General features: G+C 65.2%; 44 protein-coding genes and 1 pseudogene (1 of these 45 only partly in view). 22 read left to right on the top strand and 23 right to left on the bottom strand.

Annotated features, from left to right (window positions below):
* Nucleotides 1–225: 225 nt before the first annotated feature.
* The 4 genes from GH660_RS16710 to GH660_RS16695 all read right to left on the bottom strand — a co-directional run bounded on the left by GH660_RS16710 (nucleotide 226) and on the right by GH660_RS16695 (nucleotide 3,754).
* Nucleotides 226–1,659 carry an IS1182 family transposase gene (locus GH660_RS16710; RefSeq protein ID WP_153147898.1) on the bottom strand — a complete coding sequence of 478 codons (1,434 nt, stop codon included), beginning with the start codon at nucleotides 1,657–1,659 and terminating at the stop codon, nucleotides 226–228.
* A gap of 96 nt (nucleotides 1,660–1,755) precedes the next feature.
* The gene (locus tag GH660_RS16705; protein WP_153147897.1) at nucleotides 1,756–2,361 is read right to left on the bottom strand and encodes a 3'-5' exonuclease; all 606 of its coding nucleotides are present in this window, start codon (nucleotides 2,359–2,361) and stop codon (nucleotides 1,756–1,758) included.
* Nucleotides 2,358–3,029, bottom strand: coding sequence for an alpha/beta hydrolase (locus GH660_RS16700; RefSeq protein ID WP_153147896.1), 672 nt, complete (start codon nucleotides 3,027–3,029; stop codon nucleotides 2,358–2,360). The genes GH660_RS16705 and GH660_RS16700 overlap by 4 nt, the downstream gene beginning before the upstream one ends.
* A 131-nt stretch (nucleotides 3,030–3,160) precedes the next feature.
* A complete protein-coding gene (locus tag GH660_RS16695; RefSeq protein ID WP_153147895.1) occupies nucleotides 3,161–3,754 on the bottom strand; it encodes an SRPBCC family protein in 594 nt (197 codons plus the stop codon).
* 192 nt (nucleotides 3,755–3,946) lie between these two features.
* Here GH660_RS16695 and GH660_RS16690 point away from each other — a divergent pair, with 192 nt between their 5' ends.
* Genes GH660_RS16690 through GH660_RS16670 form a run of 5 tightly spaced genes read left to right on the top strand, consistent with a single transcriptional unit; the run spans nucleotide 3,947 to nucleotide 7,430 of the window.
* Complete coding sequence (locus GH660_RS16690) at nucleotides 3,947–4,351, top strand: DUF1924 domain-containing protein (RefSeq protein WP_153147894.1); 405 nt, start codon at nucleotides 3,947–3,949, stop codon at nucleotides 4,349–4,351.
* A 1-nt stretch (nucleotide 4,352) separates the two neighbouring features.
* Nucleotides 4,353–4,814, top strand: a complete 462-nt coding sequence (locus GH660_RS16685) for a diheme cytochrome c (protein ID WP_153147893.1) — start codon at nucleotides 4,353–4,355, stop codon at nucleotides 4,812–4,814.
* 3 nt (nucleotides 4,815–4,817) lie between these two features.
* Complete coding sequence (locus GH660_RS16680; RefSeq protein WP_153147892.1) at nucleotides 4,818–5,423, top strand: cytochrome b/b6 domain-containing protein; 606 nt, start codon at nucleotides 4,818–4,820, stop codon at nucleotides 5,421–5,423.
* A gap of 13 nt (nucleotides 5,424–5,436) precedes the next feature.
* Entirely contained in the window at nucleotides 5,437–6,093 is a 657-nt protein-coding gene (locus GH660_RS16675; RefSeq protein WP_153147891.1) for a response regulator transcription factor, read from the top strand.
* Nucleotides 6,090–7,430 carry an ATP-binding protein gene (locus tag GH660_RS16670; protein WP_153147890.1) on the top strand — a complete coding sequence of 447 codons (1,341 nt, stop codon included), beginning with the start codon at nucleotides 6,090–6,092 and terminating at the stop codon, nucleotides 7,428–7,430. The genes GH660_RS16675 and GH660_RS16670 overlap by 4 nt, the downstream gene beginning before the upstream one ends.
* A gap of 39 nt (nucleotides 7,431–7,469) precedes the next feature.
* On the opposite strand, the gene GH660_RS16665 is transcribed toward GH660_RS16670, so the two are convergent.
* Together GH660_RS16665 and ylqF are read right to left on the bottom strand one after the other, a co-directional pair.
* Entirely contained in the window at nucleotides 7,470–9,731 is a 2,262-nt protein-coding gene (locus GH660_RS16665; protein ID WP_153147889.1) for a PAS domain S-box protein, read from the bottom strand.
* A gap of 97 nt (nucleotides 9,732–9,828) precedes the next feature.
* Nucleotides 9,829–10,728 carry a ribosome biogenesis GTPase YlqF gene (gene ylqF / locus GH660_RS16660; protein ID WP_153147888.1) on the bottom strand — a complete coding sequence of 300 codons (900 nt, stop codon included), beginning with the start codon at nucleotides 10,726–10,728 and terminating at the stop codon, nucleotides 9,829–9,831.
* Nucleotides 10,729–10,902: 174 nt separating this feature from the next.
* Between ylqF and GH660_RS16655 the strand changes: the two genes are divergently transcribed.
* From GH660_RS16655 to GH660_RS16645, 3 genes are all read left to right on the top strand, one after another.
* Nucleotides 10,903–11,211 carry a hypothetical protein gene (locus tag GH660_RS16655; protein ID WP_153147887.1) on the top strand — a complete coding sequence of 103 codons (309 nt, stop codon included), beginning with the start codon at nucleotides 10,903–10,905 and terminating at the stop codon, nucleotides 11,209–11,211.
* A 46-nt stretch (nucleotides 11,212–11,257) separates the two neighbouring features.
* Nucleotides 11,258–11,701: a YaiI/YqxD family protein gene (locus GH660_RS16650; protein ID WP_153147886.1), complete on the top strand. Its 444-nt coding sequence runs from the start codon at nucleotides 11,258–11,260 to the stop codon at nucleotides 11,699–11,701.
* A gap of 144 nt (nucleotides 11,702–11,845) precedes the next feature.
* The gene (locus GH660_RS16645) at nucleotides 11,846–14,314 is read left to right on the top strand and encodes a hypothetical protein (protein WP_153147885.1); all 2,469 of its coding nucleotides are present in this window, start codon (nucleotides 11,846–11,848) and stop codon (nucleotides 14,312–14,314) included.
* Between the two features lie 6 nt (nucleotides 14,315–14,320).
* Here GH660_RS16645 and GH660_RS16640 read toward each other — a convergent pair whose 3' ends face one another.
* Both GH660_RS16640 and GH660_RS16635 read right to left on the bottom strand, forming a co-directional pair.
* Nucleotides 14,321–15,895: a peptide chain release factor 3 gene (locus GH660_RS16640; RefSeq protein ID WP_153147884.1), complete on the bottom strand. Its 1,575-nt coding sequence runs from the start codon at nucleotides 15,893–15,895 to the stop codon at nucleotides 14,321–14,323.
* Between the two features lie 60 nt (nucleotides 15,896–15,955).
* Nucleotides 15,956–16,687: a DUF2189 domain-containing protein gene (locus GH660_RS16635; protein ID WP_153147883.1), complete on the bottom strand. Its 732-nt coding sequence runs from the start codon at nucleotides 16,685–16,687 to the stop codon at nucleotides 15,956–15,958.
* Nucleotides 16,688–16,849: 162 nt separating this feature from the next.
* Here GH660_RS16635 and GH660_RS16630 point away from each other — a divergent pair, with 162 nt between their 5' ends.
* On the top strand, nucleotides 16,850–18,607 hold the full coding sequence (locus GH660_RS16630) for a diguanylate cyclase (protein ID WP_194266344.1): 1,758 nt from the start codon (nucleotides 16,850–16,852) through the stop codon (nucleotides 18,605–18,607).
* 19 nt (nucleotides 18,608–18,626) lie between these two features.
* Here GH660_RS16630 and GH660_RS16625 read toward each other — a convergent pair whose 3' ends face one another.
* Nucleotides 18,627–19,475, bottom strand: a complete 849-nt coding sequence (locus GH660_RS16625) for a D-hexose-6-phosphate mutarotase (RefSeq protein ID WP_153147881.1) — start codon at nucleotides 19,473–19,475, stop codon at nucleotides 18,627–18,629.
* On the bottom strand, nucleotides 19,450–19,809 hold the full coding sequence (locus tag GH660_RS16620) for a DUF3301 domain-containing protein (protein WP_153147880.1): 360 nt from the start codon (nucleotides 19,807–19,809) through the stop codon (nucleotides 19,450–19,452). The genes GH660_RS16625 and GH660_RS16620 overlap by 26 nt, the downstream gene beginning before the upstream one ends.
* 86 nt (nucleotides 19,810–19,895) lie before the next feature.
* Here GH660_RS16620 and GH660_RS16615 point away from each other — a divergent pair, with 86 nt between their 5' ends.
* Nucleotides 19,896–21,416 (top strand): hypothetical protein, encoded by a 1,521-nt coding sequence (locus tag GH660_RS16615; RefSeq protein ID WP_153147879.1) that lies wholly within the window; start codon nucleotides 19,896–19,898, stop codon nucleotides 21,414–21,416.
* On the top strand, nucleotides 21,416–22,261 hold the full coding sequence (locus GH660_RS16610; protein WP_153147878.1) for a 23S rRNA (adenine(2030)-N(6))-methyltransferase RlmJ: 846 nt from the start codon (nucleotides 21,416–21,418) through the stop codon (nucleotides 22,259–22,261). The genes GH660_RS16615 and GH660_RS16610 overlap by 1 nt, the downstream gene beginning before the upstream one ends.
* A 3-nt stretch (nucleotides 22,262–22,264) precedes the next feature.
* On the opposite strand, the gene GH660_RS16605 is transcribed toward GH660_RS16610, so the two are convergent.
* Genes GH660_RS16605 through GH660_RS16595 form a run of 3 tightly spaced genes read right to left on the bottom strand, consistent with a single transcriptional unit; the run spans nucleotide 22,265 to nucleotide 24,691 of the window.
* Complete coding sequence (locus GH660_RS16605; protein ID WP_153147877.1) at nucleotides 22,265–22,621, bottom strand: MazG-like family protein; 357 nt, start codon at nucleotides 22,619–22,621, stop codon at nucleotides 22,265–22,267.
* 2 nt (nucleotides 22,622–22,623) lie between these two features.
* Nucleotides 22,624–24,015 (bottom strand): sensor histidine kinase, encoded by a 1,392-nt coding sequence (locus GH660_RS16600; RefSeq protein ID WP_153147876.1) that lies wholly within the window; start codon nucleotides 24,013–24,015, stop codon nucleotides 22,624–22,626.
* Nucleotides 24,002–24,691 carry a response regulator gene (locus tag GH660_RS16595; RefSeq protein ID WP_153147875.1) on the bottom strand — a complete coding sequence of 230 codons (690 nt, stop codon included), beginning with the start codon at nucleotides 24,689–24,691 and terminating at the stop codon, nucleotides 24,002–24,004. Before GH660_RS16595 ends, GH660_RS16600 begins: the two co-directional genes overlap by 14 nt.
* A gap of 62 nt (nucleotides 24,692–24,753) precedes the next feature.
* Here GH660_RS16595 and GH660_RS16590 point away from each other — a divergent pair, with 62 nt between their 5' ends.
* The 4 genes from GH660_RS16590 (at nucleotide 24,754) to GH660_RS16575 (ending at nucleotide 31,617) form a co-directional block, all read left to right on the top strand.
* Nucleotides 24,754–25,995 carry a TolC family protein gene (locus tag GH660_RS16590; RefSeq protein WP_153147874.1) on the top strand — a complete coding sequence of 414 codons (1,242 nt, stop codon included), beginning with the start codon at nucleotides 24,754–24,756 and terminating at the stop codon, nucleotides 25,993–25,995.
* Complete coding sequence (locus GH660_RS16585) at nucleotides 25,992–27,119, top strand: efflux RND transporter periplasmic adaptor subunit (protein ID WP_153147873.1); 1,128 nt, start codon at nucleotides 25,992–25,994, stop codon at nucleotides 27,117–27,119. The genes GH660_RS16590 and GH660_RS16585 overlap by 4 nt, the downstream gene beginning before the upstream one ends.
* The gene (locus tag GH660_RS16580) at nucleotides 27,116–30,205 is read left to right on the top strand and encodes an efflux RND transporter permease subunit (protein ID WP_153147872.1); all 3,090 of its coding nucleotides are present in this window, start codon (nucleotides 27,116–27,118) and stop codon (nucleotides 30,203–30,205) included. The genes GH660_RS16585 and GH660_RS16580 overlap by 4 nt, the downstream gene beginning before the upstream one ends.
* Before the next feature lie 164 nt (nucleotides 30,206–30,369).
* Nucleotides 30,370–31,617 (top strand): dicarboxylate/amino acid:cation symporter, encoded by a 1,248-nt coding sequence (locus GH660_RS16575; protein WP_153147871.1) that lies wholly within the window; start codon nucleotides 30,370–30,372, stop codon nucleotides 31,615–31,617.
* A gap of 5 nt (nucleotides 31,618–31,622) precedes the next feature.
* Here the strand turns inward: GH660_RS16575 and GH660_RS16570 are convergent, their stop codons facing one another.
* Entirely contained in the window at nucleotides 31,623–32,045 is a 423-nt protein-coding gene (locus tag GH660_RS16570) for a hypothetical protein (protein WP_153147870.1), read from the bottom strand.
* A gap of 51 nt (nucleotides 32,046–32,096) precedes the next feature.
* Nucleotides 32,097–32,531 carry a hypothetical protein gene (locus tag GH660_RS16565; RefSeq protein ID WP_153147869.1) on the bottom strand — a complete coding sequence of 145 codons (435 nt, stop codon included), beginning with the start codon at nucleotides 32,529–32,531 and terminating at the stop codon, nucleotides 32,097–32,099.
* 118 nt (nucleotides 32,532–32,649) lie between these two features.
* Between GH660_RS16565 and GH660_RS16560 the strand changes: the two genes are divergently transcribed.
* From GH660_RS16560 to GH660_RS16550, 3 genes are all read left to right on the top strand, one after another.
* A complete protein-coding gene (locus tag GH660_RS16560) occupies nucleotides 32,650–33,171 on the top strand; it encodes a gamma carbonic anhydrase family protein (RefSeq protein WP_153147868.1) in 522 nt (173 codons plus the stop codon).
* Between the two features lie 71 nt (nucleotides 33,172–33,242).
* On the top strand, nucleotides 33,243–35,549 hold the full coding sequence (locus tag GH660_RS16555) for a Tex family protein (protein WP_153147867.1): 2,307 nt from the start codon (nucleotides 33,243–33,245) through the stop codon (nucleotides 35,547–35,549).
* Nucleotides 35,549–37,051, top strand: coding sequence for a carboxylesterase (locus GH660_RS16550; RefSeq protein ID WP_153147866.1), 1,503 nt, complete (start codon nucleotides 35,549–35,551; stop codon nucleotides 37,049–37,051). Before GH660_RS16555 ends, GH660_RS16550 begins: the two co-directional genes overlap by 1 nt.
* A gap of 192 nt (nucleotides 37,052–37,243) precedes the next feature.
* Here GH660_RS16550 and GH660_RS16545 read toward each other — a convergent pair whose 3' ends face one another.
* A complete protein-coding gene (locus GH660_RS16545) occupies nucleotides 37,244–37,621 on the bottom strand; it encodes a cupin domain-containing protein (RefSeq protein ID WP_153147865.1) in 378 nt (125 codons plus the stop codon).
* A gap of 42 nt (nucleotides 37,622–37,663) precedes the next feature.
* Entirely contained in the window at nucleotides 37,664–38,299 is a 636-nt protein-coding gene (locus GH660_RS16540; protein ID WP_228276538.1) for an FMN-binding negative transcriptional regulator, read from the bottom strand.
* 107 nt (nucleotides 38,300–38,406) lie between these two features.
* Between GH660_RS16540 and GH660_RS16535 the strand changes: the two genes are divergently transcribed.
* Together GH660_RS16535 and GH660_RS16530 are read left to right on the top strand one after the other, a co-directional pair.
* A complete protein-coding gene (locus GH660_RS16535; protein WP_153147864.1) occupies nucleotides 38,407–39,888 on the top strand; it encodes a PLP-dependent aminotransferase family protein in 1,482 nt (493 codons plus the stop codon).
* A 406-nt stretch (nucleotides 39,889–40,294) separates the two neighbouring features.
* Nucleotides 40,295–40,612: a hypothetical protein gene (locus tag GH660_RS16530; protein WP_153147863.1), complete on the top strand. Its 318-nt coding sequence runs from the start codon at nucleotides 40,295–40,297 to the stop codon at nucleotides 40,610–40,612.
* 201 nt (nucleotides 40,613–40,813) lie between these two features.
* Here the strand turns inward: GH660_RS16530 and GH660_RS16525 are convergent, their stop codons facing one another.
* Together GH660_RS16525 and GH660_RS16520 are read right to left on the bottom strand one after the other, a co-directional pair.
* Nucleotides 40,814–41,608, bottom strand: coding sequence for a metallophosphoesterase (locus tag GH660_RS16525; RefSeq protein WP_153147862.1), 795 nt, complete (start codon nucleotides 41,606–41,608; stop codon nucleotides 40,814–40,816).
* Between the two features lie 263 nt (nucleotides 41,609–41,871).
* Entirely contained in the window at nucleotides 41,872–42,210 is a 339-nt protein-coding gene (locus tag GH660_RS16520) for a hypothetical protein (RefSeq protein ID WP_153147861.1), read from the bottom strand.
* Nucleotides 42,211–42,398: 188 nt separating this feature from the next.
* On the opposite strand from GH660_RS16520, the gene GH660_RS16515 reads away from it, so the two are divergent.
* Both GH660_RS16515 and GH660_RS16510 read left to right on the top strand, forming a co-directional pair.
* Nucleotides 42,399–43,856, top strand: coding sequence for a PLP-dependent aminotransferase family protein (locus tag GH660_RS16515; protein WP_153147860.1), 1,458 nt, complete (start codon nucleotides 42,399–42,401; stop codon nucleotides 43,854–43,856).
* A 101-nt stretch (nucleotides 43,857–43,957) separates the two neighbouring features.
* Nucleotides 43,958–45,286, top strand: coding sequence for a ferric reductase-like transmembrane domain-containing protein (locus tag GH660_RS16510; RefSeq protein WP_153147859.1), 1,329 nt, complete (start codon nucleotides 43,958–43,960; stop codon nucleotides 45,284–45,286).
* A gap of 102 nt (nucleotides 45,287–45,388) precedes the next feature.
* Here the strand turns inward: GH660_RS16510 and GH660_RS16505 are convergent.
* The 4 genes and pseudogenes from GH660_RS16505 to GH660_RS16490 all read right to left on the bottom strand — a co-directional run.
* Nucleotides 45,389–45,595 (bottom strand): annotated as a pseudogene (locus GH660_RS16505) (phosphate acyltransferase); the annotation flags it as partial.
* Between the two features lie 178 nt (nucleotides 45,596–45,773).
* Nucleotides 45,774–46,382, bottom strand: a complete 609-nt coding sequence (gene ttdB, locus GH660_RS16500; protein WP_153147858.1) for a L(+)-tartrate dehydratase subunit beta — start codon at nucleotides 46,380–46,382, stop codon at nucleotides 45,774–45,776.
* On the bottom strand, nucleotides 46,379–47,278 hold the full coding sequence (ttdA, locus tag GH660_RS16495; protein ID WP_153147857.1) for a L(+)-tartrate dehydratase subunit alpha: 900 nt from the start codon (nucleotides 47,276–47,278) through the stop codon (nucleotides 46,379–46,381). The genes ttdB and ttdA overlap by 4 nt, the downstream gene beginning before the upstream one ends.
* Before the next feature lie 42 nt (nucleotides 47,279–47,320).
* Nucleotides 47,321–47,543, bottom strand: partial view of an MFS transporter gene (locus GH660_RS16490; RefSeq protein ID WP_153147856.1) — the end only. Its footprint extends 1,079 nt past the window's final position; 223 of the gene's 1,302 nt are visible here — the last part of the coding sequence; its start codon lies off the right edge, out of view; its stop codon occupies nucleotides 47,321–47,323.

Here is a 47,543-nt window from a genome sequence, read left to right as displayed (position 1 = left end):
TCATTCAGCTGCACCATGCCCACAGCTACTGCGGCGTTGGTTACGTTCAGCGGGTAGCCTGGCCTCGGATACAGACGCCAACATGGGCTTCTCGTTACCGGTCATTGGCCAATGCCAGCTCTTGGCCCAGACTGTGTAAAAACTCCGGTTGGCACAGGTTCCTGGCGTGGGCGATTGGTATGGATGGAAACAGGCAGAGGGCATCTGAAGGTTACTGACTGGCCGTCAGGCCGCCTGCAACGCTGCTATCAGCCCCGTCACCCCCAGAAGGTTGATCACTCGTTTCAAGTTGTACGCCAAGACCTGCAAACTCATCTCCGTTTTCACCTTTTCCAGGGTGCGGGTCAGGAAGTGGGTTGCGCCCATCCAGGCCTTGAGCGTCCCGAAGGGATGCTCAACGGTCTGCCGGCGAATGCGCATGCTGTCAGGCGCCATATCTAGCCGGCGCTCCATGGCATCGAGCACCGCCTGATGTTCCCAGCGGCTGACGCGACGATAGTCGCTCGGCGTGCATTGCGCCTTGATGGCACATTGCGGACAGGCAGAACTCCAGTACCGATTGAGCATCAGACCGCCTTCGACACGGGCGAATCGCCAGACAAGACGTTGATTTGCCGGGCAACGGTATTCATCGGCCGCCGGGTCGTAGACGAAATCGGCCTTATCGAAGCGACCCTCGGCCTTGGCCGCCGAGGTGCTGGTTTTCGGGACGATGGCTGTAATCCCTGCTTCCTGGCAGGCCAGAATTTGCTCACCTTTGAAGTAGCCTCGATCGGCAATCACAGTCAGATTTCCGCCACCAATAGCTTCTCGTGCCCGCTTCGCCATGCCGACCAGAAGGTCTCGATCAATGCCAACATTGGTGACTTCGTGCGCGACGATCAGATGGTGTTTGGCATCCACGGCAGTCTGCACGTTGTAGCCCACGACCCCGGTGCCTCGAGTCTTCATCGAGCGAGCGTCGGGGTCGGTCAGAGAGAGTTGTCCGTCGGGTGATTGCGCCAACTGGGTTTCGATCATCTGGAGTTGTTGCATCTGTGCCTTCAGGGCGGCGATCTTGTCATTGAGCCGACCGGCCTTGGCTTGGGCAATGTCAGGTTCCTGCCGATCCGCAGTCTCAAGTTCGGTCAGATAACGCTGAATGCTCGCCTCGATGTCAGCCATCCGCCGCTGCAATTTGGCGCTCGTGAAATTCCGATCACGGTTATTGACAGCCTTGAACTTGCTCCCGTCGATGGCGACCAGCGCTTCCGTGAACAAGTTGAGTTGCTGGCACAAGACCACGAATTGCCGGCAGACCTTGCGAATCGCTGGACCGTTGTCCTTACGGAAACTGGCAATGGTCTTGTGGTCGGGCATCAAGCGCCCCGTAAGCCACATCAATTCGACGTTGCGCTGTGCTTCTCGCTCCAGTCGCCGACTAGACGGAATGCGGTTGAGGTAGCCGTAGATATACAGCTTCAGTAGCACTGCCGGATGGTAAGCCGGCCGCCCTGTAGCCGCCGGATCAATCCCCGAAAAACCCAAGCTACCCAACGCCAGTTCATCGACAAACACATCGACGACCCGGACCGGGTTGCAATCCACGATGTAGTCATCCAGCACAGCGGGAAGCAAGGTACTTTGGGTTCGACTCTCTCCCTGGATAAAACGCTTCATCTTGACTGCCTTGTCGCCAATGCCTATTGCATAGATCACGACTGGCTAATTTCGTTCACTGTTTTTACACAGTCTGGGCCGACATCAGCCCAAAGCCTACGCCACCCCACTCCGCAACCACGCCCGATAAAGCCGCAGCGCCACATGCGCGTCGTTGGCGGCGTAGAGGAGCTGGCGCTCGGTCAGGTGCAGGCTGGCCCAGTTGCTGGTGCCGGTCTTTTTCGATTTTTGGAGTTTCTGGCCGAAGAAATGCGCGACCGCCACCTTGGCGCCGACGGTGCCACGGTGGCCGGGGCCGCGCAGGGTTTCGCCGAGGTCGAGGACGTTTTCCAGCGTTATACCGAGCCGCGATTTCAGTGCGCTGCGGTCGTTGCCGAGGCCGAAGCCGACCTTGAGCACGGCGGGCGATTCGAGGATCGCCTTGAGGGCCTGCGCGCCGGGCAGGCAGGCGACCGGGAAAAGGTAGGCGTGGGCGTCGGTGGCGAGCTGGACCAGATGCGGACCGGTCGACACCTCGCCCTTGCGGAAGGTCGGTTTGGATTCGGTGTCGAAGCCGATGGCGTCGCTGGCCAGCAGGGCGGCATAGGCGGCGGCGGCCTGCTCCCCGGAGTCGACCAGCGTGATCCGCGCCAGCGGAATGCCTTCGTAGAGCGGCAGATCGCCTTCGGCCAGCGCGCCGCGGGTGAGCACCACATCGCTCATGCCAGGCGCGCGCCCAGCCAGGCGCCGATGGCCTGGATTTCCTCGAGGCAGACGGCGTGCGGCATCGGGTATTCGTGCCAGTCGAGGCGATAGCCGTGCTGCGCCAGGTAATCGCGCGCCTGCCGGCCCAGGGCCGGGGAAACGACGTCATCCACGGTGCCGTGGGCGGCGAAGATCGGGATCGCCCGGTTGGCCGCGCTGGCTTCGCGGCCGACCAGTTCGGCCGACGGCAGGTAGGTCGACAGCGCGACGATGCCGGCCAGCGGCTCCGGGTGGGTCAGCGCGGTCGTGTAGGCGACCGCCCCGCCCTGCGAAAAGCCGGCCAGGAAGATCCGCCCGCAGGGGATGCCGCGTTGGTTCTCGCGGGCGATCAGCCGGCGGATCGCCGCCCGCGAATGAACGATGCCGGCCTCGTCGATGCGGCGGCTGGTGCTTTCCAGCGAAATGATGTCGTACCAGGCGCGCATGACGTAACCGCCGTTGCAGGTGACGGGGATGTACGGCGCGTGGGGAAAGATGAAACGCACTCCGGGCGCGTCGGGCAGGCCCAGTTCCGGCACGACCGGCACGAAATCGGCGCCGTCGGCGCCGAGCCCGTGCAGCCAGATCACCGCGTAACGTGGGTTGGCGGCGGTTTCGATTTCGATGGCGGACAGTTCTTCTGGCAATGGAGACTCCTTGGTTCCGTTCGGAAACGATGGTTTTCTGCCGGGCGGCGGCCGGCAGGCTGGCCGAAGTATCCTTGGCCGCGCGGCGATGGGCAAGTTCGCGACGCCGCCCGGCATAAAACAGCCGGCGGCTAGGGTCCGGAATGCAGTGTCTGCTGCAGCGTCGCCGCGCTGAGTTCGCTGTCGCGCCGCACCATCTCGGCGGCCATCAGGCGGAACTGCTCCTCGACCTCGTGGTGCAGGAAGGAGGCACCGAACAACCCGGCGATCACCGAATCGAAGACGAACTCGGCGCGATAGGCGATCTGAGTCGCCGGCCCCTTGCCTTCCGCCAGGCGCACCTCACTCTCCATCCGCTTCAGCGACCCCGTCAGGTTGCGGGTCAGGATGCGCTTCATCGGCTCCAGGCGGATTTCCCGCTCGACCTTGAAGGCATACGAGAACAGGCCGAAGCGGGCGACGCCTTCCTGCCGGACCACCAGGACATTGCCCTGGCGGGCGGCGACACGGCTCGCCGTCAGGTTGTTCAGGATGCCGGTCATGTGATCGAAATCGACCAGCACTTCCCAGGCGACCCGCTGCGCCACCGGCACCCGGATCGTCGCCTCGACGACGAAAGCCTCGCCCGCCTCGCTGACGGCGACGACGACTTCCGGCTCGGCGGCAAACGCGAAACCGCTGCAGAGGAAGGAAAGGACGGCGAGGATGGCCATGCGCATCGACATCGGGATTCATTCCGGGCATGAAGTTATGATGTTTGGAACACGCCGAACGAATATGGTTCGCGCCCGTTCCCGGCTGCATCGCTCGCGGCGGGTCAGCCCGGCGGCCTTTAAGCGCCGCTTAAGCTTTCCCTAAGATGGCGTTAAGGCGCGCTCCCTACACTGCACGGACATGATCACCTCAGGACAAGCGCGATGAAAGCCTTCCCGGCCCTCTGCCTGCTGCTCGCCAGCCTTGCCAGCCACGCCGAAACCCCGCAGCAGATTCTCCAGGCCTATGCCACCGACGCGGCCGCCCGGGAGCCGGGCTTCACGCCGTCGGCCACGCGTGGCGAAGCTTTTTTCAGCCGGCGCTTCGCGGTTAACGACCGGATGCCGGCATGCACCAGCTGCCACACCGAAAAGCCGCTCGCCGGCGGCCAGCACGTCGTCACCGGCAAGGCCATCCGGCCGCTCGCCGTCGCCGCCAATTCCGAACGCTTCGCCGACCCGGCCCGGGTCGAGAAGTGGTTCGGCCGCAACTGCAAGGAAGTCGTCGGCCGCGCCTGCACGCCGGGCGAGAAGGCGGATTTCGTCGCCTTCATGAACGAGGTGCGCTGACATGAAGCGCCTCGTTATTCTCCTGGCAATCACCGCCGCCCTTCCCGCCCACGCCGACCGCCTGCCGCTACCGGCCGACACGCCGGCCAGCTACCGGGCCGAGTGCGGCAGCTGCCACCTCGCCTATCCGCCCGCCCTGCTCGCCGCCGGCGACTGGCGGCGCATCATGGCCGGCCTGGACGACCATTTCGGCTCGGATGCTGCGGTCGACGATCAAAAAAGGCAGGAAATCACGGCCTTTCTCGAACGCCGCGCCGGCAATGCCGAAAAGCTCGGGTCCGCCGGCGAACCGCCACGCATCAGCCAGACCGCCCGCTTCGTCCGCAAGCACCGCGAAGTGCCGGCCGGGCTCTGGCGCGACCCGCGCGTCAGATCGCCGGCCAACTGCGAGGCCTGTCATCGCGGGGCGGCCGACGGCAATTACAGCGAACACGACATCGCGCTCCGCGAACTGAAGAGGTAAGCCATGCAAAAGATACTCGTCTGGGACCTGCCGGTGCGCCTCGGCCACTGGCTGATGGTCGGCGGCTTCGGGCTGGCCTGGCTGACCGGCGACAGCGAGAGCTTCCGCCTGGTGCATGTTGGCGCCGGCGCGACGGTGCTCGCCGTCGCCGCCTTCCGCCTGCCGTGGGGCTTCATCGGCTCGCGCTACGCCCGCTTCGCCGATTTCGTGCGCGGGCCGGCGGCAGTCCGCGCCTACCTGTTCGGCCTGCTGCGGCTGCAACCGGCGCATCAGGTCGGCCACAACCCGGCCGGCGGTTGGGCCATCGTGCTGCTGCTCGGCCTCGCCCTCCTGACCGGGCTCGCCGGCTGGGCGACGTACGCCGATCTCGGCGGCCATTGGCTGGAAGAATTGCACGAAGGCCTCGCCACCGCGATGCTGATCGTCGTCATCGTGCATCTCGCCGGCGTCTTCACCGGCAGCCTGGTGCACGGCGAAAACCTGGTGCGCGCCATGGTGAACGGCCGCAAGGCGGGCTCGCCGGACGCCGCCATCCGTTCCGCCCGGCCGCTTGCCGCTGCCGCGCTGCTGGCCTGGGTGGCGCTGGCCGGCTGGTGGATCGCCAGCTGATAGAATCCCGCCCATGCGCATCCTGCTTGTCGAAGACGATCCCCAACTCGGCGATGGCCTGACCGTCGGCCTGCGCCAGGCGGGTTTCGCGGTCGACTGGGTCAGGGACGGCAATTCCGCCGACCACGCGCTGCACGCCGAGAGCTTCGATCTGGTCGTCCTCGATCTCGGCCTGCCGCAGCTGTCGGGCATGGATGTCCTGACGCGCGCGCGCAGCCGCGGCCAGACCATGCCGGTGCTCATCCTGACCGCCCGCGACGCCACCGGCGACAAGGTGACCGGCCTCGACGCCGGCGCCGACGACTACCTCGTCAAGCCGATCGACCTCGACGAACTGGCCGCCCGCATCCGCGCCCTGGCCCGGCGCAGCGCCGGCCGTGCCGCGCCGCTGCTGGCGCACGGCGAGCTCGCCCTTGATCCCGCTGCCCACAGCGTCACGCTGGCCGGCCAGGCGGTCGAACTCTCCAGCCGCGAGTTCTCGCTGCTGCAGATGCTGCTCGAAAACGCCGGCCGCGTGCTGACCCGCACCCAGCTCGAACAGTCGCTCTACGGCTGGCGCGACGAGCCGGACAGCAACGCGCTCGAAGTGCATATCCACCACCTGCGCAAGAAGCTGGGCAGCGATCTGATTCGCACCCTGCGCGGCGTCGGCTACACGATACCCAAGTGACCACCGCCTGGTTCTCCCTGCGCCGCCGCCTGCTCGGCCTGCTGCTCGGCGGCGTCGCCGCCGCCTGGCTGGCGACCATGGTGCTGAGCTACATCGACGCCCACCACGAGGTCGACGAACTGTTCGACGCCCAGCTCGCCCAGGCGGCGCAGACCCTGCTGGCGCTGGCCGGGCACGACGAGGGCGACGACATCGAGGATCTCGGTGACGCCGCCCACAAATACCAGCGCCGCCTGCGCTTCCAGATCTGGCGCGCCGACGGCAAGCTGCTGATGCGCTCGAAAAACGCCCCGGAAACGCCGTTGACCGCAACCAGGGGATTTTCGGAAACGCGCGGCGAGGACGGCCACTGGCGCCATTTCAGCCAGTGGAACGACGAAGGCACGCTGCAGGTCCAGGTCAGCGAGAACCATCACATCCGCGACGACCTGATCGGCCACATCGCCTGGCGCCTGCTCTTCCCCGCCCTCTTCGGCCTGCCGCTGATCGGCCTCTGGGTCTGGCTGGCGACCCGGCACGGCCTCGCCTCGCTCGACGGCATCGCCGGCCAGATCGCCCGGCGGGCGCCGCAACAGCTGCAGCCGGTTGCGCCGGCCAGCGCGCCGGAAGAAATCCGCACCATGCTCGAGGCCCTGAACGGCCTGTTCCTGCGTGTCGAGGCGGCGCTCGAAGGCGAACGCCGCTTCACCGCCGACGCCGCCCACGAACTGCGCACCCCGCTGGCGGCGCTGCAGGCCCAGCTACAGGTCGCCTTGCGCGCCCGCGACGACGGCGAACGCGCACGTTCGCTCGGCCAACTGCAGAGCGGCCTGACCCGCGCCGCCCACCTCGTCGACCAGATGCTGCAGCTGGCCCGCCTCGACCCCGAATCGGGCCTGCCCGACCCGCAGCCGGTCGACCTCGGCGTGCTTGCCGAGGCGGTGTGCGCCGATCTCGGCCCGCTGATCCTCGAAAAGAGCCTGGATTTCTCCCTCGATGCGACGCCCGGCTGCACGGTGAACGGCCAGGCCGAATGGTTGCGGGTGCTGGTCCGCAACCTGGTCGACAACGCCATCCGCTACACCCCGCCCGGCGGGCAGCTGCGGGTAGCCGTCGAACACGCGGCGGAGCAAATCCGGTTCAGCGTGAGCGACAGCGGCCCCGGCATTCCGGCCGGCGAACGGAATTCGGTGCTGCGCCGCTTCCATCGCCTCGACCAGGGCACCCAGCCGGGCAGCGGCCTGGGACTGGCCATCGTCGCCCGCATCGCCGAACTGCACGGCGCCGAGCTGGAACTGGCGACCGCCCGGGACCTGCACGGATTGCAGGCCACCGTCGTCTGGAAGGCGCGCAGCTAGCGGCAGGCACGACGGCCGGGGCATCCGGCCCGGCGCGGATTAATCAGTTGTTTCGCCCGCCAGCGGCAGGCGGAACTCGAACACCGAGCCTTTGCCCGGGCGCGAGCGGCAGCCGACCTGGCAGCCGAGAGTCCTGGCCAGGCGCCGGACGATGGCGAGCCCGAGGCCCAGCCCCTTGGCCCGGTCGCGCTGGGGATTCCCGACCTGGAAGTATTCGTCGAAGATCGCCTCGATGTGTTCCGGCGCGATGCCGATGCCGGTGTCCCAGACCTGGATCAGGGCACGGTCGCCGCGGCTGCGGATGCCGACGAGCACGCCGCCGCCCTCGATGTACTTGAAGGCGTTGTCGATCAGGTTGCGCAGCAGGTTCAGGAGCATTTTCTGGTCGCTGAGCAGCACCAGCCCCTTCTGCGGGAAGAAGAACTTGAAGCGCAGGCCCTTGATCCCGGCCAGCGGGGAAAATTCCGTATCGATGCTGCGGAACAGATCCTCGGCCCGCACCGGGCCAATGCCAGGCTGGACGGTGCCGGAGTCGAATCGGGAAATCTCGAGCAACTCGCTCAGTATCCCCGAAAGGCTTTCCGCCGACCGCGAAAGATACTCGGCGATCCGCCGTTGCTCCGGGCTCAGTTCGGTCTTGCCCAGGGCATCCTGGAACAGGTTGATGGCGAGGATCGGTTGCCGCAGGTCGTGGCTGGCGGCGGCGAGGAAGCGCGACTTGGCGCGGCTGGCCTTTTCCGCTTCGTCGCGCGCCTGCGCCAGCTGCCGGAGCACCTTCTCCCGCTCGGTCAGGTCGCGGCCGATCGCCAGGTAGCGATCGCCCGGCAGGCGCTGGACGACCAGGTCGAGCGGCACCGTCGAGCCGTCGGAACAGCGCAGCAGCCAGCGCTGCTCGACGACGTCGCCGGCATCGCAGCGGGCCAGTTCCGGCGCGATGCGCGGGGTTTCCTCCTGGGCAACGATATCCACGTTGCGCAGGCGCAGCATCTCCTCGCGCGTGTATTTGGCGAGCCGGCACGCCTCGGCGTTGACGTCGAGCAGGTTGCCCTGAAGATCGCTGACGAAGATGGCCTCGCTGGCGTTGTCGAAAATCTGCTGTGCCAGTTGCATCCGTTCTTCGGTCTTTTTCCGCTCGGTGACGTCGCGCACGATGGCCCACATCGCTTCCGGCCGCCCGTCCCGGTCGCGAACGAGGAAGGCCCGCAATTCGACGGGAAACACGGTGCCGTCCTTGCGGATGTATTCCTTGGCGTACACGTCGGAATGGCCTTCGGCGATGATCTGCTCGGCGACGATGCGCGCCTCCATCTCGTGCCACCGCGCGGGGGTCATCTCGAAAAAGGTCATGTGGCGCAACTCGTCGGCGGAATAGCCGACCATTTCCTGGAACGCCGGGTTGGATTCCAGGATATAGCCCGCCATATCGACCATGGCGAAGGCATCGAGCAGGCTTTCGTGTAGCCGGCGGTAGCGCTCCTCGCTCGCCCGCAGGGTCTCCTCGGCGACCTGCTGTTCGGTGATGTCGGTGCTGACGCCGACCATGGCGACCGGCTTGCCGGATTCGTCGCGGACCAGGCTGGTGCGCAGGTCGATCAGCATCGGCGAACCGTCCGCCCGGTAATTGACGACCTTGCCGCGCCAGGCGCCGAAGCGGCGGGTCGCCTCGACGATCTCGTCCTGCGTCGCATCGGCTTGCGGGCCGTCGCCATAGACCGAGACATGGCGGCCGATACGGTTCTCCCCGGGCGAAGCGAGCGCCTCGGTTTCCGCCCGATTGACATACTTCACGGTGCCGGCGAGGTCGGTGACCGTCACCTGCTCCTGGATCTGGTCGAGCACCAGCGCCTGCAGGTGCAGCTCGCTGTCGAGCTGCTTGCGCCGGGTAATCACGTCGAAGACCGCGACGAAGTGGTCCGGGCCCGGCGAGTAGGCCTGGACGGCGAACCAGGCCTGCAGGGATTCGAGGAAGGTCTCGAATTTCTCCGGCTGGCCGCCTGCCGCGACCCGGCCGTAGATTTCGAACAGCTGCGGGTCGGCGGCGCGGATGCCGGGGATCACCTCGCTGACGCGCTTGCCGCAGACCGGGCCGAGCCCCGTCTGTTCGTGAAAGGCCGGATTGGTGTAGAGGTAGATGAAGTCCTGCGGCACGCCATCCTCGTACAGCATCCGGCAATAGGCGACGCCGTTGAGCATGTTTTCCAGAATGCTCGGCAGGGCATCGGCGCACTGGAACATCCGGGCATCCGGCGCCGAGGCTGCGGTGGCGGTCGCCTTGTCTTTTCCGGAGGAGGTTTCTTGCATGAACTCAGGTCTTCAGGATATTGCAGGCCAATGATGGCTGACGTTTCGATATTACGGCACGCCAATCAATCGTCCGCGCAGGGGCAAATCCGGTTTTTCAGTCTTTTTCACCGTCGACCGCAACCGGCTGCTCCAGCGTACTGGCCCGCGCCGCACGCAGCGTCGGGGTTTCGAGGCTGATGCGCCCGAGGGCGCCGCTGCGGTAATCGACCAGCAGGATAGCCGCAGCCTTTTCGAGGTCGAGTTCGCCGCCGCGGCCCTTTATGATGCAACCGCGCTTTTTGGCAATCGCTTCGATGACCGCAACGGCATCGCTGCCTTGCGTGGGAAACCCGTAACGGGCAGTAAGCAGGGCCGGGTAATGGTCGAGCAGGAAGGCCGCAAGGAAGGTGGCGACTTCGATGTCGATATAGGCATTGACGCCGACCGCATGGCTGGCGGCGAGCATCAGGCCGTCGACCGGGTGGGCGATCTTCGGCCACAGCATGCCGGGGGTATCGTAGAGGGTCAGCCGCGAACTGATGTCGATGCGCTGCTGGCTCTTGGTCACCGCCGGCTGGTCGCCGACGGCGGCCACCTTCTTCTTGACCAGCGCGTTGAGCAAGGTCGATTTGCCGACATTGGGGATGCCCATGATCATCAGGCGCAGCGGCTTGACGGCATCGTTGCGATGCGGCGCCAGTTGCTGGGCAAGCGCCGGCACGCGCGCGACGTCGCCGGGCTTCTTGCAGCTGATCGCCACCGCCTTGACGCCCGGCTGCTGGGCGAAATAGTCGAGCCAGGCCTTGGTCGCCAGCGGATCGGCCAGGTCGGCCTTGTTCAGCAGCTTGAGGCAGGGGCGCTGGCGGAAGGCGCGCAGCTCGTGGATCATCGGGTTGCTGCTCGCCTGCGGCAGGCGGGCGTCGAGCACCTCGACGACGACATCGGCCATGGCCAGCGTTTCGGCCGCCTTCTTGCGGGCGGAGGTCATGTGACCGGGGAACCATTGGATGGACATGGGCGTGGCGCGGCGTGATGGCGGGAAAGGTGGGCATTATCCCAAATCCGGCCAGCGGGCGCCGGTCTACATTTGCTTACAATTCCTAACAGCTTGGCCGGCGCGCCCCCGCTATCCTTCGATCATGCAATCCGGCACAGCGTGGCCGGGACCTCGAACCGCAGGAGAAACCGCATGAAAACCCTGATGAAGATCGTCGCCGCCACCCTGACCGGCGCCATCCTGACCCTCTCGGCCTCCGCCGCCTTCGCCGACGGCCGCGGCCGCGACTACGACCGCCGCTATTACGACGGCCGCGGCTGGGAACACAGGCACCATCATCATCACCGCCATTACCGAGGCCCCGCCGTCTATGCGCCCTACTACGCACCGGCCCCGGTTTACTACGGCCCGCCGCCCCCGGTGGTCTACGAGCGGCCCTACTACGCGCCGCGCCCGGCCGTGACCATCGGCGTTTCGCCGATCGTCATCCCGCTGCCCTGAGCGTTCCAGGAGGTATCATCGGGAATCAGCCACCCGCGGATTCCCCATGCACATCTGGGTCGATGCCGACGCCTGCCCCGGCGTCATCAAGGAAATTCTCTACCGCGTCGCCGAACGCACCCGCCTGCCACTGACGCTGGTCGCCAACCAGTGGCTGAAAACGCCACCCTACCCGGGCATTCGCTCGGTCCAGGTGGCCAAGGGCTTCGATGTGGCCGACAACCACATCGCGGAAAACGTGCAGGCCGGCGACCTCGTCATCACCGCCGACATCCCGCTGGCCGCCGCCGTCATCGACAAGGGCGCGCTGGCGCTCAACCCGCGCGGCGAGCTCTACAGCAAGGAAAACATCCGCCAGGCACTGGACATGCGCAATTTCATGGACGTCCTGCGCGGCAGCGGCGTCGAAACCGGCGGGCCGCCGCCGTTCAGCCAGGCTGACCGCCAGGCGTTCGCCAACCAGCTCGACCGCCTGCTGGCTAGGCGCTGAGGATCTGCCTGGAGGCGATTTGTTGCGCAAGGCCTTGCGCATCGCTACTGTGCACGCATAGCCTTCAGGTATCGGCATGCCAACCTGAATGTTGGCACACTTCTTCCGCCGATTTCGTTTCAGTTCATCTGCATGAGGCGACCCATGAAGCCCGTCTTTCAGTGGCTGGCACTCGCATCGCTCCTCCTTGGTGCAGGTGGCCCGGCCAACGGTGGCAATAGTGATGGCAAAAAGTGCCAGCCGCTCGTGGACGATGCAAGAAATACACAATTCGGCCTGGCAGTTACCCTGGCCGGCGGGGGCACCAAGGCGGCATCTTTCGGCATGGGCGTACTCTCGGCGCTGACCAGCGAGGAAATGAAAGCCAGAGGATCGGCCGAGCGGGGAAGCAAGCTTGCCATCGCTCAGACCGGCATGATCTCCACGGTATCCGGTGGCAGCTATGCGGGATATTTCCTCTATTCACGGCTTATCGACGCGAATAGCGACAAGAAGACGTCCTCCAGCACGTCTGAATCGGGAGAAACCTGGAAACCGGACTCGCTCAGGAATTACTTCACCGACTGCATTCCGAACAACCTCCAGGAACATTTCGCAAATCATGATGAAATCACGACAGCCGAAGCCGGGCGGCGGGGAACGACCAAGGAAAGTCTGTTCTGCCCGCCCTACGCCAACGCGATAATCGACGCAGGGACGGAAAAGCTGGAAAAGGCAACCGCTTACTGGAACACGACCCGTCCCGAAACCCTGCACCAGCAGTTTCTCCGCTGCCATCAGGACGTCCTTGCCTGGCAATTCTGCAATTTTGGGGTAAGCGACGACGGCCAAAACGATACGGCACCCAACCTGGCCTCCGGCGCGGTTCTCGTTCTGGCTACAGGCATCTCGCTGCCCTTCGCCTGGACCGCCAACTTCATCTTCGACTGGCCAGTCAACCTCTCGCCATCGCGCGTCGCCTACCGTGACGGGATCGGCATGGCTTTCGGTTTGCGCCCGCAGGACGCCAGAGCCCTGCAGGGAACAACAGAGTGGGCCGCAAACGTGCATGCCATTGCCGGCGCGAAATTTGTCGATGACCGGCTGGTGCTCGACGCCAGCAATCTGAATTTCGCCAAGCTCCGGGAGTTGACCCGCGGCCAACCCACGGATCCACCGCTCTGGGTGATCAACGCGACTGCGGCTCCCAGTCGCCACTTGCTCGGCTGGCTCGGCCAGAACGATGTAAACCTCGACGAACACATCTTTCACATGTCGGGGCAAGAGCAATGCGCGGAGTCTGTCGGGCCGATTCCGATCGATCATCGCACCTTGTGGGACACCGACGAACCCCTCGAGAACCTCTCGCCCTTATTGAGCGCAGTGAATGCATCGGCCGCTTTCTTTGACGCCAATGAACAGACGCTGGGGCAACCGGCGCGCTTTCTTGCCGGGGTAGGGTTACAGGCAAGCAACCTCAACTGGGGCATCGATCTGATAAATCTGGACAAGAATCATCGGCCAAGGGTAGGAAAGGTGCGGGAGAGGGTGCATGAATCTGCCCCATTCCCCCTGTATCTTGCAGAGTCGGCAAGCGCGCATGCGGCCGGGAGCGACCCGGTATTCGTGCGCCTGGTCGATGGCGGCTCTTCGGACAATCTCGGCGCCTACGGCCCGATTGTAGGGGGCGTCAGGGACATCATCGTCTCAGACCACTCACAGGATGCCGAAGGCTCCATGGGAGACCTTTGCTACCTGCACAATGAACTTTACCTGCGGCGTGGCCTGCACTTGCACATTCCTGGTCTGACACGCTGGCCAGAGGGCTGCCTGAACGAAAACATCCTCCGCCGCTCGCGGAACGCGCGGAATGACGAGCAGTTAGCAGACAAGTTGCAAAACCTGAAAGGACACCGAAACATAATGGGCGAGCCGGCATTTTTCTACCCGATATGGGGTTGGCCCTACCCCTTCCTTGCCGCTTGCGTCAGCCCGAGCGAGAAGCCGTCCGGTTGCCTCGCCGACCCGGTCAATCGCTTATGGATCGTCAAGCCGGCTTTCGACTACCCCTACTGGCTCAACCAGCAAACCCAATGCCAAGTTCCAGAAGCGGAAGGCCCCGGTTGCCATGTATCACCGGCAGGGGAATCTTCACGCCGGATCATCGCGAGTTGTGGCAGTAACGACGAACTGCCATGCGAAAGCTCGGCTGTGTTGCTACGAAATGACAATTACGTGCGGCACGTTTCCAACTTCGACACACCGGAGTTTCCCCAGGGATCGACGGTGAAGATGACATTCAACTCGAGCGCCAACATCTATGGCGCCTACCGCGAACTGGCCCGGCATTACACACGCCAGGCAATCCAGGCAATAGATCGTGTCCGTTCCGACCCGAGTGGCAAGGCCTACGAGCGCATCCTGTGCTGGCAGGGTGCGCATCCGATCAGGGGCAGTGCCGACTCCGGGGATCTGAAATTTCTATCGGCATGGGGTGACATCAGGACACCAGGCTGGGGCAACGATGAACGTGCGCAAGCGCGCCTCGGCGTTGGCAAGGACGATGCCCAAGCCTACATTGCCGAGGTTCCCGACTGCGCCCGAGTGCTGTCAGAAGGCGCTGGCAATCCCTGATTGCGACTACGCTACCTCGCGCGCTTCGGCGAAGCGCAGGTTGGGGTACTTTTCCTTGACCATGTTCAGGTAAACGTTGTTCGGCGCCAGGTAGACCGGGTCGTCGGCGCCGTCGAGCGCGACGTTGGCGCTATAGCGGTCGGAAAGCTGGCGCAGCTCGTTGGCGTCGCCGTGGATCCAGCGCGCCGTCGAGCAGTTGTAGTTCTCGAAGATGACCTGGACGCCGTATTCGTTTTCCAGCCGGCTGGCGACGACGTCGAACTGCAGCGTGCCGACCGCGCCGAGAATCAGGTCGGTGCCCGCCAGGGGGCGGAAAAGCTGAGTTGCCCCCTCTTCAGCCAATTGCTGAAGACCTTTCTGCAATTGTTTGATTTTAAGCGGATTAGCGATCCGCGCCAGACGGAAATGTTCGGGTGCGAAGGACGGGATGCCGGTGAAGCGCAGGTCCTCGCCCTCGGTGAAAGTTTCGCCGAGACGGATGGTGCCGTGGTTGGGAATGCCAATGATGTCGCCCGGGTAGGCTTCGTCGGTCGTGCTGCGGTCGCGCGCCATGAAGGTGATGGCGTTGTTGACGGCGAGAAACTTGCCGCCGGCCCCCTGTCGGACCTTCATGCCGCGCTCGAAACGGCCCGAGCAGACGCGCAGAAAGGCGATGCGGTCGCGGTGCCGTGGGTCCATGTTGGCCTGGATCTTGAACACGAAACCGGAGAATTTCGGCTCGTTCGGCTGCACTTGGCGGGTCACCGCCGGGCGGGCGATCGGCGCCGGCGACAGGTCGACGACGGCGTCGAGCAGGCTTTGCACGCCGAAGTTGTTGACCGCCGAGCCGAAGAACACCGGCGTCTGTTTGCCAGCCAGGTATTCGGCGGCGTCGAACGGGTGCGAGGCGCCACGCACCAGCTCGATGTCGGTACGCAGTTCGTCGGCCTGGCTGCCGATCAGCTCGTCGAGGCGCGGGTTGTCGAGGCCCTGGATGATCTCGGCCGTGCCCTTCTCGGCCTGCGGGTCGAAGAAGGCGATGGCGTCGTCGTAGAGGTGATAGACGCCGCGGAAGCGCTTGCCCATGCCAATCGGCCAGGTCATCGGCGCGCACTGGATGCCGAGCACCGACTCGATTTCGTCGAGCAGGTCGATCGGTTCCTTGCCCTCGCGGTCGAGCTTGTTGATGAAAGTGAGGATCGGCGTGTCGCGCATGCGGCAGACGTTCAGCAGCTTGATGGTCTGCGCCTCGACGCCGTTGACCGAGTCGATGACCATGGTCGCCGAGTCGACGGCGGTCAGCGTGCGGTAGGTATCTTCCGAGAAGTCCTCGTGGCCCGGCGTGTCGAGCAGGTTGATCATGCACTCGCGGTAGGGAAACTGCATCACTGACGAGGTCACCGAGATGCCGCGCTGCTTTTCCAGCTCCATCCAGTCCGAGGTCGCGTGGCGGCTGGCCTTGCGGGCGCGCACTTCGCCGGCGACCTGGATGGCGCCGCCGAACCACAACAGCTTTTCGGTGAGCGTCGTCTTGCCGGCGTCTGGGTGGGAAATGATGGCGAAGGTGCGGCGGCGGGCGATTTCGGTGTCGAGAGCGGTCACGGCGGGCGGCTGAAGAGCGGAAAGACAGCGATTATACCGTTGCCGCAATGCAACAAAGACCTAGCCCGGCGGCAAAACCTGCCGATAGAGCGCCCGGCTGGCGTAGGCGAGCCACGGCAGGGTCAGCGGCAGCAGCGGCAGCAGCACGACGCTGGCGATGGTTGCGGTCGACAGCAAAAAAGCCCACAAAATGGCCGGTCCGAAGTTGCCGAGCACGACGCGCACGCTGGTCACCACCGCATCGACCAGCCCCGTCCGCCGCTCGCACAGCAGCGGCACCGAAAATGCCGAAATGCAGTAGAGCAGCAACGCGACGACCAGCCCGGAAACCGCCGCCCATTTGACGAAGCCGATCACGCCGGCCGCCGCCGGTATCAGGTCGACCAGCCAAACCGGCGTGGCACCGACCATGTAGGCATAGAGAATCGCCGCGTCGGTGATGAAGATCATGAACAGCAGGCCGCAGACCAGCGCCAGCGCCCACAGGGCCCGCGCCGCGCCGGCGAAGCCGGCAGCCACCGCACCCGGGGTGACCGGCGCGCCCGCCTCGAACGCCCGCGCGATCCCGAAGAATCCGGCCAGGATTGCCGGCCCGACGAGCATGAAGGCCCCCGCTGCGGCGATCACGAATGGCGACCACCCCTGCGCCAGCAGCCCGCCCATGATCGCCGCACCGCCCAGGACGAAAATCAGCGAGTAGGCGATGCTGACGCCGCGCGTGGCGTTGGCGAGGCGCCAGCCGTCGGCCAGGGCCTGGCGCAGCATCGCGGTCGTTAGGGGGTTGATGGTCATGGCGGCGGAAATCCGGTTGGCGGCGACATGGGAAGGCTAACCAAAAGCCGATGCCCGGACGCCAATCCAGATCAAATAATTCCCCTGCTTTCAGTATTGTCATGCCCCGACCGTGGAAAATTTCATACCGGCGTCACGAGGCCCGCGGCTAACCTTGCGCCCATGCTCGTTTCCATGCCTTCCGCCTCGCTCTGTCGCCCCGCTGCACGCCTGCCGGCCCTGTCCCGGCTGGTCGGCGCCGTGCTGTTCTGGCTGCTGGCGATGCAGGCCGTCTGGGTTCACGCCGCGGCGCTCGAATTCCTGCCCGGCGAACCGCTCGGCCGCTGGATGGAAGTCATCGTCGAGAAGGGGCGGCCGCTGACGCTCGACGAGGCGGTCGAACAGTTTCGACGCGGGGCCTATGTCCGGGGTCACGAGGAAGTGCTCAAGTTCGGGATCGGGGCGCGCCCTGTCTGGCTGCGCCTGGCCGCGGACAACAACGGTCTGCGTGCCGCCGAGCGCCGCCTGCAGGTGGAAAACTCCTGGCTCGACCGCATCGACGTCTATCTCGTCAATGACGGACAGCTCGTCGCCCACCGGACGGCGGGCGACGCCGACGCGGGCGCCCAGCACCCGCTGCCCGGCCTCGGCTACGTCTTCGAGCTGACGCTGCCGCCCGGCCAGAACGAGATCCTGCTCCGCGTCGAGACGCCGGACCCGCTGCTGGTGCCCGTCCGCCTGCTCGACGACACCCAGATCGGCGCCCTGCAGCGCCAGTACGACTATGGCTATGGGTTGCTCTACGGCTTCCTGCTGGCGCTAATCGCCTACAACGCCATGCTCTACATCGGTCTGCGCGAACGCAGCTACCTCGACTACACCGTCTATCTCGGCAGCTTCATCCTGCTCAACCTGTGCTACACCGGCCACGCCTACATCTGGCTGTGGCCCGCGAACACGACCCTGCAGCAATACGCCATCCCGCTGATGATGGTGATCTTCGGCTGTCTGGGCCTGCGCTTCGCCGACGGCTTCCTGAATCTCGGCCAGTTCGCGCCGCAACTGCATCGTCTGGTGCGCTGGCTATCGCTGACCGGGCTCCTCGTGGTCCTGCTGGCGATCCTGCTCCAGCGCCAGGCGGACGCGGTGCTGGTCGCCTTTCTCTTCGTCCTGGCGTTCTCGATCGTCATGGTCTGGCTCGGCATCGTCGCGGCCCGCCGCGGCCAGATCGCCAGCCACTACTTCCTGACCGCCGCACTGACCTCGATGCTGGGCAACATGGCGACGGCGCTGGCCGTCTGGTTCGGCCTCGCCTATTCGTCGGTCGCCTTCCATGCCGCCGGCTGGGGTGTCGTCGCCGAGGGCATCCTGCTCGCCCTCGCCCTCGCCTACCGGATGCGCCAGTACCAGCGCGCCCAGGCGCGAGCCGAGCATCTCGCCCGCACCGACCCGCTGACCGGGCTGCTCAACCGGCGGGCTTTCCTCGAACACGCCGCGCCGGTATGGAGCACTGCCCGGCGCAGCCAGCGCCCGCTGGCGGCGATGATGGTCGACATCGATTTCTTCAAGAAAATCAACGACACCCACGGCCACGCGATGGGCGACAAGGTGCTGCAGGCGGTTTCGGCGCTGCTGCCGGAAGTCTGCCGCAGCAGCGACATCGTCGCCCGCTGGGGGGGCGAGGAATTCGTCATCCTGCTGCCGGAAACAAACGCCGAGCAGGCCAGCCTGCTGGCCGAGCGCCTGCGCTCGAAGATCGCCGCCCTGCGCCTGGGCACGCTGCGCAAGCCGATCAAGCTCTCGGCCAGCTTCGGCATCGCCGAGCGGAGCGCCCACGAAAGCCTAGACCAGCTGATCAACGACGCCGACGAGTGGCTCTACCGCGCCAAGCAGACCGGCCGCAACCGGGTGGCCGGGCTCTCGGTGCTGCCCTCCACCTGAGCGGAGCGCCTGCCTGCCCTCAGACGGCGACCAGGGTCTGCCGTCCGTACCACTCCTCGCCGGGCGGCAGCGTCACCGGCTGGCTGGCGATGGCCGCCTCGACGCACAGCATGTGCCGCCAGCCGTCGGGCGCCATGTCGGCGAGGGCGGCGCAGCGCTCGACCCACGGGTTCCACACCACGACGTCGGGAAACCCCTGGCTCTGGATGCCCAGGCTGAGGTTGCCGGCCTTGAGCAGCTGCGGCCGCCGGACGTTGCGATAGACGCGGTCCACCTCGCCGTCGACGACCAGCTCGGTGCCGGTTTCGCGCACCACCCGGTCGCCGTTGGCGGCATCGCGGTAGTCGTGGCCGTACAGACCCTCGAGCGCGGCATCCTCGACCTGGACGACGCGCAGATAGGAATGCAGCGCGCCGGTGAAGTCGAACGGGGCGGAGCCGGTATTCTCGACGCCGAATTCGACATCGATGCGGTCGACCTCGATCATCAGGGTGATTTCGGCCTTGAACGGGTGCGGCCAGAGGGCGCGAGTGTCCGCATCGTCGGCGATGGCGAGGGTGGCCAGCGCATAGTCGTCGCCGCAGCGCTGCGCCGTGACTGTCCACTCGCGGGTGCGCACGAAACCGTGCTTCGGCAGGGTGCCGAGGCCGGCAAACTGCGGAAAGCAGACCGGAATGCCACCGCGGATGGCGACGCTGCCGTCGAAAACCGCCCGCTCGGAGAGAAACAGGCGCTCGCGGCCGTCCGGCGTGATCCACGACAGGACCTGCCCGCCAAGGCGGCTGATGACCGCCGACGCGCCGCGCGGCCCGTTGAGGCGCAAGGCCTCGATACCGTGGAATTCAATCGTTTCGATACTGGGTTTCATGAGTTTCCGGCGCCCTGGGCACCACGTAGAGTTGGGGGCGAACGTGCAGCAGTTCGACGCGCTGTCCGAGCATGGTCACGCTGCCGGGCCGGCGGTTGTCGCCGTTGTCGCTGTATTCGAAGGCGTAGACGCGGCGCAGTTTCAGTTGCCCGTCATCGTCGCGCGCCGGCCGCAGCGAACGGATGACCACCGTTTCGTCGAGCAGTTGCAGCCCTTCCTCGGCGCACGCCGCCTGCGCTGCCCGGATGCCGATTTCGCGCGCCTTGAGGCTGTCCAGCCAGAGCCAGACGCCGGCTGCCATCAGGCCCAGAACGAGCAGTTCGAGAAAATCCATCGCCGAAGTATACGCAAACCGTGAAACATGCCACGGCGTTTTTGGGGATTTTGCGGGATAATCCGCGCACCTCACACTTGCGCCGAATGATGAAGTCCGCCCTGAGACTGTTTCGCGACCTGATCCCCTTCGCCCAGCCATTGGCCGAGAAGAAGGCAGCCGAGGTGCGCGAACTGCTCGATACGGTCGCCGGGCTGTCGTCCTACGAGGTGGTCAACGAGCTCACGACCAGCGTGATTCCCGCCATCGTCGAGCAGCAGAACCTGCACATGCGCTTCAAGCTGCTCGAGGACGCCCGCCAGGAGGCCGAAAAGGCACTGCCCGTGCTCGAGCGGCACATCGATTACGCCGAATTGCCGCTGCCGCTCGCCGCGACCAGTTCCGCCCTCGCTGCCGACAACCTGATGAAGGCGCTGGCCGTCGGTTACTACGGGATCGCCCGTGCCATCGCGCAGGGCACCCAGCACAAGGCCCTCGGCCGCATGTTCCAGCGCGCCGTCCTGCGCGCGATGATGCTCCTCGCCCGCCGCCAGCAGCTGGCCTACCGGACCTACGCCAAGCCCTCGTCGTCGTCGTGGACCATGCTCCACGAGCTGTACCAGATGGCGCGCCAGCAGCATGCCCGGACGCCGGACGAGGACATCGCGCCGATCGAACACCAGTACCTGAGCGCCCTGCTCTTCGCCTACCTGGAACCGAGCAAGCTGCCGCGCGTCGATCTCGCGGCCGCCATCTTCTGCACCCAGCAACTGGCCATCCACGCCAGGATCGCCGAGGTGACCCCGGAAACGAACAGCAGCCAGGCCAGCGGCTCCTGCTTCCTGGTGCGTCCCGAGGAAGGCAACCCCGGCACCCCGCTGCAGCGCCTGCCGCAGGGCGTACCCATCTTCGACGGCCTCATCATCGACTGCAGCGGCGTTCTCGCGGCCCTCGACAAATCGACCAACCGCAGCGCCGAATTCAGCGACGAACCCGGCCTCGACATCCCGCCGGCCCTGCTCCACACCCTGCAGCTGGCGCTCGGCGGCCGCTCGATGCGCCGCTTCGCGCGCAAGCGCTTCAAGCCGCACGCCGACCTCGTCGGCGGCATAGCCCAGGTCATTCCCTTCATCGAAGGCAGCGCGCGCTCGCGGCGCTCGGCCGACGCGGCCAACCAGCATGGCCCGAAAAGCTTCGCGCCCAGCGAATGGTCGCTGATCGACCAGAGCCCCGACGGCTTCCTCGTCCGCTTCATCCAGGGCGAGAACTGGAAGGTCGGCGTCGGCAACATCGTCGCCCTGCAGCCGCGCGAATCGAGCAAGGTCCATGTCTGCCTGGTCCGGCGCATCGCCACCAACACCCAGGGCCGCCTCGAACTCGGCCTGCAGGCGCTGTCGCCGCAGGTCAGCGTCGTCGACCTGCCCGGCCACAACGAAATCCGGCGCGGCATCTACCTCCACCGCCTGCCGGCCTACGGCGACCGCCCCGGCATCATCGCCCGTCCCGGCCAGCTGGCCAGCGGCCACAAGCTCCGCCTCGCCGCCTCCGGCACCACCCAGCTGTGGCAGATCGGCCGCCGCCTCGAAGCCTCCGAAGGGCTGGAATTCTTCGCCCTGGTCCCGCTTTAATGCTCAGCTACCGCCACGCCTTTCACGCCGGCAACCACGCCGACGTGCTGAAACACCTCATCCTGCTGCAGATCGCCGAATACATGGGCGAAAAGCCGGCGCCGTTCTGGATCATCGACACCCACGCCGGCGCCGGCCGCTACGCGCTGGAATCGGCCCACGCCAGCAAGCTCGGCGAGTACCGCGACGGCATCGGCCGCCTATGGGAGCGCAAGGGACTGCCGCCGGCTGCGGTCGACTACGTGGAATTCGTCAAAATGCTCAACCCGGACGGCCAGTTGCGCCATTACCCGGGTTCGCCGTGGCTGGCCAGCCAGCTGCTGCGCGACAGCGACCGCCTGCGCCTCTACGAGCTGCACAGCACCGACGTCAAGCTGTTGCAGGAATGCTTCCGGGGGGCCGGCCGCCAGGTCACGATCACCGCCGGCGACGGCTTCGCCGGGCTGAAGGCCATCCTGCCGCCACCGACCCGGCGCGCGCTGGTGCTCATCGACCCCTCCTACGAAACGCGCGACGACTACGCGAACGTCGTCAAGGGCCTGCAGGAGGCGCTCAAGCGTTTCGCCACCGGCACTTACGCCCTGTGGTACCCGCTGCTGACCAAACCCGAGTCGCGCAAGCTGCCGGAACGCCTCAAGGGGCTGGGTGCGGCGAACTGGCTGCATGCCACGCTGGAGGTCCACGCCCCCACGAAGGACGGCTTCGGCATGCACGGCAGCGGCATGTTCGTCATCAACCCGCCGTGGACTCTGGAAAAGAAGCTCCACGAAACCCTGCCCAGGCTGACCGAGACTCTCGCCCAGGGCGATGGCGCCCGCTTCGTGCTGGAAAGCCAGGGCGACTGATTTTCAGTCGAGTTCGGTGTATTTGGCCCGCGAACCGTAGGCCTTGGCCACCGGGTATTTCTCCGCATTCTTGAGCAGCTTGGCGCGCGCCGCGCCCGCCAGGTCGATTCCCGCCGCGTCGGCCAGCAACAGCAGGTAGAGCAGGATGTCGGCGCATTCGTCGCGCAGCGCCTCGGCGGCCCGCGGATCGGCCGGCAGCGCCTCGACCTCCGCATCGCTCTTCCACTGCGTCAGTTCCAGCAGTTCGGCCGCTTCCAGATTGAGCGAGGTGATCAGGTTGCGCAGCGAATGGAACTGCCGCCAGTCGCGCGCATCGCGGAATTGCAGGACAGCTGCGGTCAACGCCTCGAAATCGCTCAATTTCACACCTCCTCTGTCGCCGCAACGGCTTGCGATGCCGGCGCGAAGCGCACCGTCACCCGCGCGCCGCCGAGTTCGGGCGAACGGTCGATACTGGCCTGGCCGCCGTGCTGGCGGGCAATCTCGCGCACGATGGCGAGCCCCAGGCCGCTGCCGCGGCTGGCACTGCCGGGGGCCTGGTAGAAGCGTTCGAAGACCTTTTCACGGTCGGACTCGGATATCCCGGTACCGCTGTCCTCGACCACCAGCCACGCCCCGTCGTCGCCGGCACCGCAGCGGACGTTAACGCTGCCGCCGCGCGGCGTATGGCGCAGGGCATTGTCGATCAGGTTGGCGAACACCTCCTGCAGCAGCAGGTGGTTGCCGAGCACGGCGCACGGCGCGAGGTCGAAGCCGAGGTCGACGCCGTTGCGGATCGCCACCGGCAGCCAGTCCTCGGCCGCGGCGTGGGCCACATCCGCGAGCGCCACGAGCGGCTGGTCGCGGGCGAGCGACGGTTGCGCCCGCGCCAGCATCAGCATCTGTTCGACCAGGTGCGACAGGCGATGCGCCGCCGCCAGCAGCCCCTGCAGGCGCTGCCGCATGGACGCATCCGATTCGGCCAGGGTCGCCTCGACCTGCGCCTGCAGCGCCGCAATCGGCGTACGCAACTGGTGTGCCGCATCCGACACGAAGTGGCGCTGGGTGTTCAGCGAATGGCCGAGGCGACTCAGCAATTCATTGATTTCATTGACCACCGGCTGAATTTCCTCGGGCACGTCGGTGGTCACCGGCCGCAAATCAGTGTGCGAGCGACCGGCCAGCTCCTCGCGCAGGCTGGCCAGCGGCTCCAGTCCGGCGCGCACGCCGAACCAGACCACGGCCAGGCTGACGACGATCAGCAACAGCTCCGGCAACAGCATGCCAAACAGGATTTCGCGCACCAGCGCATTGCGCTTGACCAGCGTCTCGCCGGCGAGGACGGTAAAGGTCTTGCCGGCCCGCTCGGCCCGCAGCGCCGCAACGCGTACCGGCCGCTCGGCAAGCCGGCCATCGAAGTAATAGCGCCCCTCGCTCCAGTCCGTCTTCGGCAGCCGCGGCGGCGGCATCGGCAGGCCGGCTTCGCCGTCGAGCAGTTCGCCGTTCGGACCGCGCACGGCGAAAAATATCTGGTCGAACTTGTCGACCAGCAGGACGTCCCTCGCCTGCGCCGTGAGCGGCAATACCGGCTTCCCGTCGACGATCGCCAGCTGCTCGACGATCGCCAGCGCCGTGTCGAACAACGCCCGGTCGTAGGCCTTGGTGGCGCTGCGCAGCGCCACAAAGTAGGCGGTCATCGCGCCGGCCAGCAACAGCACCAGCATCGCCGGCAACAGCCAGCGCAACAGCAGGAAGCGCAGGCTAGGCTGCCGCATCGCCGGCTTCGCCCGGCTTTTCCAGGTAGTAGCCGAGGCCGCGCACGGTGCGGATCACGATGCCGGCCGGTTCGAGCTTGCCGCGCAGGCGCGAGATGAACTTCTCGACCGCGTTGGGCGTGATCTCGTCCTCCCAGCTGTACAGCGCCTGCATGATCTGCTCCTTGTTGACGATGCGATTGACGCGCTGGGCGAGGAATTCGAGCGCCGCCCACTCGCGCGCCGTCAGGTCGAGCGCCTCGCCGTCCAACCAGGCGCGCTTGCCGACGGTATCGAGCGCCAGGCGGCCGAGGCGGATGACCGGTTCGGGGGTCGCCTGGCCGCGCCGAATCAGCGCCCGCACCCGCGCCTCGAGTTCGGCGAGCGCCACGGGTTTCACCAGGTAGTCGTCGGCGCCGAGGTCGAGCAGGCGGACCCGCTCCTCGAGCGCCTCGCGCGCCGACAGGATCAGCACCGGCACCATCTGCCGGCGCGCCCGCAGGCGCTGCAGCACCTCGCTGCCGTCCAGCCCGGGCAGGCCGAGATCGAGGATGGCCAGGTCGACCGTGCCGCTTTCGATCCAGCGATCCGCCGTGCGGCCGTCGCCGGCCACCTCGACCACGTAGCCGGACTGGCCCAGGGCGCGCGCCAGCCCATCGGCGAGCAACGCATCATCTTCGACAAGGAGTATCCGCATCACGGTCAGCAGTTGGTCAGGATAGCCTCTTACGATACCACTCCCCGCACCGATTGACCTGCATGCGCCATCTCCTGATCGCTCTCCTGCTGCTTCCCGTTGCAGTCCTGGCGCAAACACCCCAACGCCTGTCGCTGGCCGAAGCAGAGGCGCTGTGGCAGGAACACAACCGCGAACTGCAGCTGGCCCGGACCGCGGTTTCCGGCGCCGAAGCCGACCTCGTCGCCGCGGGGCAGATTCCCAATCCCCAGGTCTCGCTGAACATCACGCAGATCAGTCCGTCCACCGGCTACGGCTCCGGCCCGTGGAAGGACAAGAAGATGGACAACGTGCTACGCCTCGACCAGCTGGTCGAGCGCGGCGGCAAGCGCGACCTGCGCGTCAAGGGCGCCGACGCGCTGCTCGACGCCAGCCGGCGCGACCTCGACGACACCGGCCGCCAGCAGTTGCTCAACCTCCAGCAAACCTACTACGACCTGCGGCTGGCCCAGGACAAGCGGCGCCTGGCCGGCGAATCGGCAGCCACCTACGACCGCGGCCTGGAAACCGGCCGCATCCGGCTCAAGGCCGGTGACATCTCGCAGGTCGAGCTGTCGCGCCTGCAGATCGACAAGTCGCGCGCCGACAACGATGCCCGCCAGGCCCAGAGCGAACTCGAACAGGCGCAAGTGGCGCTAGCCTACCTGATTGGCCGCGAACGCGAGGCCGCGCTGCTGGTCGCCGACGATGCCTGGCCGCCCCTGGCCAGCCAGCAGCGCCAGCGCGGCGACCTCGACCAGCGTCCCGACGTCGCCGCCGCCCGTCTGCGCGTCGCCGCCGCCGAAGCGGCACGCGACCTGGCGAAGGCGCAGAAGACACGCGACGTCACCCTCGGCGTCCAGTACGAGCACAACATGCAGAGCGAGCCGACCGACAGCTTCGGCTTCGGCGTCAGCGTTCCCCTCTTCATCTGGCACGAATACGAAGGGGAAATCGGCCGCGCCGAAGCCGACCTCACCGCCGCGCGCCTGCTCTACGACCGGACGCTGGCCCAGGCCGTCGGCAGCGCGGACCAGGCCGGCAGCGCCCTGCGCTCCGCCGAGGAACGCCTGCGGCGTCTCGAAACCGGGCTGCTGGCCGATGCCGAGCGCGTCGCACAGGCCGCCGAGCTGGCCTACAGCCGGGGCGCCATGAACCTGATGGACCTGCTCGATGCGCGCCGCACCCTGCGCCAGGTCCAGGTCGAAGCCGCCACCGCGCGCGCCGACTATGCCAAGGCGCTGGCCGCCTGGCGCCTGCAGGCCGACTACGGAAAAACCCGATGAAGCAAAAACTCACCTGTCTCGCCCTGATTCTCGTCCTCGCCGGCTGCGGCGCCGACCCGGAGCCGACAAAACAGGCCGCCGTCACGGTCGACGGCGACCGCGCCATCCTCAGCGAACCGGACAAGGCCGACTTCCTCAAGGTGGCGACGGTCGAGAAGGACCAGGGCTCGACGCTGCGCCTGCCGGGGCGCCTGGTCTGGGACGAGGACCGCACCGTGCGCATCGTGCCGCAGGTCGGCGGGCGCGTGCAGAAGATCGCGGTGGAAATCGGCAGCGCGGTCAAGGCCGGGCAGATGCTGGCCGTCCTGGCCTCCCCCGATTTCGGGCAGGCCCAAGCCGACGCGCGCAAGGCCCAGGCCGACCAGCAGCTGGCGAAGCAGGCGCTCGAACGGCAGCGCGAACTGCACGCCGCCGGCATCGTCGCCGACAAGGACTGGCAGCAGGCGCAGGCCGAAGCCGTCCGCGCCCAGGCCGAAGCCGAGCGCGCCAGCCGGCGCCTGGCCGGCCTCGGCGGCGCCAGCGACGGTTCCTACCTGTTGCGCACCCCGCTCGCCGGCGTCGTCGTCGAGCGCAACCTCAACCCCGGCCTGGAATACCGTCCCGAAGCGGGCGTCGAACCGCTGTTCGTCGTCACCGACCCGACCCGCCTGTGGCTCCGGCTCGACGCCAGCGAAGGCGACCTGGCGGCGCTCAAGGCCGGCGAAAAGATCAGCCTGCAGGTCAAGCAATACCCCGACGAGCGCTTCGCCGGCGTCATCGTGCACGTCGGCGATTTCGTCGATCCGAGTACCCGTACCGTCCGCGTGCGTGGCGAGGTGCCCAACCCGGACCGCCGGCTCAAGGGCGGCATGTTCGTCACCGCCCTGATCGAACTGCCGCCGACCTCGGCCCTGCACGTCCCGGCCGCCGCCGTCTTCCTCGTCGGCGAGCAGCGCTATGCCTTCGTCGAGGAAGCGACCGGCCGCTATGTCCGCCGCGCGGTGCAGGCGGGCGCCGAACGTGACGGCTGGCTCGACATCCACGCCGGCCTCAGGGAAGGCGAGAAGGTCGTCGTCGAAGGCAACCTGCACCTGATCAAGTATTTCAAGAACACGCCTCAGCCAGCCAGGCCGGCTGCCAAATGATCAAGCGCATCGTCCACTTCGCGCTGCACGAGCCGCTGTTCATCCTGCTCGGCCTGGTGCTGTTCATCGGCGTCGGCATCTCGGCCTTCCGCTCGCTGCCGATCGAGGCCTTTCCGGACGTCACCGACACCCAGGTCACCATCATCACCCTCTACCCCGGGCGGGCGCCCGAGGAAGTCGAGAAACAGGTCACCATCCCGCTCGAAATCGCGCTGGCCGGCGTGCCGAACTCGATCCGCATGTTCTCGCACACGCAGTTCGGGCTCTCCTTCATCGTCGTCACCTTCGACGAAAAGCCGACCCTGTTCATGGCCCGGCAACTGGTCGAGGAACGCCTGCGCGGCCTCGACCTGCCGCCCGGCGTCGAGCCGGAACTGGCGCCGCCGGCGACCGCCACCGGCGAAATCTTCCGCTATCGCGTCGAGGCGCCCGGCCTGAAACCCACCGAGGCACGCGCCATCCAGGACTGGACCATCGCCCGCCAGCTCAAGCAGGTGCCCGGGGTCGCCGACGTCGTGTCGATCGGCGGGCCGATCCGCCAGTACGAAGTACGCCCCGACCTCGGCCGGCTGCGCGACCACAACCTGACCATCGGCCAGCTCTTCGCCGCGCTGCAGCGGGCCAACGCCAATGCCGGCGGCGGCTCGGTGGCGCAGGGCAGGCAGCAGTTCCTGATCCGCTCGCTCGGGTTGCTGCGTTCGTCGGCCGACATCGGCAGCGTCGTCGTCACCGAGAACAAGGGCACGCCGATTCTCGTACGTGACGTCGCCGAGGTCGTCGAATCGCGGGTGCCGGCCCAGGGCATGGTCGGCTTCACCGACGTCAACGGCGACCAGGACGACGTCGTCTCGGGCATCGTTCTGCTGCGCAAGGACGAGAACCCGTCGATGGTCCTCGACGCCCTCAAGGCCAAGGTCGACGTCCTGAACAATTCGGTCCTCCCGCAGGGCGTCCGCATCGTCCCCTATTACGACCGTTCCTGGCTGATCGGCAAGACCCTGCGCACGGTCTTCATGAACCTGCTCGAGGGCGCCCTGCTGGTCACGCTGGTGCTCTATCTGTTCCTCGCCGACCTGCGCGCGGCGGCCATCGTCGCCTCAATCATCCCGCTGGCGCTGCTCGGCACCTTCATCTGCCTGTCGCTGGTCGGCATTCCGGCCAACCTGCTGTCGCTGGGCGCGATGGACTTCGGCATCATCGTCGACGGCGCGGTCATCGTCATCGAGAACATCTTCCGGCGCCTCGGCGAAGCGCAACGGGTCAACGATCACCGCCCGCATACCCGCACCATCCAGGACGCGGTAATGGAAATCGGCCGGCCGACGGTGTTCTCGATCATCATCATCATCGTTGCCCACCTGCCCATCTTCACCATGCAGCGCCACGAAGGGAAGATCTTCTCGCCGATGGCCTTCTCGGTCGTCGGCGCCCTGGTCACCTCGCTGATCCTGTCCTTCACGCTGGTCCCCTTCCTCAGCAAGATCGCCTTCCGCAACCATGTGCCGCATGAAGAGACGAAGCTCATGCACTGGTTCATGAACCGCTACGAGCCGGCGCTCAAATGGGCGCTCGCCAATGCCCGGCGGGTGCTCGTCAGCGCCCTCGTCGCGCTCGGCATCACCGCTGCCCTCGTTCCTCAGCTGGGCACCGAATTCCTGCCCGAGCTGAACGAGGGGTCGATCTGGATCAACATCACCCTGCCGACCTCGGTCTCGGTCGAGGAAGCACAAAGCGACCTGCGCAAGCTGCGCAACCTGGTCGCCGGCTTCCCGGAAGTCAATGCCGTCGTTTCCAAGGCCGGGCGCCCCGAGGATGGCACCGACCCCAAGAACATCAACATGACTGAGATGCTGGTCGATCTCAAGCCGGATTCCCAATGGCGGGCCGGCATGACCAAGGAAAAGCTGGTCCGCGAGATGGAAGACCGGATCAACGACATGCCGGGCATCGAGCCGACCTTCAGCCAGCCGGTGCGCGACCAGATCCTCGAATCGATCTCGCAGATCGACGGCCAGATCGTCATCAAGATCTTCGGCGATGACGTGCGGACGCTCCGCGAAACCGGCCACCAGCTGCTCGAGCGCATCGGCAGCGTGCCCGGCGTGGCGCGCGCCTTCATCGACCGCGACGGCGACCTGCCGCAGTACCGGCTGGAAATTGACCGCGCCGCCGCCGCCCGCTACGGACTCAACGTCGCCGACGTCCAGGAGGTCATCGAAACCGCGCTCGCCGGCAAGGCGGCGACCGAGCTCTGGGAGGGCGAGCGCCATTTCAGCGTCGTGGTGCGCCTGAAGAACGAGGAACGCTCCCTCGACCGCCTGCGCGATGTGCTGATCCCGACCCCGTCCGGCGCCCAGGTGCCGCTCGCCAACCTGGTCGACTTCAAGCTCGGCAGCGGCGCCATGAACATCGCCCGCGAAGCGGGGCAGCGCGTCGTCGCCATCGGCGTCTTCATCCGCGACCGTGACATGGGCAGCGTCGTCGCCGACATGCAGGCCCACGCCAAGGACATCGAATTGCCCAAGGGCTACTCGATCCTCTGGTCCGGCGAATTCGAGAACCAGGAACGGGCGATGAAGCGCCTGATGCTGGTCGTACCGCTGTCGATCCTGCTGATCTTCGTACTGCTCTTCGACGCCTTCGAATCGTTCAAGGACGCGCTGATCATCATCTGCAACATCCCCTTCGCGCTGATCGGCGGCATCTTCGCCCTGCTGCTCTCGGGCATTCCGCTCTCGGTATCGGCGGCCATCGGCTTCATCGCGCTGTTCGGCCAGGCGGTGCTCAACGGGGTGGTGATGGTCAGCTACTTCAACCAGTTGAAGCAGCAAGGCATGGATTCCTACCAGGTCGTCTTCCAGGGCGCCATGTCGCGCCTGCGCACGGTACTGATGACCGCCCTGCTCGCCATGCTCGGCCTGCTGCCGATGGCACTGTCGCACGGCATCGGCTCCGAAACACAGCGGCCGCTGGCGCTGGTCGTCATCGGCGGCCTGATTTCGGCGACGCTGTTGACGCTCTTCGTGCTGCCGACGCTCTATTACTACCTGGCGACCCATCCGCGGCTGGCCAAGGCACTGCATTGACGGCGACGGCCTCCGGACAAAAAGAAACCCGCCACGCGGGCGGGTAAAGGTTTTGTCTAGGAGGAGTTGCCATCTCATTCTGCCTGGATAATCTGACCGTACCCTGACCCACGGGCCGCTCGCCGGCTACAATCGGCCTCATCGAGGTTTCCCGGAACAGCCGCATGGCCAGAAAGCTGTCGCTCAACACGCAAATCCTGATCGGCTGCCTGCTCGGCATCGCTGGCGGCTTCTGGCTGGCCGGCGCCGACGGCACGCCGCTGGCGAGCAACACGCTGTATGGCGCCCGGATGGTCGGCAACCTGTTCCTCGACCTGCTGCGCATGGTGCTGGTGCCGCTGGTCTTTTCCTCGATCGTCGTCGGCGTCGCCAACCTGCGCGCGCACGACCAGATGCACCGAGTATGGACGACGACGCTGGTCTTCTTCTTCGCCACCATGGCCATCGCCATCGTCATCGGCTTCGGCGCCGCCCACCTGTTCCGGCCGGGCGACGGGATGCACCTGGCCATGTTCGCCGACGCCACGCGCGACTTCCAGGCGCGCCAGATGCCGCTGCCCGACTATTTCGCCCAGTTCCTGCGCGGCCTCTTCCAGAACCCGTTCAAGGCGCTGGCCAACGGGGAGATCCTGGCCATCGTCATCGTCGCCCTCTTCCTCGGCATCGCCCTGGTCGTCGGCGGCGACCGCTACCGCAACATCCGCGCGCTGATCGAGGAACTACAGGAGCTGTGCCTGCTGATCGTCGGCTGGATCATGCGCCTGGCGCCGTTCGGCCTGGCCGCGCTGCTGCTGCAACTGGTGGCCAGCCAGCGCGCCGACTTGCTGCTCAGCCTCGGCCATTTCATCGTCGTCGTCACCGGCACCACGCTGTTCCACGGCATCGTCGTGCTGCCGGCCATCCTCTGGCTATTCACCCGGGTGTCGCCGCTGCGCTTCTTCAAGGGCGCGCGCGAGGCGCTGGTCACCGCCTTCGTCACCAGTTCGAGCGCCGCCACGCTGCCGGTGACGCTGCGCTGCACCGAGCAGCACCTGCACGTGCGCAAGGACATCGCCAATTTCGTCGTGCCGCTCGGCGCCACCGTCAACATGGACGGTACGGCGCTCTACGAGGCAGCGGCGGCGCTGTTCGTCGCCCGCCTGGCCGGCATCGAGCTCGACCTCGCCAGCCAGATGATCATCTTCTTCGTCGCCATGCTCGGCGCCATCGGCGCGCCGGGCATCCCCAGCGTCGGCATGCTGAGCATGGTGCTCGTGCTCGAATCGGTCGGCCTGCCGACCGCCGCCATCGCCATCCTGCTGCCGATCGACCGCATCCTCGACACCACCCGCACGGCGGTCAACGTCGAAGGCGACATGGTCGGCGCCCTGATCGTGCAGAAGCTGGCCGGGCGGCCGACGCCGCCGAACTGAAAATCTCAGCGGGTTACGATGCAGCCCGGCCAGCGAAAGATGCGGCCCTCGACCCGGTGCTGCTTCAAGGCGCTCTCGACGGCTATCTGCCAGTCGAGCGGCGACACGGGCCCGTGATAGTAGGTGATGAAATCGACGCCCCCGGCTGTCGTGCGCCCGGGCTCGAGGATGCTGTAATGCCCGGCGGCGACGAGCATTGCATGCCCATTCAGCTCGCCAAGCGCCCCGTTGACGTGCTTGAAATTCGCCCCGGCGATCTTGCCCGTCACCGTCGTGCCGGGCGCGTTGAGCGCACGACGTATTTCGGGCCACCATTTCTTGACCTTGGCCGCCGACAGGGAAGGATACGAACCGCCGGGCCTGCGGTATTTCGCGTCCCACAAAACGATGGTTTGCGGGGGAATCGGGTGCCAGAAAGTCAGGGCCATGCCGGGATCTGTCCGTATTGACGAAGGAATCGCGATTATCCCGTCAACCGGTCACTTTTCCGGCACCGGGATGTGATTCCGCCGCAGCCACTCGCGGTCCAGCTCCCAGCGCACGTCCTTGATGCCGGGCTGGGCGAGGACGATGTCGCGGACTTCGTCCTGCACCTTGCCGAGGGCATTCTGCAGCGCGATGAAGGCCGGATTGTTGGCGTCCTTGACGTTCACGTCCGGATACATGGCGCCGAGGAAGCGGAAGGCCGGCATCTCGAAGTTGCGCGGCGTGCCCATGACCGCGGTGCTGCCCTCGACGCGCAGCACGTGGAAGGGATAGGGGTAGTTCTTCAGCTGCGGGCTGGCCTGCGCCTGGATGACGGCATTGAGTTCGCGCGTGCGGGGGTCCGGGCGGCGGATGGCCCAGTCGAGGGCGACCAGCAGCGCGAGCACCAGCAGCGCCCATTGCCACGATTTGATTTTGCGGAAATTCATGCTGCCCCCTGAGTTGTAGGCCGGACTTATCGGCAAGCTGCCGCTGAGCGTAACATTGCGGGGCTGTTGCGGTCGACGCCGCAAAAAGGCCGATTTTCAAATTTCGCAAGGAGCCCACATGTCCCTCTTCCGCCTCGGAGACAAACAGCCGCAACTCGGCGAGAACGCCTGGGTCGCCCCCAACGCCACGGTCATCGGCGACATCCGCCTCGGCGCCAACAGTTCGATCTGGTTCAACGCCACCCTGCGCGGCGACAACGACCCGATCCACATCGGCGACAACACCAACATCCAGGACGGCTCGGTGCTGCACACCGACGAAGGCATCCCGATGCACATCGGCAACGATGTCACCGTCGGCCACCTGGTCATGCTGCACGGCTGCACCGTCGGCGACGGCAGCCTGATCGGCATCGGCTCGGTCATCCTCAACCGCGCGGTGATCGGCAAGGGCTGCATCGTCGGCGCCAACACGCTGATTCCCGAAGGCAAGGTCTTTCCCGACCGCGTGCTGATCGTCGGCTCGCCGGGCAAGGTGGTGCGCGAACTTTCCGACGACGACGTCGCCCGCCTGCGGCAGTCGGCCGCCCACTACGTCGACAACGCCAGGCGCTACCGGACTACGCTGACGCCGCTCTGAACTACCGGCGGTTGTCTTTTCCCGCCGGATTCCGCATCATTCACCCCCTTTTTTGCTGCACTGCCGCACCCATGCTCGCACCCATCGAACACCGCATCGCCGTCGAACTCGGCGTCCGCCCGACCCAGGTCGTCGCCGCCATCGCCCTCCTCGACGAGGGCGCCACCGTCCCCTTCATCGCCCGCTACCGCAAGGAGGCGACCGACGGCCTCGACGACACCCAGCTGCGCAACCTCGAAGAACGCCTGACCTACCTGCGCGACCTCGAAGAGCGGCGCGCCGCCATCCTCGCCAGCATCGACGAACAGGGCAAGCTGACCCCTGAACTCAAGGCCGAGATCGACGACGCGGAAACCAAGCAGCGCCTCGAAGACCTTTACCTACCCTACAAGCAGAAACGCCGCACCAAGGCACAGATCGCCCGCGAGGCCGGCATCGAGCCGCTGGCGCTGGCCCTTCTGGACAACCCGGAGCTCACCCCGGACGAGGAAGCCGTGAAGTACCTCAACGCCGACGCCGGTTTCGCCGACGGCAAGGCCGTGCTCGATGGCGCCCGCCAGATCCTTATGGAAAAGTTCGCCGAGGACGCCGAACTGCTCGGCCAGTTGCGCGCGTACCTCAACGAACACGGCCAGGTGCGGTCGACCGTCGTCGCGGGCAAGGAAACCGAAGGCGCCAAGTTCCGCGACTGGTTCGACTTTGCCGAACCGATCGCCGCCATGCCCTCGCACCGCGCGCTGGCGCTGCTGCGCGGGCGCAACGAAGGCGTGCTGGGCGTGACGCTGGTGCTCGATTCGGAACTCGATGAAGAAGGCATCAAGCCCGGCCCGAACCCCTGCGAGCAGCGCATCGCCGCCCGCTTCGGCATCAAGCACCAGAACCGCCCGGCCGACAAGTGGCTGCAGGACACCGTGCGCTGGACCTGGAAGATCAAGGTCTTCACTCACCTCGAACTCGACCTGATGAACGAGTTGCGCGAACGCGCCGAGGAAGAGGCGATCCGCATCTTCGGCAAGAACCTCAAGGACCTGCTGCTCGCCGCCCCGGCCGGCCAGCACGTCACGATGGGCATCGACCCCGGCATCCGCACCGGCTGCAAGATCGCCGTCGTCGACGCCACCGGCAAGCTGCTCGACCACGCCACCATCTACCCGCACGAGCCGCGTTGCGACTGGGATGGTTCGATGTCCACCATCGCCCGCCTGGCCGCCAAACACGGCGTCACGTTAGTTGCCATCGGCAACGGCACCGCCAGCCGCGAAACCGACAAGCTGGTGCAGGACGTGATGAAGCGCTACCCGGAAGCCCGCTTGACGAAAATTGTCGTCTCGGAAGCCGGCGCCTCGGTCTATTCCGCCTCGGAACTGGCGGCCAAGGAATTCCCCGATCTCGACGTGTCGATTCGCGGCGCCGTGTCGATTGCCCGCCGCCTGCAGGACCCGCTGGCCGAATTGGTCAAGATCGAGCCGAAATCGATCGGCGTCGGCCAGTACCAGCACGACGTGTCGCAGACCAAGCTCGCCCGCTCGCTCGACGCCGTGGTCGAGGACTGCGTGAACGCCGTCGGTGTCGACGTGAATACCGCCTCGGTGCCGCTGCTGACCCGCATTTCCGGCCTCAACGCCGGGCTGGCCGCCAACATCGTCGGCTACCGCGACGCCCACGGCGCCTTCCGCAGCCGCGACGACCTCAAGAAGGTGCCGCGCCTCGGCGACAAGACCTTCGAACAAGCCGCCGGCTTCCTGCGCGTGCCGAACGGCGACAACCCGCTCGATGCTTCCTCGGTGCACCCGGAAGCCTACCCGGTGGTCGAGAAGATCATCGTCGACCTCAAGAAGCCGATCAAGGAACTGCTCGGCGACAGCCGCGCCCTCAAGAGCATCAGCGCCGCCAGATACACCGACGAGCGCTTCGGCCTGCCGACCGTGCAGGACATCCTGAAGGAACTGGAAAAACCCGGCCGCGACCCGCGCCCGGAATTCAAGACAGCGACCTTCGCCGATGGCGTCGAGGAAGTGAAAGACCTGCGCCCCGGTATGATCCTCGAAGGCGTCGTCACCAACGTCGCCGCCTTCGGCGCCTTCGTCGATATCGGCGTGCACCAGGATGGCCTGGTGCACGTTTCCGCGCTTTCCGACCGCTTCGTCAAGGACCCGCACGAAGTCGTCAAGGCCGGCCAGGTCGTCAAGGTCAAGGTGCTTGAAGTCGATCTGCAACGCCAGCGCATCGCGCTGACCATGCGCATGAGCGACGAACCGAAGAAGCACGACGCCGGCGCCCAGCGCGGCGCCCCGCTCTCGCGCCAGCAGACCCGCCACAACGCGCCGGCCCCCGCCAACAACGCGATGGCCAGTGCCTTCGCCAAGCTGAAACGCTGATGTCGCGCCTCTTTCGCCTGACCACCGCAGCCGGACGCCACACCTGGCGCCTGGCCGTGCGTCTGGCGTGGATTACCGCGCTCACCGCTGCGGCCATCGTCCTCGGCTACACCCTCTACGCCGTCGCCATGCTGCCGCCCTTGAAGCCCTGGCACACCGAAAGGCTCAAGGAAGAATTCTCGGCACTGCGCGACAGCAATCTCGATTTCGCCGGCTACCTGCAACTCGAAGACCGCCTCTTCGCCGAATACCGCGAAAAGGTCGCCAGCTGGAACGAAAACGACGAAACCTACCTGTTCAGCCGCTTCAACCCGGAAAGCCCGGTCAGCCGGCTGGCCGACGGCGCCCAGTTCAATCGTTCGTTCCGCCTCGCGCAGGACAAACCCGCGGGCCAGGCGCTGCTCATCCACGGCCTCACCGATTCGCCCTACTCGATGCACGCCATGGCCCAGACGCTGCACGCGCAGGGCTTCGACGTCACCGTCGTCCGCCTGCCCGGCCACGGCACCCTGCCATCGATGATGGTCGAAATGAGCCACCGCGACTGGACCGCCGCCATGCGCATCGCCGCCCGCGACGTGGTCTCGCGCCTCACGCCGGGGCAGCCGTTCTACATCGGCGGCTATTCCACCGGCGGCACGCTCGCCATGCAATACGCGCTCGACGCCCTCGACGACCCCGCGCTCAAGCGCCCGGACCGCGTGCTGCTCGTCTCGCCCGCCATCGAGATCACCCGCGTCGCCGCGCTCGCCTCGATCATCGACTTCCTCAGCATCGTGCCCATCCCCGTGCTCGAAAAAGTGCGCTGGCAGGATGTGAACCCGGAATTCGACCCCTACAAGTTCAACTCCTTCCCGGTCAACGCCTCGCGCCAGGTCAACCGTGCCACGCGCGCACTGCGCGCCAGCCTGCTGCGCGCGCATGAGCGCGGCCGCATCGGCGAACTGCCGCCCGTCGTCACCTGGCAATCGGTCGTCGATTCTACCGTCGGCTCCACCGGCGCCGCCGAAACCCTCTACGGCCGCCTCAACGGCAACGGCCACCGGCTCGTGCTCTTCGACGTCAACCGCCACCGCTACCTCGCCAGCGTGCAGCGCCCGCAAGCCGGCGAACTCATCGACCGCCTGCTCCGCCAGAAACGCGGCTACGCGCTCGACATCGTCGGCAACATCAGCGCCGACGACACCGGCATCGCCATCCGCCACATCGCCCCCGACGGCGCCGAAACCCGCGACTTGCCGGAACTCAAATGGCCGAGCAACCTCGTCTCCCTCGGCCACGTCGCGCTCCCCTTCCCCGCCGACGACCCCATCTACGGATTCCAGCCCGGCAGCGGCCGCCACGGCATCCCCAGCATCGGCTCCTGGCTCCTGCGCGGCGAAAACGGCGCGGTCACCCTGACCCTCGGCTCGCTCACACGTCTGCGCAGCAATCCGTTCTGGATGGTGGTGGATAAGGAAGTTGGGGTATTGGTCGCGAAAGACCTTGGGCAGCGGCGCTAAGGCTGTGGGACCGCGTTAACGACTGGTTGTCGCGGTCGACTTCTAAAAGAAGGCAAATTCCGGGGCACGGCGGGGAGTTTTAAGAACTATCCACAGCCGGACTCAACGAGATCACCTGGTCTTGCCAAGCACGAAGTTGGACTGCTATCGACCCAATTCAGCCTTACGGCTATAGCAACAAAAACGACAGCATCAGGTGCATAGCGGTCGTTGCTGGCTCGGAAGCCCAGTGAACAGGTCGCTGGTGCCTAGCCCATAAACCAACAAAAAAATGCAGCCCGTTGGGCTTACAAATTCAAAGTCTTCTGTGCCAGCAGGAGCCACCATAGACCATCCAACGCACAATCTTTGACCGTTCTGAAGAACTTCTCCCTCAAGCATGAAGAGGAACTCTACATCCGTGTGCAGATGGGCGGGAAATGAGGCTCCTGGGAGAAAGCGAACCAACTGCATAGCTCGTCCGTTCGCCTTCCCCAAATTTTTGACTGCAACGCCTGGGGCGAATTTGGATGGTGTCCAAGGTAATTCATCATGGCATGTGAAGATGAAATCCGGGTTGTGTTGGTTCATTGAGTACCCTCCTATTCGCCTCCTTGAGCGAAGCGAGATAACTTAGCCTCGCTCCATGATGGTCAACATCGAAGGGCAAGTGCCTTCAGCCTTTAATCCATCGATAACCCCATTCCGGTCAGCCGGTTGTCGGTTCTGACTAACCTTCCACTTCCCTTCAATAGAGCGAATAGGAATTTCGAAGCCGACGATGGCTTTGAGCTGCGAAGCAATAAAGTCCTCGGGTGCATCAGAGACCTTCCACGGATTTTTACGAATGCCCTCCAGGTTGTCCGTCAGCTGTTCTATCTGGGCGAGAACCCAGTTGGCGTCATCAATAACCTGCGGCTTACCTCGGACTTGGACCATCGAAAAATTCCAAGTGGGTACAACTTTACCGTGTTCTGCCTTTGACGGATACCACGAGGGGGTTACATAACATTCCGGCCCCTGGAAGACGACCAGGGCCTCGGCACCTTCGCGTAATTCGTCGAGCTGCTTGTTTCCCCGAGCAAGGTGGGCACGCAAAATTCCGTTGTCACCTCCGTCATGAAGCGAGAAGGGAACGAGGTTAGCCATGAGCCCTCCTGTGCCGGCAGTTATAAGGGTCGCCAGTGGATGGGCGGCCATCAATCCATGAAGAACATCGAGGCGCTCTTCTTTGAACAAGGCTGGGCAATGCATTTCGATTCCTTTCATAGGTCAGTCAGTGGGTGCATTTTTCCGCATAACTGGCCTATAATTCAGAGCCGGATAGCAAATTAATCACTGGTCCAGTTTGTAGCTTATTTTGAGGATGGATACGCATGGCAAGGCGTCAGCTTGTAATTGAGATTCCGGCGCTGGGAGCAATTGACCGCTCGAAAGGCGGAATTGGGCGGCAACTGGCTGACGAGCTCCGCAGGGCTATTGCCACAGGAGAGCTTAAGGCAGGCGAGCGATTGCCATCCACACGCGCGCTGGCAGATTCCTTGAGACTATCGCGTGGCACGGTGGCTGAGGCTTATGAGCAACTTGTGGCTGAAGGATGCCTAGTAGCTCAGGCGGGTTCCAGCACACGCGTCGCCGCCGGGCTTCACGAATCACACATAACTCCACAACATTTCCATAACGCGCAACCTAGCCAGCATCCGTTAATGCCACCGTCTGCCACTCGTTACGCCGCCATGGCAGAAAGACTGGCACCTTTGCCATCGGTGCCGTTCTCGGTGGCGGTCCCGGAGGGCGATGTGGCGATGGATGACCATTGGCGCCGGCTCAGCAATCGGGTTCGCGCTTCCCAAGTCGCGGCACCGTCAGGCTACGCCGACCCACAGGGTCTCTTTGCCTTAAGGGAAGCCATTGCCGATTATCTGCGGCGGGCACGTGCCGTCAGTTGCAGCCCGGATAACGTCGTTATCACCGAGGGAACCCAACAAGGCCTCTACCTGGCCAGCAAGGTCTTGTTAGCGCCTGGCGATACAGTGTGGGCTGAGGACCCTGCCTATCCCGGACTGACTTCGGTGCTGGAGGACTGCGGTGTCCGAGTGCATCGGATACCCGTGGACACACAGGGGTTGGACGTGGCGAGCGCAAAGGGTGCCTGTTCCGATGCCAAGGCTGTGTTTGTGACGCCATCTCACCAATACCCGCTCGGGATGCCGCTAAGCATGCCTCGACGCCTGGCACTCGTTGAGTGGGCACGTCAGCAAGGTGCTTGGATTGTCGAGGACGACTACGACAGCGAACTGCGCTACGCTGGCCAACCATTTCCTGCAATGCAGGGCTTGGACTGTGACCGTGTCGTCTACCTGGGAACCTTCAGCAAAGTGCTGGCTCCCTCGCTGCGCCTTGGATACATTGTGGCCCCCGAATGTCTGGTCAAAGCGTTCGTCGGTGCTCGCGCCCTGATGGGGCGGGGTTCTCCATCGATTGAGCAGCATGTCGTCGCGGCCTACATGCGGGAGGGCTACTTCGAGACGCATATCCGGCGGATTCGGGCCATCTATGCAGAGCGGCGCCAAGTCTTGATGGATGCCCTGCAAGTCGAACTGCCGGAATTGCGCATTCAACCAGCCGACCAGGGAATGCATATTGTGGTCTGGCTTCCTGAAGGCCTGGACGATGTGGCTGTCGCGTCAGCGGCTAGCCAGGCGGGTATCGCCTTGCGAGCCTTGTCGCCCATGGCTGCCGGACAGCAGGAGCTTACTGGCCTGATGCTCGGCTTTGGTGGATTTTCATCTGAGCAGCTAAGAGATGCCGTACGGAGGCTGCGGCGAGTGCTGGAGACTGGGTTGCCAGCTTCGTGATGGGCCTCGCGAATATCTCACAGAAGTCAGTGAAGGAGCAGAAAGCAGCCGCTCGGTTCGTAACCAAGGAACGGCAACTTTTGGCCGGTAGCACCAGTTGGCCACGTTACAGATAAGCAGCCATTGGGAAAACGCTAAGTATTTGGATGTCGGCATCCAGGGACATAGCCCCGAAGGTCCACCTAAAGAACGTTTTCGGCCCCCTCGGCATGACCGACGTCGAGGGGCGGGCGATGAGCGAAAGCGCAGATTGCCGCGGTGGCCTGAGACCGACAGCAGATGCAAAAAGGCCCTGACGCTCCTCACAGGATTGAAGGCAAGGAGAATTCGGAACGGTAAACCTTGGGGAATGGAACGCTGCGGCTCGGCCGCTGTCATCTGGAGAATTCCCTGGGGGAGTTCAGTCATGCAAGATCGAGAATTGTCGCCGGTCTTTTACCGCTATTTTTTCTTCGGCTGGCTGTTTCGCGACGCCGGCCGGGGCAGTCTGTCCGAGCGCCGCGCTGCGTGGCGCCACAACTTGGCTCAAGCGCGCTGGCTGCCGACCTATCTGCGGCGCTGGATGACCCTGAGCGCACTGTTCTTCTCGGGCGGCGTCGGCGCGGAAGCCATCGGCGGCGTCTGGTCGTGCGCCGCGTGCTTCGTTCTCTTTTCGTCGGCGCTGCCGGTGGTTTCGGTCATCATCGTAGCGATGCTCGGCTTCCGCTATTTGCCGAGCCCCTGAACTGCTGCTCGGCGGGTGCTCAGTGTGAATCGCCAGTCTTTCTTAGGCGGGTCTGAACGTCTGTTTGGCAACTAGACTTGCCGTATTGCGCTACGGCTCTGAGCGGCGGGAATGGCCGATCACCGGACTAATTTCGTGGTGCAGGTCACCCCAACTCATGGTGTAAATCGACGCAGTCATTCAATCTGTTATCAAGGCTGGTCAAAGTTCAACCGTCAGTTTCGGGTTGAAGTCGGTATTCTCTCTTTGAAGCTCACTGGGAGCCGATGCAACCTTGACCCCCTTGCAATAGCCCAGCGGATTTGCGATGACCCGGGTACCGCGAACATCGTAGTCGAACGAGTGGTGCGTATGACCGTGAATATGCAGGGCGGCTGCCCCCAGCAGGTCGGTCAGATCAGAGATGAAGGCCGCGCTGACCAGGTCTTTCTCAAACATGGCGTGCAGGCTTCCAGGGGCAGGTGCATGGTGGGTAACGACGATGCTCTTTCCGTCAAAGGGTTCGTCAAGTCTGGAACGTAGCCAGTCCTTTTGCCGCAGGTGCATCTCGCGAGCAACGGCCGGGCTGAACGGAATATCGCCCTCAACCTTGATCACCGTATGGTCGGGGAGGCTCGCGGCACAGGCCGTCATGGCCAACTCACGATACTGCTCTCCGAAAAGGCAGTAGTCTGTCCAAAGCGTGCAGCCGATAAAGCGAATGCCTCCAAGCTCGGTGACACCTGGCGCCAGAACGGTGATGTTTGGAAAGGCTTTGGCCTTCTCCGCGAATTCCGTCTGGACCTGTGCAAGGGAAGAGCCGTAATACTCGTGATTGCCCGGGACGTAGATTACCGGGCAAGGCCATTCTCTGAATAGCTCAAGCGCGCGGGCACCGTTGGCGATATCGCCCGCGAGTACGAGTACGTCGGCGTCAGTGGGTTCGACGCCTCGGTATTCTGGAAACCGCCATTCAAGGTGCTCCAGGTGAAGGTCAGAGGCAATCTGGATTCGCATGGCCGTAGTTTAAGACGGATAGCCCGAGGTCAGCGCAGGACTCTATTGTCAGTACGTTTCTTGCCGCAGAGACGTAGCAGTTGGCCGAGGGTGTCCGTGAGTGATCGTGTTGTGTGACCGCACCGCTCGGTTACCTGCCGTTGAAACCTAGAAGAATCGACCGGTAGCAGTGGGTCGCCAACTGCCGGTGAGGATACTAAGCGTCGCCATTTACCTCAGCCAAATCTAACTTGTCACGGTCGACCTCGAAAAACAGCCCATTTTCAACCTAACACCAGCGGCTTCTTCCGGCCTTCGTTCCCCATCAACCGCTCCAGCCCCCGCGCCACCCGCCGCCAAACCTGAAGCCCCTGCGGCGGCAGCACCAATAGTTCCGCCGCTTCGGCAGCCATCAAGTCAATCCACCCACCGCCCTCCAGCGTCAGCACCTGTTCCAAACCCAGCCGTTGCTCCGGCGCTACCGGGGTTTCCGCCAGCCACTGCAACGGCCCGCGCACGTTCGCGCTGCCTTCCAGCACCAGCACTGTCGTACCCGCTTCCACCAGCACGCGGCGCGCATCGCCTTTGCCGAGTGCCAGACGCATCATTTGCCGGTCTTTCATGATCTTTCTCCGTTGAATTGCCCCGGCTTCGGGGCGATGGGGGCATGTTATTGAGCGGGCGGGATTGAAAACAGGCATAGGATTCGGCTATCTGTTACGCATCAGATGGCGATTTTGCAATCTGTTATGGTGCGAATTGGGGCGATCTATATCTGTCGCCCCACCGCCCCGCAGGAGAAGATCGCATCATGGATACGCCCGCACTCGCCGCGCCGCTTTATCGCCGCCTTGCCACGCATTACCGCGCCGCCATCGAAGCGGGTACGTTGGCCGTGGGCTCGCGCTTTCCGTCGATGCGCAGCTTGATGGCGCGCCATGAGATCAGCCTTTCGACGGCTTTGCAGGTTTGCCGGCAGCTGGAGAGCGAGGGCTGGCTGGAGGCGCGGCCGCGTTCGGGCAATTTCGTGCGCCAGCCGCGCCGCCATGCACCCCGCCCGCTGGCCGAGCCGGCGGTCGATCAGCCGCTCGACGCCGCCCAGTATGTGGGCATCAACGCCCGGGTTTCGGAGTTCATCGCGCGCGGGCGGCAAGGGGCGGTGAATGTCAATTTTTCCGGCGCCCGTTGCGCGCCTTCACTCTACCCCGGCGAGGCGCTGAAGAATGCCGCCGCGCGTGCGCTGCGCCACGATCCGGATCTGCTGGTGAAGGTTTCGCCGCACAACGGCAACCCGGCCTTTCGCAAGGTGCTGGCGCTGCGTGCGCTGGGTAATGGCATGCTGATCGCCGCCGAGGATATCGTCGTCACGCAGGGCTGCATCGAAGCTTTGAATCTGGCGCTGCGCGCCGTGACGCAGCCGGGCGATATCGTCGCCATCGAATCGCCGACGTTTTACGGCCTGTTGCAAATTCTGGAAAGTCTCGGGCTGCGGGCGCTGGAGATTCCGACCAGCCCGCAAACCGGCATTTCGCTCGAAGCGCTGGAATTGGCGGTGCAGACCCAGCCGGCGATTGCGGCCATTGTCGTGGTGCCGCACCTGCAAAACCCGCTCGGCAGCATCATGCCGGAGAGCCATCTCGCCCGGCTGGTGGCGTTTTGCGCGGAGCGCGGCATTCCGCTGATCGAGGACGATACCTACAGCGCGCTGGCCAATGGCGATGCGCCGCTGAAGGCGCTGAAAGCCTTTGACCAAACGGGCAACGTGATTCACTGCGCGTCGCTGCACAAGATTCTGGCGCCCGGCCTGCGCCTGGGCTGGATGAGCGCGGGCCGCTGGCAGAACCGCGTCGAGATGCTGAAACATGTGCAAAGCCGCAACAACGAGGAGCTTTCACAGCGTGCCGCCGGCGATTTCATGGCTTCCGCCGCGTACGACCGCCATTTGCGCAAGCTGCGGGCGGCGCTGGATCACCAGCGGGCGCGCATGGCGGCGGCCATTGCCGATCATTTTCCGGCGGGCACCCGCTTCAATCACCCCGATGGCGGGCTGGCCCTGTGGGTGGAACTGCCGGAGAAGCGCTCATCGACGCAGCTGTTCAATGCGGCGCTGGCCGAAGGCATTCTCATTGCGCCCGGCGCGATGTTTTCCAACGCCGGGCGTTTCGAGCACTTCATCCGCCTCAATTGCGGCTGGCCGTACAACCAGGAAATCGAAGGCGCCGTGCAGCGCCTCGGCCAATTGTGCGCAAGGATCGGGGCCGCCCCCTGAAACGGCGCCGGCGCTTACATTTCGCAACATCCGGCCAACAGCGCTTTACATTGCCGCGGCACACAATACGGGTATTCCCAATACCGCAACACACATCCGTCATGAAGCGCACCCTCACCACCCTCGCCCTCCTGCCGCTCGGCCTGTGGGGCCTGTTCGTCCTCCCCGACCTGCTCGCCAGCGACCCCGGATTCTGGAACTGGCGGCGTGCCATCGTCATCCTCTCCGGCATCCTCGCCCTGTGGTGGATGAGCGCCGGCATCGTCCTCGCCGCCCGCCCGCGCTGGCTCGAACAACGCCTCGGCGGGCTGGACAAACTCTACCGCTGGCACAAGTATCTCGGCATCGGCGGCGGCATCCTCGTCTTCGCCCACTGGATGAGCGAGTGGCTGCCCAAGAACCTCGCCCGCGCCGGGCTGATCGCCCCGCGTCCGCGCGGCGCCGGCCCCAAGGGTCCGCCGGATTTCTGGGTCGAACTGGCCAAGGACGTCGGCGAATGGGCCGGCTACATCCTGCTCGCGCTGGTCGTTGTCGCCCTCGTCAAACGCATTCCCTATCGCTGGTTCCGCCTTGTGCACAAGGCCTTCGGCGCCGTCTTCCTGGCCGGCGTCTTTCATGGCCTGATGATGCTGCCCGGCAGCTTCTGGGCGCAGCCGCTCGGCTGGCTGACCGCCCTGCTCGCCGCCGCCGGCATCGTTTCCACCCTGCTCTCGCTGAGCGGACACATCGGCCGCCCGCGCCGCTACCCGGCGCAGATCGAAGCCCTGACCCGGCACGGCGACGGCATCCTCGAAGTCACCTGCCGCCCGCACGACGACTGGCCCGGCCACCGCGCCGGCCAGTTCCTGCTGGCCAATTTCGGCACACCGGCCGAAGGCGCCCACCCCTTCACCATCGCCTCCGCCTGGCAGCGTAAAACCGGCACCCTCACCCTCGCCATCAAGGCGCTGGGCGACTACACCGGCACGCTCCCGCAATCCCTGCGTGTCGGCCAGACCATCGCCATCGAGGGCCCCTACGGCAATTTTGATTTTTGCCCTTCCGGAACGGTCGACCGCAGCAAAGGCCCGGCGCCGCAAATCTGGATCGCCGGCGGCATCGGCATCACCCCCTTCCTCGCCCGTCTCGGGGAACGCATCGCCCGCAATGCGACCGCCACCGAAACCGACTTCTTCTACTGCACCCCGCACGCCACCGACTACCCGGCAGACCTCGAAAGCCTCTGCCGGCAAGCCGGCGTTCGCCTGCACCGCCGCCTGACCGATGCCCAGGGCCCTCTCACCTCCGCCGAAATCCAGAGCCGCCTCAAACCCGGCGCCAGCGTCTGGTTCTGCGGCCCGGCTGCCTGGGGAAAGGCCCTCTCAAGAACGCTGGCTGGCAACGGCTTGCCAGGGGATGCGTTTCACCGGGAGGCGTTCGAGTTCCGCTGATGGAGAGGTGAGTTGTCAGGCGATCCATGACAAACGTCTTCACCAGCGGATCCACTTGCCGAAACCCGAGCCGGCCACTTCATAGCGCTGTGCAGGATTGGATCAAAGTCCCCGACCATTGGTCTCGACGACTGTGAGGGCGGTCATATTGATGATGCGGCGGACAGTGGCGGTGGGGGTCAGGATATGGACGGGCCGTGCTGCACCGGGCAGGATGGGGCCGATGGTCAGGTTGTCGCCGGCCGCCACCTTGAGCAGGTTGAGCGAGATGTTGGCGGCATCGAGCGTCGGCATCACCAGCAGGTTGGCCTGACGTTGGTCAGCTGCTTGATCGGCGTCACCGCAATCTTCCCAGGCTTCGTGTGACGGTGGTAATACAGCGCGGATTCGCTTGATTGCCTGGGATCCATGGTTGTCTCCTGCTACTTGTTATTGGAAAGAAACAAGGGCGCCCATGGCGCCCTCGTCCGGTGTTCCGGATGCGTGCTTACCTGATGAAGCTGAGCTGTTTGCTGATCCGTTCCAGCACCGGCTTTTTCTTTTCTTGGAACCCGGCCTTGTTCTGCGAGATCAGGTTGTTGCCCTTGGTGTCGATCGAGATGATCAGCGGCCCGAATTCCTTGACCCGGTTGATCCACAGCGTTTCCGGCATGCCCAGGTCCTGCCATTCGGCGCCTTCGATCTCCTCGACCTGGGTCGCCGCCAGCACCGCGCAGCCGCCCGGAAAAATGGCGTGCACTGCCTTGTTTTCCTGGCAGCCGGCGGCCGTTTCCGGGCCCATGCCGCCCTTGCCGACGATCAGCTTGACGCCGGTCTGCTTGATGAATTCGCGCTCGAATTTCTCCATCCGCATGCTCGTCGTAGGGCCGATGGAGACCATCTCGAAGTTGCCGTCGTCCTTCTTGCGGACGATCGGGCCGGCGTGGAAGATCGCGCCGCCTTCGAGCTTGACCGGCAGTTCGCGGCCCTGCTCGATCAGGCGGCGATGCGCCACATCGCGGCAGGTTACCAGGCGACCGGTCAGATAGACGACGTCGCCGACGTTGAGGCTTTCAAGATCTTCATCCTTGATGGGCGTAGTCAGAATCTTTTTCACAGGACGACTCCTTCATGGGAAATGATGTCGTAGGACATGTCGGCGTTGATCCGGATCTTGCCGCGGCGGTGCGCCCAGCAGCCGGTATTGACGGCGACACCGATGGTCGAGGGATGGCGGGCGGACGATTCGATATTGACGCCCATCACGCTGTTGTTGCCGGTCAGGCCCTGCGGGCCGATGCCGATTTCGTTGAGACCCTGCTCCAGCAGGTCTTCCATCAGCGCCGCCCGCGGGTTGCTGCTCCTGGAATCGACCGGCCGCAGGATTGCCAGCTTGGAAAGACGGGCGGCGGTCTCGACCGAGGTCGAGACGCCGACGCCGACCAGCAGCGGCGGACAGGCATTGACACCGCGTTCGGTGATGACGTCCATGACGAATTCGGCAACGCCCTCGTAGCCCTGACCCGGCATCAGCACCTTGGCGGCGCCGGGCAGCGTACACCCGCCGCCGGCCATGTAGACGTCGATGGTGCAGCTATCGAGTTCCGGCACGATGCGCCAGTCCAGCCAGGGAATCTGGGTGCCGGTATTGGTGCCGGTGTTCTTCTCGTCGAAGGTTTCGACCGCGTTGTGGCGCAGCGGCCCCATCCGGGTGGCGCCGGCCGTCGCCTCGCGCAGGATGTCTTCCAGTTCGCCCAGCAACGGGAAGTTGGCACCGGCTTCGACGAAATACTGGATGACGCCGGTGTCCTGGCAACTCGGACGATCCAGCTTGTCCGCCGCTTCCTGGTTGCCGGCCATCGAATCGTAGATCGACTTGGCCAACGGGTTGGTTTCCATCGTACGCAGGTCGGCCAGCTTGGCCTTCACGTCCTTGGGCAGACGCTTGCCGATGTAGGCCGTGAATTTGGCCATGGTGTCCGTCAGGGACTGGACTGCAGTTTCCTTGTCCATTATTTGCTCCTTCATGAAATCTGTTGAGATGGGGTCGTTGCTTCAGTGCGCTGCCGCTTCGGCCGTCACCACATTCGGTTTTGTGGAACGGGCCAGAAGCAGGGTCAGCACCGCGGACATCACCAGCAGGCCGGCAACGAAGTAAAGTCCGCCTGCAAAGCTGCCGGTCTGGTCCTTGACCCAGCCGATCATCGCCGGGCCGGCAAAGCCGCCGAGGTTGCCGATCGAGTTGATGGTGGCGATACCCGTGGCAGCCGCCGCACCC

The sequence above is a fragment of the Dechloromonas sp. H13 genome (assembly GCF_009469615.1).
Taxonomy (GTDB): domain Bacteria; phylum Pseudomonadota; class Gammaproteobacteria; order Burkholderiales; family Rhodocyclaceae; genus Azonexus.
The sequence above is the reverse complement of the archived record's forward strand: the minus strand, read 5'-3'. Positions and strand labels throughout refer to the sequence as shown.

Bases quoted from the DNA above. Each gene is read 5' to 3' on its own strand.
- GH660_RS16520 (WP_153147861.1), bottom strand. From the start codon at position 42,210: ATGAAAGACCGGCAAATGATGCGTCTGGCACTCGGCAAAGGCGATGCG.
- GH660_RS16680 (WP_153147892.1), top strand. From the start codon at position 4,818: ATGCAAAAGATACTCGTCTGGGACCTGCCGGTGCGCCTCGGCCACTGG.
- GH660_RS16550 (WP_153147866.1), top strand. From the start codon at position 35,549: ATGTCGCGCCTCTTTCGCCTGACCACCGCAGCCGGACGCCACACCTGG.
- GH660_RS16510 (WP_153147859.1), top strand. From the start codon at position 43,958: ATGAAGCGCACCCTCACCACCCTCGCCCTCCTGCCGCTCGGCCTGTGG.
- GH660_RS16710 (WP_153147898.1), bottom strand. From the start codon at position 1,659: ATGAAGCGTTTTATCCAGGGAGAGAGTCGAACCCAAAGTACCTTGCTT.
- GH660_RS16560 (WP_153147868.1), top strand. From the start codon at position 32,650: ATGTCCCTCTTCCGCCTCGGAGACAAACAGCCGCAACTCGGCGAGAAC.
- GH660_RS16580 (WP_153147872.1), top strand. From the start codon at position 27,116: ATGATCAAGCGCATCGTCCACTTCGCGCTGCACGAGCCGCTGTTCATC.
- GH660_RS16540 (WP_228276538.1), bottom strand. From the start codon at position 38,299: ATGAAAGGAATCGAAATGCATTGCCCAGCCTTGTTCAAAGAAGAGCGC.
- GH660_RS16590 (WP_153147874.1), top strand. From the start codon at position 24,754: ATGCGCCATCTCCTGATCGCTCTCCTGCTGCTTCCCGTTGCAGTCCTG.
- GH660_RS16525 (WP_153147862.1), bottom strand. From the start codon at position 41,608: ATGCGAATCCAGATTGCCTCTGACCTTCACCTGGAGCACCTTGAATGG.
- GH660_RS16515 (WP_153147860.1), top strand. From the start codon at position 42,399: ATGGATACGCCCGCACTCGCCGCGCCGCTTTATCGCCGCCTTGCCACG.
- GH660_RS16615 (WP_153147879.1), top strand. From the start codon at position 19,896: ATGATGAAGTCCGCCCTGAGACTGTTTCGCGACCTGATCCCCTTCGCC.
- ylqF (WP_153147888.1), bottom strand. From the start codon at position 10,728: ATGTCCATCCAATGGTTCCCCGGTCACATGACCTCCGCCCGCAAGAAG.
- GH660_RS16630 (WP_194266344.1), top strand. From the start codon at position 16,850: ATGCTCGTTTCCATGCCTTCCGCCTCGCTCTGTCGCCCCGCTGCACGC.
- GH660_RS16645 (WP_153147885.1), top strand. From the start codon at position 11,846: ATGAAGCCCGTCTTTCAGTGGCTGGCACTCGCATCGCTCCTCCTTGGT.
- GH660_RS16655 (WP_153147887.1), top strand. From the start codon at position 10,903: ATGAAAACCCTGATGAAGATCGTCGCCGCCACCCTGACCGGCGCCATC.
- GH660_RS16695 (WP_153147895.1), bottom strand. From the start codon at position 3,754: ATGTCGATGCGCATGGCCATCCTCGCCGTCCTTTCCTTCCTCTGCAGC.
- GH660_RS16565 (WP_153147869.1), bottom strand. From the start codon at position 32,531: ATGAATTTCCGCAAAATCAAATCGTGGCAATGGGCGCTGCTGGTGCTC.
- GH660_RS16690 (WP_153147894.1), top strand. From the start codon at position 3,947: ATGAAAGCCTTCCCGGCCCTCTGCCTGCTGCTCGCCAGCCTTGCCAGC.
- GH660_RS16620 (WP_153147880.1), bottom strand. From the start codon at position 19,809: ATGGATTTTCTCGAACTGCTCGTTCTGGGCCTGATGGCAGCCGGCGTC.
- GH660_RS16530 (WP_153147863.1), top strand. From the start codon at position 40,295: ATGCAAGATCGAGAATTGTCGCCGGTCTTTTACCGCTATTTTTTCTTC.
- GH660_RS16545 (WP_153147865.1), bottom strand. From the start codon at position 37,621: ATGAACCAACACAACCCGGATTTCATCTTCACATGCCATGATGAATTA.
- GH660_RS16555 (WP_153147867.1), top strand. From the start codon at position 33,243: ATGCTCGCACCCATCGAACACCGCATCGCCGTCGAACTCGGCGTCCGC.
- GH660_RS16635 (WP_153147883.1), bottom strand. From the start codon at position 16,687: ATGACCATCAACCCCCTAACGACCGCGATGCTGCGCCAGGCCCTGGCC.
- GH660_RS16570 (WP_153147870.1), bottom strand. From the start codon at position 32,045: ATGGCCCTGACTTTCTGGCACCCGATTCCCCCGCAAACCATCGTTTTG.
- GH660_RS16665 (WP_153147889.1), bottom strand. From the start codon at position 9,731: ATGCAAGAAACCTCCTCCGGAAAAGACAAGGCGACCGCCACCGCAGCC.
- GH660_RS16705 (WP_153147897.1), bottom strand. From the start codon at position 2,361: ATGAGCGATGTGGTGCTCACCCGCGGCGCGCTGGCCGAAGGCGATCTG.
- GH660_RS16585 (WP_153147873.1), top strand. From the start codon at position 25,992: ATGAAGCAAAAACTCACCTGTCTCGCCCTGATTCTCGTCCTCGCCGGC.
- ttdA (WP_153147857.1), bottom strand. From the start codon at position 47,278: ATGGACAAGGAAACTGCAGTCCAGTCCCTGACGGACACCATGGCCAAA.
- GH660_RS16610 (WP_153147878.1), top strand. From the start codon at position 21,416: ATGCTCAGCTACCGCCACGCCTTTCACGCCGGCAACCACGCCGACGTG.
- GH660_RS16625 (WP_153147881.1), bottom strand. From the start codon at position 19,475: ATGAAACCCAGTATCGAAACGATTGAATTCCACGGTATCGAGGCCTTG.
- GH660_RS16595 (WP_153147875.1), bottom strand. From the start codon at position 24,691: ATGCGGATACTCCTTGTCGAAGATGATGCGTTGCTCGCCGATGGGCTG.
- GH660_RS16675 (WP_153147891.1), top strand. From the start codon at position 5,437: ATGCGCATCCTGCTTGTCGAAGACGATCCCCAACTCGGCGATGGCCTG.
- GH660_RS16685 (WP_153147893.1), top strand. From the start codon at position 4,353: ATGAAGCGCCTCGTTATTCTCCTGGCAATCACCGCCGCCCTTCCCGCC.
- GH660_RS16650 (WP_153147886.1), top strand. From the start codon at position 11,258: ATGCACATCTGGGTCGATGCCGACGCCTGCCCCGGCGTCATCAAGGAA.
- GH660_RS16575 (WP_153147871.1), top strand. From the start codon at position 30,370: ATGGCCAGAAAGCTGTCGCTCAACACGCAAATCCTGATCGGCTGCCTG.
- GH660_RS16600 (WP_153147876.1), bottom strand. From the start codon at position 24,015: ATGCGGCAGCCTAGCCTGCGCTTCCTGCTGTTGCGCTGGCTGTTGCCG.
- GH660_RS16535 (WP_153147864.1), top strand. From the start codon at position 38,407: ATGGCAAGGCGTCAGCTTGTAATTGAGATTCCGGCGCTGGGAGCAATT.